Source organism: Sphingomonas sp. IBVSS2 (assembly GCF_002127225.1).
In the GTDB taxonomy this organism is placed as follows: domain Bacteria; phylum Pseudomonadota; class Alphaproteobacteria; order Sphingomonadales; family Sphingomonadaceae; genus Sphingomonas.
In genome coordinates this window covers 112,209-169,879 of sequence record NZ_NFUR01000003.1, presented here as the reverse complement: position 1 = coordinate 169,879, position 57,671 = coordinate 112,209, and the positions used below count along the sequence as shown (strand labels likewise).

44 protein-coding genes and 1 tRNA gene (2 of these 45 cut by a window edge) are annotated in these 57,671 nt (G+C 68.5%); 18 read left to right on the top strand and 27 right to left on the bottom strand.

Annotation, left to right across the window (positions count from 1 at the left end; all coding sequences use genetic code 11):
* Together fmt and truA are read left to right on the top strand one after the other, a co-directional pair.
* On the top strand, window positions 1–663 hold the 3' portion of the coding sequence (gene fmt, locus CAP40_RS10945; protein WP_086129560.1) for a methionyl-tRNA formyltransferase. 276 nt of this gene lie to the left of the window's left edge; the window shows 663 of its 939 coding nt (coding positions 277–939); its start codon lies beyond the left edge, outside the window; it ends in the stop codon at window positions 661–663.
* Entirely contained in the window at window positions 660–1,400 is a 741-nt protein-coding gene (truA, locus tag CAP40_RS10940) for a tRNA pseudouridine(38-40) synthase TruA (RefSeq protein WP_086129559.1), read from the top strand. Before fmt ends, truA begins: the two co-directional genes overlap by 4 nt.
* A gap of 60 nt (window positions 1,401–1,460) precedes the next feature.
* On the opposite strand, the gene CAP40_RS10935 is transcribed toward truA, so the two are convergent.
* The 9 genes from CAP40_RS10935 to CAP40_RS10895 form a co-directional block, all read right to left on the bottom strand.
* On the bottom strand, window positions 1,461–2,651 hold the full coding sequence (locus tag CAP40_RS10935; protein ID WP_086129558.1) for a class I SAM-dependent RNA methyltransferase: 1,191 nt from the start codon (window positions 2,649–2,651) through the stop codon (window positions 1,461–1,463).
* Complete coding sequence (locus CAP40_RS10930) at window positions 2,642–4,036, bottom strand: NAD(P)H-hydrate dehydratase (RefSeq protein WP_086129557.1); 1,395 nt, start codon at window positions 4,034–4,036, stop codon at window positions 2,642–2,644. Before CAP40_RS10930 ends, CAP40_RS10935 begins: the two co-directional genes overlap by 10 nt.
* Window positions 4,033–4,488 (bottom strand): hypothetical protein, encoded by a 456-nt coding sequence (locus CAP40_RS10925; protein ID WP_256924146.1) that lies wholly within the window; start codon window positions 4,486–4,488, stop codon window positions 4,033–4,035. Before CAP40_RS10925 ends, CAP40_RS10930 begins: the two co-directional genes overlap by 4 nt.
* Entirely contained in the window at window positions 4,469–6,190 is a 1,722-nt protein-coding gene (gene ilvD, locus CAP40_RS10920; RefSeq protein ID WP_086130062.1) for a dihydroxy-acid dehydratase, read from the bottom strand. The genes CAP40_RS10925 and ilvD overlap by 20 nt, the downstream gene beginning before the upstream one ends.
* Before the next feature lie 281 nt (window positions 6,191–6,471).
* Entirely contained in the window at window positions 6,472–7,173 is a 702-nt protein-coding gene (locus tag CAP40_RS10915; RefSeq protein WP_086129556.1) for an N-formylglutamate amidohydrolase, read from the bottom strand.
* Window positions 7,170–7,892 carry an enoyl-CoA hydratase/isomerase family protein gene (locus CAP40_RS10910; protein ID WP_086129555.1) on the bottom strand — a complete coding sequence of 241 codons (723 nt, stop codon included), beginning with the start codon at window positions 7,890–7,892 and terminating at the stop codon, window positions 7,170–7,172. Before CAP40_RS10910 ends, CAP40_RS10915 begins: the two co-directional genes overlap by 4 nt.
* Before the next feature lie 351 nt (window positions 7,893–8,243).
* Complete coding sequence (locus CAP40_RS10905; RefSeq protein ID WP_086129554.1) at window positions 8,244–9,044, bottom strand: 4-(cytidine 5'-diphospho)-2-C-methyl-D-erythritol kinase; 801 nt, start codon at window positions 9,042–9,044, stop codon at window positions 8,244–8,246.
* Complete coding sequence (locus CAP40_RS10900) at window positions 9,041–10,612, bottom strand: tetratricopeptide repeat protein (RefSeq protein WP_256924145.1); 1,572 nt, start codon at window positions 10,610–10,612, stop codon at window positions 9,041–9,043. The genes CAP40_RS10905 and CAP40_RS10900 overlap by 4 nt, the downstream gene beginning before the upstream one ends.
* 10 nt (window positions 10,613–10,622) lie before the next feature.
* Window positions 10,623–12,275 (bottom strand): electron transfer flavoprotein-ubiquinone oxidoreductase, encoded by a 1,653-nt coding sequence (locus tag CAP40_RS10895; protein WP_086130060.1) that lies wholly within the window; start codon window positions 12,273–12,275, stop codon window positions 10,623–10,625.
* A gap of 127 nt (window positions 12,276–12,402) precedes the next feature.
* Between CAP40_RS10895 and CAP40_RS10890 the strand changes: the two genes are divergently transcribed.
* The 3 genes from CAP40_RS10890 to moaB are packed head-to-tail and all read left to right on the top strand — an operon-like array spanning window position 12,403 to window position 15,441.
* The gene (locus CAP40_RS10890) at window positions 12,403–13,119 is read left to right on the top strand and encodes a uracil-DNA glycosylase family protein (RefSeq protein ID WP_086129553.1); all 717 of its coding nucleotides are present in this window, start codon (window positions 12,403–12,405) and stop codon (window positions 13,117–13,119) included.
* Between the two features lie 2 nt (window positions 13,120–13,121).
* Window positions 13,122–14,927, top strand: coding sequence for a lytic transglycosylase domain-containing protein (locus CAP40_RS10885; RefSeq protein WP_086129552.1), 1,806 nt, complete (start codon window positions 13,122–13,124; stop codon window positions 14,925–14,927).
* Window positions 14,914–15,441 carry a molybdenum cofactor biosynthesis protein B gene (moaB, locus tag CAP40_RS10880; RefSeq protein WP_086129551.1) on the top strand — a complete coding sequence of 176 codons (528 nt, stop codon included), beginning with the start codon at window positions 14,914–14,916 and terminating at the stop codon, window positions 15,439–15,441. Before CAP40_RS10885 ends, moaB begins: the two co-directional genes overlap by 14 nt.
* 159 nt (window positions 15,442–15,600) lie before the next feature.
* Here the strand turns inward: moaB and CAP40_RS10875 are convergent, their stop codons facing one another.
* Together CAP40_RS10875 and CAP40_RS10870 are read right to left on the bottom strand one after the other, a co-directional pair.
* Window positions 15,601–16,113 carry a YbjN domain-containing protein gene (locus tag CAP40_RS10875; protein WP_179188104.1) on the bottom strand — a complete coding sequence of 171 codons (513 nt, stop codon included), beginning with the start codon at window positions 16,111–16,113 and terminating at the stop codon, window positions 15,601–15,603.
* A gap of 101 nt (window positions 16,114–16,214) precedes the next feature.
* Window positions 16,215–16,556: a VOC family protein gene (locus CAP40_RS10870; protein ID WP_086129549.1), complete on the bottom strand. Its 342-nt coding sequence runs from the start codon at window positions 16,554–16,556 to the stop codon at window positions 16,215–16,217.
* Between the two features lie 51 nt (window positions 16,557–16,607).
* Here CAP40_RS10870 and CAP40_RS10865 point away from each other — a divergent pair, with 51 nt between their 5' ends.
* A complete protein-coding gene (locus CAP40_RS10865; protein WP_086129548.1) occupies window positions 16,608–17,678 on the top strand; it encodes a PA0069 family radical SAM protein in 1,071 nt (356 codons plus the stop codon).
* A 7-nt stretch (window positions 17,679–17,685) separates the two neighbouring features.
* On the opposite strand, the gene CAP40_RS20885 is transcribed toward CAP40_RS10865, so the two are convergent.
* On the bottom strand, window positions 17,686–19,785 hold the full coding sequence (locus CAP40_RS20885) for a GDSL-type esterase/lipase family protein (RefSeq protein ID WP_086129547.1): 2,100 nt from the start codon (window positions 19,783–19,785) through the stop codon (window positions 17,686–17,688).
* A 316-nt stretch (window positions 19,786–20,101) separates the two neighbouring features.
* Here CAP40_RS20885 and CAP40_RS10855 point away from each other — a divergent pair, with 316 nt between their 5' ends.
* Window positions 20,102–22,711, top strand: a complete 2,610-nt coding sequence (locus CAP40_RS10855; RefSeq protein ID WP_086129546.1) for a M1 family metallopeptidase — start codon at window positions 20,102–20,104, stop codon at window positions 22,709–22,711.
* Between the two features lie 95 nt (window positions 22,712–22,806).
* On the opposite strand, the gene CAP40_RS10850 is transcribed toward CAP40_RS10855, so the two are convergent.
* Together CAP40_RS10850 and dnaE are read right to left on the bottom strand one after the other, a co-directional pair.
* Window positions 22,807–24,399, bottom strand: coding sequence for a long-chain fatty acid--CoA ligase (locus tag CAP40_RS10850; RefSeq protein WP_179188102.1), 1,593 nt, complete (start codon window positions 24,397–24,399; stop codon window positions 22,807–22,809).
* Between the two features lie 223 nt (window positions 24,400–24,622).
* The gene (dnaE, locus tag CAP40_RS10845; protein WP_086129544.1) at window positions 24,623–28,096 is read right to left on the bottom strand and encodes a DNA polymerase III subunit alpha; all 3,474 of its coding nucleotides are present in this window, start codon (window positions 28,094–28,096) and stop codon (window positions 24,623–24,625) included.
* Between the two features lie 310 nt (window positions 28,097–28,406).
* Here dnaE and CAP40_RS10840 point away from each other — a divergent pair, with 310 nt between their 5' ends.
* Window positions 28,407–28,892: a hypothetical protein gene (locus CAP40_RS10840; protein WP_086129543.1), complete on the top strand. Its 486-nt coding sequence runs from the start codon at window positions 28,407–28,409 to the stop codon at window positions 28,890–28,892.
* A 1-nt stretch (window position 28,893) separates the two neighbouring features.
* Complete coding sequence (locus tag CAP40_RS10835; protein WP_086129542.1) at window positions 28,894–29,322, top strand: hypothetical protein; 429 nt, start codon at window positions 28,894–28,896, stop codon at window positions 29,320–29,322.
* A gap of 84 nt (window positions 29,323–29,406) precedes the next feature.
* Here the strand turns inward: CAP40_RS10835 and CAP40_RS10830 are convergent, their stop codons facing one another.
* Together CAP40_RS10830 and CAP40_RS10825 are read right to left on the bottom strand one after the other, a co-directional pair.
* Window positions 29,407–30,486, bottom strand: coding sequence for an FtsW/RodA/SpoVE family cell cycle protein (locus CAP40_RS10830; protein WP_144034325.1), 1,080 nt, complete (start codon window positions 30,484–30,486; stop codon window positions 29,407–29,409).
* A complete protein-coding gene (locus CAP40_RS10825) occupies window positions 30,483–30,782 on the bottom strand; it encodes a PadR family transcriptional regulator (protein ID WP_086129540.1) in 300 nt (99 codons plus the stop codon). The genes CAP40_RS10830 and CAP40_RS10825 overlap by 4 nt, the downstream gene beginning before the upstream one ends.
* 162 nt (window positions 30,783–30,944) lie before the next feature.
* Between CAP40_RS10825 and gyrA the strand changes: the two genes are divergently transcribed.
* The 3 genes from gyrA (at window position 30,945) to CAP40_RS10810 (ending at window position 34,348) form a co-directional block, all read left to right on the top strand.
* Entirely contained in the window at window positions 30,945–33,713 is a 2,769-nt protein-coding gene (gene gyrA, locus CAP40_RS10820; protein ID WP_086129539.1) for a DNA gyrase subunit A, read from the top strand.
* 118 nt (window positions 33,714–33,831) lie between these two features.
* The gene (locus tag CAP40_RS10815) at window positions 33,832–34,179 is read left to right on the top strand and encodes a DUF952 domain-containing protein (protein ID WP_086129538.1); all 348 of its coding nucleotides are present in this window, start codon (window positions 33,832–33,834) and stop codon (window positions 34,177–34,179) included.
* A 94-nt stretch (window positions 34,180–34,273) separates the two neighbouring features.
* Window positions 34,274–34,348, top strand: a tRNA-Glu gene (locus CAP40_RS10810).
* A gap of 48 nt (window positions 34,349–34,396) precedes the next feature.
* On the opposite strand, the gene CAP40_RS10805 is transcribed toward CAP40_RS10810, so the two are convergent.
* From CAP40_RS10805 to CAP40_RS10790, 4 genes are all read right to left on the bottom strand, one after another.
* Complete coding sequence (locus tag CAP40_RS10805; protein ID WP_086129537.1) at window positions 34,397–35,104, bottom strand: molecular chaperone; 708 nt, start codon at window positions 35,102–35,104, stop codon at window positions 34,397–34,399.
* Window positions 35,092–37,623, bottom strand: coding sequence for a TcfC E-set like domain-containing protein (locus CAP40_RS10800; RefSeq protein ID WP_086129536.1), 2,532 nt, complete (start codon window positions 37,621–37,623; stop codon window positions 35,092–35,094). The genes CAP40_RS10805 and CAP40_RS10800 overlap by 13 nt, the downstream gene beginning before the upstream one ends.
* Window positions 37,623–38,021 carry a hypothetical protein gene (locus CAP40_RS10795; RefSeq protein ID WP_179188098.1) on the bottom strand — a complete coding sequence of 133 codons (399 nt, stop codon included), beginning with the start codon at window positions 38,019–38,021 and terminating at the stop codon, window positions 37,623–37,625. Before CAP40_RS10795 ends, CAP40_RS10800 begins: the two co-directional genes overlap by 1 nt.
* A 121-nt stretch (window positions 38,022–38,142) precedes the next feature.
* The gene (locus tag CAP40_RS10790; protein ID WP_086129534.1) at window positions 38,143–38,718 is read right to left on the bottom strand and encodes a hypothetical protein; all 576 of its coding nucleotides are present in this window, start codon (window positions 38,716–38,718) and stop codon (window positions 38,143–38,145) included.
* A gap of 511 nt (window positions 38,719–39,229) precedes the next feature.
* Here CAP40_RS10790 and CAP40_RS10785 point away from each other — a divergent pair.
* Genes CAP40_RS10785 through CAP40_RS10770 form a run of 4 tightly spaced genes read left to right on the top strand, consistent with a single transcriptional unit; the run spans window position 39,230 to window position 48,190 of the window.
* A complete protein-coding gene (locus CAP40_RS10785) occupies window positions 39,230–40,447 on the top strand; it encodes an efflux RND transporter periplasmic adaptor subunit (RefSeq protein WP_086129533.1) in 1,218 nt (405 codons plus the stop codon).
* Window positions 40,444–43,578 (top strand): efflux RND transporter permease subunit, encoded by a 3,135-nt coding sequence (locus CAP40_RS10780; protein ID WP_086129532.1) that lies wholly within the window; start codon window positions 40,444–40,446, stop codon window positions 43,576–43,578. The genes CAP40_RS10785 and CAP40_RS10780 overlap by 4 nt, the downstream gene beginning before the upstream one ends.
* Window positions 43,575–46,763 (top strand): efflux RND transporter permease subunit, encoded by a 3,189-nt coding sequence (locus CAP40_RS10775; protein WP_086129531.1) that lies wholly within the window; start codon window positions 43,575–43,577, stop codon window positions 46,761–46,763. Before CAP40_RS10780 ends, CAP40_RS10775 begins: the two co-directional genes overlap by 4 nt.
* On the top strand, window positions 46,760–48,190 hold the full coding sequence (locus CAP40_RS10770; protein WP_086129530.1) for an efflux transporter outer membrane subunit: 1,431 nt from the start codon (window positions 46,760–46,762) through the stop codon (window positions 48,188–48,190). Before CAP40_RS10775 ends, CAP40_RS10770 begins: the two co-directional genes overlap by 4 nt.
* A gap of 39 nt (window positions 48,191–48,229) precedes the next feature.
* Here the strand turns inward: CAP40_RS10770 and CAP40_RS10765 are convergent, their stop codons facing one another.
* On the bottom strand, window positions 48,230–48,952 hold the full coding sequence (locus tag CAP40_RS10765; RefSeq protein WP_086129529.1) for an META and DUF4377 domain-containing protein: 723 nt from the start codon (window positions 48,950–48,952) through the stop codon (window positions 48,230–48,232).
* Between the two features lie 243 nt (window positions 48,953–49,195).
* Between CAP40_RS10765 and CAP40_RS10760 the strand changes: the two genes are divergently transcribed.
* Window positions 49,196–50,776 carry a benzoate-CoA ligase family protein gene (locus tag CAP40_RS10760; RefSeq protein WP_086130059.1) on the top strand — a complete coding sequence of 527 codons (1,581 nt, stop codon included), beginning with the start codon at window positions 49,196–49,198 and terminating at the stop codon, window positions 50,774–50,776.
* On the top strand, window positions 50,773–51,516 hold the full coding sequence (locus tag CAP40_RS10755) for a creatininase family protein (RefSeq protein ID WP_218822143.1): 744 nt from the start codon (window positions 50,773–50,775) through the stop codon (window positions 51,514–51,516). Before CAP40_RS10760 ends, CAP40_RS10755 begins: the two co-directional genes overlap by 4 nt.
* 224 nt (window positions 51,517–51,740) lie before the next feature.
* On the opposite strand, the gene CAP40_RS10750 is transcribed toward CAP40_RS10755, so the two are convergent.
* From CAP40_RS10750 to CAP40_RS10725, 6 genes are all read right to left on the bottom strand, one after another.
* Window positions 51,741–53,762 carry an acetyl/propionyl/methylcrotonyl-CoA carboxylase subunit alpha gene (locus CAP40_RS10750; protein ID WP_086129528.1) on the bottom strand — a complete coding sequence of 674 codons (2,022 nt, stop codon included), beginning with the start codon at window positions 53,760–53,762 and terminating at the stop codon, window positions 51,741–51,743.
* On the bottom strand, window positions 53,762–53,989 hold the full coding sequence (locus CAP40_RS10745; RefSeq protein ID WP_086129527.1) for a hypothetical protein: 228 nt from the start codon (window positions 53,987–53,989) through the stop codon (window positions 53,762–53,764). Before CAP40_RS10745 ends, CAP40_RS10750 begins: the two co-directional genes overlap by 1 nt.
* Window positions 53,986–54,984 carry a biotin synthase BioB gene (bioB, locus tag CAP40_RS10740; RefSeq protein WP_086129526.1) on the bottom strand — a complete coding sequence of 333 codons (999 nt, stop codon included), beginning with the start codon at window positions 54,982–54,984 and terminating at the stop codon, window positions 53,986–53,988. Before bioB ends, CAP40_RS10745 begins: the two co-directional genes overlap by 4 nt.
* Entirely contained in the window at window positions 54,981–57,113 is a 2,133-nt protein-coding gene (scpA, locus tag CAP40_RS10735; protein ID WP_086129525.1) for a methylmalonyl-CoA mutase, read from the bottom strand. Before scpA ends, bioB begins: the two co-directional genes overlap by 4 nt.
* The gene (gene mce / locus CAP40_RS10730; RefSeq protein WP_086129524.1) at window positions 57,100–57,519 is read right to left on the bottom strand and encodes a methylmalonyl-CoA epimerase; all 420 of its coding nucleotides are present in this window, start codon (window positions 57,517–57,519) and stop codon (window positions 57,100–57,102) included. Before mce ends, scpA begins: the two co-directional genes overlap by 14 nt.
* A gap of 96 nt (window positions 57,520–57,615) precedes the next feature.
* Window positions 57,616–57,671, bottom strand: partial view of an acyl-CoA carboxylase subunit beta gene (locus tag CAP40_RS10725; protein ID WP_086130057.1) — the final stretch only. It continues 1,471 nt past the right edge of the window; only the last 56 of its 1,527 coding nucleotides appear in the window; the start codon falls outside the window, past its right edge; it ends in the stop codon at window positions 57,616–57,618.

Sequence of the window (57,671 nt, the reverse complement as noted above, 5' to 3'; positions counted from 1 at the left end):
CTGCCCCAGGCGCTGCTCGATGCGCCCAGGCATGGCTGCCTGAACGTCCATGGCTCGCTGCTGCCGAGATGGCGTGGCGCCGCGCCGATCCAGCGGGCGATCCTGGCCGGCGACGACGAGACCGGCGTCGGCATCATGCAGATGGAAGCGGGACTCGATACCGGTCCGGTGCGACGGGAAGAGCGGCTTCCCATCGGCCCCTACGATACCAGCGGCATGCTCTCCCGCCGGCTTTCGCTGCTGGGAGCGAAGCTGATGGTGGAGGTGCTGGCCGACATCGCAGGCTATCCGCCGCAACCGCAGGCGGAGGAAGGCGTGACCTATGCGGCCAAGATCGACAAGTCCGAAGCGCGGATCGACTGGAGCACCGGCGCCCGGCAGGTCGATCGCCACGTCCGGGCGTTCAATCCCGCGCCGGGGGCATGGTTCGAGCATGCCGGCGAACGCATCAAGATACTGACCGCCCATATCCAGAGCAGCTCCGACAATCCGGGCGATATCCATTATCGCACCACCCCGGGCCTCGTCCTGGACGCGCAACTCGCGATCGGCTGCGGAGACGGCGCCGTCCGGCCCGATACCGTGCAACGCGCGGGACGTGGCGTCATGACGGTAACCGAGCTGCTGCGCGGCTTTCCCATCCCCCCGGGTACCCGGCTTTGACGCGGTTCGCGCTCACGGTGGAGTTCGACGGGCGGCCCTTCATGGGCTGGCAGCGGCAGGACCATGGCCCGAGCGTGCAGCAGGCGATCGAGGAGGCCGCCTTCGCAGTCACCGGCGAACGCGCCTCGGTACAGGCGGCGGGGCGCACCGATGCAGGCGTCCATGCGCTCGGCATGCGGGCGCACATCGATATCGACAAGCCGATTGCCGCCTTCCGGCTGATGGAAGCGCTCAATGCGCGGGTGCGGCCCAATCCGGTGGCGATCCTCGATTGTGTCGAGGTTTCGGATGATTGGCACGCGCGTTTTTCGTGTGTTGCCCGCCATTATGAATATCGAATCTCAACAAGACGGGCGCCGCTTACCTGGGAGAAGGGCCTCGCCTGGCGGGTGATCCCGCCGCTCGATGCCGGGCTGATGGCCGAGGGCGCGGCCCGGCTGGTGGGCCGGCACGACTTCACCACCTTCCGTTCGGCCCATTGCCAGGCCGACAGCCCCTTGCGCACGCTCGACCGGCTCGACGTGGTGCAGGACGGCGAGCGGATCAGCGTGTTCGCTTCGGCCCGCTCGTTCCTCCATCACCAGGTGCGCTCGATGGTGGGGTGCCTGGTGCTGGTGGGTCAGGGGCGCTGGACCCCCGACGACATGGGCGCGGCGCTGGAAGCCCGGGATCGCGCCGCGCTGGGCCTCAACGCACCGTCGGACGGGCTGTTCTTCCTCAGGGCCGATTATCCCTGAGATCCCTCCCGCAAGCGGGAGGGCGGCCCTGAGATCCCTCCCGCAAGCGGGAGGGTGGCCCTAGCGGCTGAACCGCGCCGCCAGCTCGACATGGGTCGACCAGCGGAACTGCCCGACCGGCTGGATCCAGTCGAGGGTGTAGCCGCCCTCGCACAATATCTGCGCATCCCGTGCAAACGTGCTGGGATTACAGGAAACATAGGCGATGACAGGCGCTCGCGCCTTGGCGATCTCGGCCACCTGCTCGCGCGCGCCGGCGCGTGGCGGATCGAGGACCAGAGCATCGAACTTGTCGAGATCGGCGCCGGTCACCGGGCGGCGGAACAGGTCGCGATGGTCGGCGAAGACCAGCCGCCGGGCCTGCGCCGCCGCGGCCTTGAGCGACAGGATCGAGTCACGCGCCGCTTCGGCCGCATAGACCTTGGCCTTGGGGAAGGCGAAGGTGAAGGTCCCGAGCCCGGCGAACAGATCCGCGACGGTGCCGGCATTGCCGGCGATCTCGCGGACCGCGGAGACCAGCGCCGCCTCGCCCTCGGCCGTCGCCTGGAGGAAATTGGCCGGCGGGAACAGCACGGGGACGCCGCCGAGCGTGATGGTGACGGGATCCGGCTCCCAGCGCGCGGTGGGGCCTAGTCCCTCGTCCATCGCGAAGCGGGCGAGCTGGTGGCGCTGGGCGAAGGCAGTGATCGCCTCGGCGGCGGCCAGCCCCTCCGCCTCCAGCCCGTCGAGCAGCACGTCCACGCCCTGGTCGGCCCTGGCGAGGTGGACGTTGATCCGCCGCGAACCCGGCAGCAGCGCGGCGAGCAGGCCCCGGAGCGGCACGAGCAGCGCGAACAGTTCGGGGGCAAGGACATGGCATTCCTGCAGGTCGATCAGCGCGTGGCTGCCCTGCGCGGTGAAGCCGATATGGACCTGGCGGCCGCGACGCTCGGCGTGGAGCGTCGCGCGGCGGCGGGTGCGCGGCGGCGACAGCCGGGGCGCACGGATCTCGGTCTCGAGCTTGTGCTGGGCGAGCGCGGCGGCGATCCGGTCGACGATGAAGCCGCTCCACGCCGTATCGTCGAGATGCTGTAGCTGGCAGCCGCCGCATTCCGGAAAATGGCGGCAGGGCGGCTCGCGATGATGCGGGCCGGGAAGGATCGCGCCGTCGGCGCCGATCTGGTCGCCGGGTGCGGCAAGGGGCACGTAGCGGCCATCGGCGGTGACGCCCTCGCCGCGCCCTGCGACGCGGAGGACTTCGCTCAGAGACATTCGGAGATCGCTTGGGGAAGATGCATCGGCAGCGCATCGGCGATGAAGGCCGGCCCTGCAAGAGCCGCCGCGCGCGCATGGAGCCAAACCGCTGTTTCCGCAGCATTTTTATTGCCCGCAGCAACCTGCGCGGCAAGCGTGCCGGCAAGCACGTCGCCGGTGCCGGCGGTGGAGAGCCAGGACGAAGCCCGGGCGAGCACGCGAACCTCCCCGCGGGGCGTGGCGATCACCGTATCGGCACCCTTGTGGACTATGGTCGTACGAGATTCCGACGATGCTGCAATAGTTTGTGCAATCTTATCGCCATCGCTTTCGAACATCCGGCCGAACTCGCCTTCATGGGGCGTGAGCCAGGTCGCGGCAGTGCGGCGCTGCAGCCAGGCGGCGGCGGATTTGCCGAGCAAGGTCAGCGCGTCGCCGTCGAGGATCAGGGGAAGATCGGCGTTCAACGCCGCCTTCAGCAGCCCTTCGGCGCGGCGATCGCGGCCCAATCCGGGGCCGATCAGGATTCCCCCGATACGTTTCTCGGTGAGGAAATCGGCCAGGTCGTCGCCATTCGCGATCCTGTGGCGCACCAGAGCATCGGGACCGCCCCCGCTCTCGTCGCGGCAGGCGAGAATCGTGTAGCCGGCGCCGCCTGCCATGGCGGCATGGGCGGCGAGCCGGGCGGCGCCGGGCATGTCGCCCTCGACCACCACGACCAGGCCGCGGCTGTATTTATGGGCGTGCGGCCCCGGCGCCGCGAGCTTCGGCCGGGCAACAGTGCGCCAGTCGCTCTCCACCGGGATGCCGATATCGGCGAGCAGGACCTGGCCGCAGCGCTCCAGCCCGGCATCGAGCAGGTGCGCAGGCTTGAGCGCCCCCAGCGCCAGCGTCGCGCCGATCCCGCGCGGCGCACCGAGATCGGCGCCGCTGTCGGTGGCCAGGCCCGAGGGCAAGTCGATCGCAAGCGAGAAACGGGCAGCGGCGACCAACTCGGCCAGGACCGGCGCGATGCCACGCTCGAGCGGGCGGGTGAGGCCGGTGCCGAACAGTCCATCGACCAGCACCGGGCGCGGCCGGGCCTGGTAGAGCGCGCCCACGTCCCCGCCCCAGCGCTCCAGCATCGCCCGCGCGGCGGGCGTGCCGGGCTCGCCACAGGCAGCGACCGCGACGTCATGGCCGGCTGCCTTCAGCAGGCGCGCGGCGGCATAGGCGTCGCCGCCATTGTTGCCGGGCCCGGCCAGGACGAGAATCGGGCTGCCCCGGGCGAAGCGCGCCACCGTGCGCGCCACGGCGGCGCCGGCCCGCTCCATCACGTCCAGCTGGGGTTCGCGCCGGAACAGCGCCTCCTCGGCGGCGCGCATCCGGGCGGCGGTGACGATCGGTGCGCCGGGCGGGATCATTGCCCTGCCCTCGCTCCGCGCACCGTCGCGGGCAAGCGATAGCGCGCGCCGCCGATCGCGACTTCGATCAGATCCGGGGCAAGCGGCGTCACCACGGCCTGCTCGGCACCATCGGCGGCGACCACCCCGCGCCCGTCGGTCGTGACGAGCAGGCGGCGGAACCCGCCATCGGGATGGCGCAGGGTGAGGAACAGCCCGTCCTGCGACTGGACCCGATCGATCGTGCAGGCGAGGGAAAAGGCCTGGGCACCGGGCGGCGCGCATTCGATGCGGCCCTCCGCCTTCTCGCGCTTCTCCGCCAGAACCTGGTTGCGGGCCTCCGCCGCCTTATCGCGGACCTGGGTGTCGCAGGCGGCGAGGAGGGCGAGAGCAACCAGCGGAAATGCCCGTTGCGCGCCGCCCCTCGCTTCTGAGGAGAGCGAGAGAATTGGTCTAGATATCCGCGAAGACATGGGTTTCGGCGCTGGCTCCCGGGTGCGTTACCGCTCCCTTATAGGCCGGGCCGACATTCCGGGAAAAGCGCCAGAGCGCGCCGGACTGGTAATCGTTCGTGCGCGGCCGCCATCTGGCGCGGCGTTCGGCAAGCACGTCCTCGGGCACGTTGAGATCCACGGTGCCGGCCTCGGCATCGATGCTGATCTCGTCGCCATCCTCGACCAGCGCGATCGGGCCGCCATCCGCCGCCTCGGGCCCGACATGGCCGATGCAGAAGCCGCGCGTGCCGCCCGAGAAACGCCCGTCGGTGATCAGCGCCACCTTCTCGCCCAGCCCCTGGCCATAGAGCGCCGCGGTGGTCGACAGCATCTCGCGCATGCCGGGGCCACCCTTGGGCCCTTCATAGCGGATGACGACCACCGTCCCCTCCTCGATCGCATTGGCCTCGACCGCGGCAAAGGCGTCCTCCTCGCGCTCGAACACCTTGGCCGTGCCGGTGAACTGGAGCCGCTTCATCCCAGCGACCTTCACGATCGCCCCCTCGGGCGCAAGCGAACCGCGCAGCCCGACCACGCCGCCAGTGGGCGTGATCGGCGTCCTGGCGTCGTAAATGACCTTCTGGTCGGGGTTCCAGGTGACCTGGTCGATATTCTCGCCCAGCGTCTTCCCCGTCACCGTCAGGCAGTCGAGATGGAGGAAGCCCTCCGCCGCCAGCGTCTTCATCAGCATGTAGATGCCGCCCGCCTCGTGCATGTCGCGGGCGACATAGCGGCCGCCGGGCTTCAGGTCGGCGATATAGGGCGTGGTCCTGAAGATCTCGGCGACGTCGAACAGGTCGAAATCGATGCCCGCCTCATTGGCCATCGCCGGCAGGTGCAGCGCGCCGTTGGTGGAACCACCGGTCGCCGCGACGATGCGGGCGGCATTCTCGAACGCTTCCCGCGTGCAGATGTCGCGCGGGCGGAGGTTGCGGGCGATCAATTCCATCACCTGGCGGCCCGCCGCAACCGCGATCTCCTCGCGCGACTTGTAAGGAGCTGGTGCCATATTGCTGTTCGGCAAGGACAAACCGATCGCCTCGGCAACGCAGGCCATGGTGTTGGCGGTATATTGGCCGCCACAGGCGCCATGCCCCGGACAGGCCGCCTTCTCGATCTCGGTGACTTCCGAGAGCGGGCATTTGCCGGCGGCATAGCGGCCGACGACTTCGAACACGTCGATCACCGTCAGGTCGCGGTCGTGCCAGCGACCCGGCAGGATCGAACCGCCATAAACGAAGATCGACGGCACGTTGAGGCGGAGCATCGCCATCATCATGCCGGGAAGCGACTTGTCGCACCCCGCAAAGGTGACGAGCGCGTCGTAGCAATGGCCGCGAACCGACAGCTCGACCGAGTCGGCGATGACTTCGCGGCTGACCAGCGAGGATTTCATCCCCTGATGCCCCATGGCGATGCCGTCGGTCACGGTGATGGTGTTGAAGCGGCGCGGCATGCCGCCGCCCTCGTTCACGCCCTGGCGACACCAGTCCGCCTGCTGATCGAGCGTGGTGTTGCACGGCGCGCTGTCATTGCCCGCCGAGGCGATGCCGACGAACGGCCGGGCGATCTCCTCCTCGGTGAGGCCCATGGCGTAATAATAGCTGCGGTGCGGGGCACTCTCCACGCCGACGGAAACATAGCGGCTGGGGAGCTTGGACTTGTCGAATCGGTTGGTCATGATGCGCAAGCCTATGTCGCGAGAAGGCAGTTTTGCGCAAGACTATTGCGTAAAGAAATTATCGCGGGTGGCGAAGCGCCCTTACGCTCCATCCCTGGAAGGGAGGCGGATTGCCCAGCTTCCCCGTCATCCCGACGGAAGTCGGGATCTCAGGCGATGGCGCGGGGAAAGCGCCGCACGAGATCCCGGCTTTCGCCGGGATGACGGTTTGAGCCCGGGAGCCGGCTTGAAGCAGCTTGGTGGCGCGAGGCCGGGACGAGGACTTGAGGCGGGGATGACGGCTATGCGAGCAAATGCCCCGCCAGGTCCGCCAGCACGCCCGCCCATTCCTCCGCCCCGGCACCGTCGCGGATCAGGTCGTTGCGGATCTCGATCGCGACCGAGGGGATGCCCTGCCCCTCGGCATGGCGGTTGAGCGTCGCGTTCAGCAGCCGGCCCGAATAGGGCTCGTTGTCCCCGGTGACGAAGCCGCGTTCCCGGAAGAAGGCCACCGTCGGATGCGCGGCGCGGACATCGCGATTGTAGAGCACACCCACCTGCCAGGGCCGGTCGGTGCCACCATGCTCCAGGCACGGCGTGAAGCTGTGGATCGAGAGGATCAACCTGGGCCGCTGGGCACGGATGCGATCGCGCAGGGCGCGGTGATAGGGCGCATGGAAACGGGCGATGCGCGCGGCCTTGTCGACCGTCTCGTTGCCGGGGACGAGATGACCGTCGCTCCGGTGCGGGATCAGGCCGATATGGTCGGGCTCGCGGTGCAGATCGATCACCAGCCGTGAGACGGTGGCCAGGATCGCCGGGCAGCCGAGCCGCGCCGCCAGCACGCGCGTGACGGCGGCGGCGCCGATGTCGATCGCGATATGCTTGTCGAGCAGCGCGGGATCGATGCCGAGATCGATGTCCGCCGGCACGGCATTGGAGGCGTGGTCGCACAGCAGGAGGACGTCCCGGGCATCGCCCTCCAGGATCTCGGCGGCGCTCACCAGCTGGGGCTCCGGCGCGCGCGGAAGGCGGCAAGGCCCTCGGCGAATTCGGGGCCGCCGAACGCGTCCTCGAAGTCCCGGTCGGTCTGCTCGCCGCCCAGGGTGCGCTTGAGCAGCCTGACCGCCTGGGGGGCGTTGCCGGCGATCGCATCCGCCATGGCGGTGGCGGTGTCGATCGCCTTGCGGGTCTTGAGCTCGACCAGGCCGATCTTGTGGACCTCGTCGGGCCGCAGCTTGTCGCCGGTGAAGAGCAGCAGCGCTGCCATGCCCCGCCCCACCTGCGCCTCCAGCCGGGCGACGTCCGCGCGCGGATAGCCGATCCCCAGCCTGGCGGGCGTGATCGCGAATTCGGCCTGGGCGCCGGCGATGCGGATATCGGCGGCGAGGATCAGGGCCACCGCCGCACCGAAGCAGCCGCCGTCGACCGCGGCGATCACCGGCATGGGCAGCGCGGCGATCGCCTCGATCCCCTCGCGCATGGCTTCACGGAAACGGGTGCGCAGCGCCGGATCGGCCTGGAGCTGCTCGAACTCGCGGACATCGGCGCCGGCGGAGAAGATGCCCGGCACGTCGGACCTGAGGATCACGGCGCGGGCATCGCCCACGTCGCGCGCCGCGGCCGCCAGCGCCTGCCAGGCGGCGGTGGGGAGCGCGTTCTTCGCCTCGGGCCTGGCGAGCGCGATGGTGGCGACATGGCCGTTGCGGGTGAGATGGATCATGGCGCGGATCGGCCCGAATGGGGCGCCGCTGTCAAGGGCCAGGCGCGCCGGGATGGGGCGGGCTTTCGCCCGCGCCACCGACAGACGTTCTGCTCCCGGCAGTCGATCCGCTGACGACGGCATAGGCCGGAAAGGGAAAAGACCGGGTATGCGAGCGTGGTTAATGGCGGGGCGCAGCGATGGCTGGGGGACTCATATTCCTTCCCGCTTCCTTCAACCGTCATCCCGGCGAAAGCCGGGATCTCGTGCGGCGCTTTCCCCGCCATCGCCTGAGATCCCGGCTTTCGTCGGGATGACGGCTATTGAGGGCCCTTGTCTCACGCCAGGCAAACCCGGCTTGACGGCCGAGGATCAGGTCAGTCGTGTGGGAAGCAGCCACCAGCCCCGGCCGGACAGCGCCGCCGCCGCCGCATCGCGGCTCGCCTCGCCGTCGAACAGCGCGAAACAGGTCGCGCCGGAGCCGGACATCCGCACCAGTTCCGCCCCCGGCATACCCGCCAATGCGTCCAGCACATCGTCGATCACCGGCGCGATCGCCCGGGCCGGGGGCTCGAGATCGTTGCGGCCCGCACGCGGATCGGCCGGGAGCGGCCCGCGATCGACGCCGTCCCAGCGGCGGAACACCTCGCCGGTGGAGACGGCGACGCCCGGATTGACCAGCAGCACGGGCGTGCCCGGCAGGCCGGCAACCGGTTCCAGCCGCTCGCCCCTGCCCCGCCCGATCGCAGTGACGCCATGAAGGCAGGCCGGAACGTCCGAGCCCAGCGCGACGGCGATGGGGAACATGTCCGCCACCGCGACGCCGTGCAGCCGCCCCAGCGCCCGCAACGTCGCCGCCGCGTCGGCCGAGCCGCCGCCGATGCCCGAGGCGACGGGCAGGCGCTTGTCGAGCGTGATCGCGTGCGCGCCATGGCCGAATTCGCGGGCGAATTCCTCGGCCGCGCGGGTGACGAGATTGTCGCCCTCCCCGTCCAGCGCCGCTGCGAAGGGGCCGGCGAGCGTGAAGCTGTCGGCCCGGGCACGCGCGACGCTGACGATGTCGCCATGCTCGACAAAGGCGAACAGCGTCTCCAGTTCGTGATAGCCATCGGCCCGCCGCGCGCGCACGTGCAGCGCCAGGTTGAGCTTGGCCTTCGCGGTCTCGACGATCATTGCGCCAGGCCGTCGGCGAGCTTGGCCTTGAGCCGGGCGACATCGCCCTCGTCGGCAGTCACCTGGGCGGCGCGCCAGGCATAGCGCGCCTCCACCCGGCGGCCGAGCTTCCAATAGGCATCGCCCAGATGCTCGTTGGCGCGGGCGCCGCCCGGATCGGCGCGCACCGCCGCTTCGAGCAGCGGCACCGCCTTGGCCAGCTGGCCATCGGCATAATAGGCGCGGCCGAGCGAGTCGGTGATTTCGGGATCGTCGGGCTTCAGCTTGCTGGCGCGCTCGAGCAGCGCCTGGGCCGCGGGCAGGTCGACGCCGCGCTCGACCTGGGCATTGCCGAGCCAGGTCAGCGCTTCGGGCTCCTCGGGCGCAAGCTGGACGGCGCGCTGGAGCTCGGGCAGCGCCGCGTCCCAGCGGCCGGCACGATCGAGCGCGGCGCCGCGCAGATAATGGAGCTCCCAGCCGCCATCGCCGCCCGCCCGCGCAAGCGCCCGGGCGAAGGCGTCGGCCGCATCGCCATAGCGCTCCACCTGGAACAGCAGCTCGCCATAGTCGCGGATCTCCTGGGCGCTCGCCCCCGCCGGTGCGGCGAGCGCCCCTGCATCCGCGAGCGCTTCGGGCAGGCGGCCGGCGCGGCGGAGCGCGGCGACCCTGCCGGCGGCGGCACCGCGCGCGAACGGACTGTCGGCGCGGATCGCGGCCAGCGTCGCCAGCGCCAGGTCGGTCGCGTCGCTGCGCGACAGGGCATCGGCGAGCCGCAGCCGCGCCCGCTCCTCCTGGGGATCGAGCAGCAGCGCCGCGCGGGCGAGCAGGATCGAGAGCGGGGCGATGTCTTCGCTGCCCAGGTCGCTGGCGAGGCTGAGGAAGACATGCGCGGCACCGAAGGCGGCATCGGGCCTGCCGGCCTTCGCCTCGCGCTTGCGCCACGCCGGGGAAGCGCCGGCAAGCTCGCCGAGGACGAATTGCGCCTGGTCGCCCTTGCCGGTGCGGAGCAGCGCGATACCGGCATCGATCCGCCGGTCCGACGCGTCTTCGGTGCCGCGCGCGGCGGCGAGCGCGAACAGGCCCTGATCGGGCTTGCCCGAGGCGATCAGCAGCAGCGCGCGATTGCGGCCGGCGAAGCGCGACGCGAGCGCATTGCCCCGCGCGGTGTCGAGCAGCGGCAACGGGTCCTGGCCGCGATCGACCGCGAGCCAGGCGCCGAGCACGGGCACCATGAAGTCGAGCTGCGCGCGCGCGAGCCGCTCCAGTGCCTTTTCGGCGCCGAGCCGGTCCTTGCCATGCAGCGCGACGGCGAAGGCGAGCAGGTCGGTATCGGGCGGCGCGGTGCCCGCCTTGACCAGCACGGCGGCGGCGCGGGTGGCGAGGGCGAAGTCGCCGGCCGCCAGCCCCTGGCGATAGGCGCGCATCGCCAGCACCGGATCGTCGGGCACGGCGGCGAGCGTGCGGGCATAGCCGGCGGCGGCGAGCACCGGCTCGCCCGCCGCATCGGCGGCACGCGCCCGGGCATAGTCGCGCAGCTCAGTCTGCGGCACGGCCCGCTGCGCCGTGGCGGGCAGCGCTGCCAGCAGCACGAGCGCGAGGCTACATGTTCGGATAATTGGGCCCGCCCCCACCTTCGGGGACCACCCAGTTGATGTTCTGCGTGGGATCCTTGATGTCGCACGTCTTGCAGTGGACGCAATTCTGCGCGTTGATCTGGAAGCGCAGATCGTCGCCTTCGCCGACAACTTCGTACACACCCGCCGGACAGTAGCGCTGGGCCGGCTCGGCGTACACCGGAAGATTGTAGCCGATCGGGATTTCCGGATCCTTCAGCGTCAGATGGACGGGCTGGTCCTCCTCGTGGTTGGTGTTCGAGATGAACACCGAGGTGAGGCGATCGAAGGTGAGCACGCCGTCGGGCTTGGGATAGTCGATCTTCGGCGCCATCGATGCGTGCCACAGGCCCTCATTGTCGGGCTTGTGCTTCATGGTGAAGGGCCAGCGCAGGCCGAGCAGCTCCATCCACATCGCCGCGCCGGCGAGCAGCGTGCCCCAGGTGTCGCCGAACTTCTTGACCAGGGGCGCCACATTGCGGACGCCGCGCAGCTCCTTGTAGACCCAGCTCTTCTCATACGCCTCGGGATAGGCGGCCAGCGCGTCCGCCTCGCGGCCGGCGGTCACCGCGGCGAAGGCCGCCTCCGCCGCCATCATGCCGCTCTTCATCGACGTGTGCGTGCCCTTGATGCGCGGCACGTTGAGGAAGCCCGCAGCGTCGCCGATCAGCGCGGCGCCGGGCGCGACCAGCTTCGGCACCGACTGGAAGCCGCCGTCCGAAATGGCGCGCGCACCATAGGAGACGCGCTTGCCGCCCTTCAGGATCGCGGCGATCTCCGGATGGGTCTTCCAGCGCTGCATCTCCTGGAAGGGCGAGAGATAGGGGTTCTTGTAGCTGAGCCAGGTGACGAAGCCGAGCGCGACCTGCCCGTCCGCCTGGTGATAGAGGAAGCCGCCGCCATTGGCGCCGTCGGTCAGCGGCCAGCCCTGGGTGTGGATCACCCGGCCCGGCACGTGATTGGCGGGATCGATGTCCCACAGCTCCTTGATGCCGATGCCGTAGATCTGCGGCTGGCTGTCCGCGTCGAGCGCGAAGTTGCGGATCAGCTGCTTGGTCAGGTGTCCGCGGCAACCCTCGGCGAAGAAGGTATATTTCGCATGCAGCTCGAGGCCCGGCTGATAGTCGGGCTTGTGCTCGCCGTCACGCGCCACGCCCATGTCGCCGGTGGCGACGCCCTTCACGCTGCCATCGTCGTGATAGAGGATCTCGGCCGCGGCGAAGCCCGGGAAGATCTCGACGCCCATTTCCTGGGCCTTGTCGGCCAGCCAGCGGCACAGATTGCCGAGCGAGCCGGTATAGGTGCCCTTGTTGTGCAGGAACGGCGGCGTGATGAACTCGGGAAAGCCCGACTTGCCCTTCGCGCTGAGCACCCAGTGATGATTCTCGGTCACCGGGGTGCGGGCAAGCGGGCAGCCATCGTCGCGCCATGTCGGCAGCAGCTCGTCGAGCGCCCTGGGGTCGATCACCGCGCCGGAGAGGATGTGCGCGCCCACCTCCGAGCCCTTTTCGAGGATGCACACCGAAAGCTCGCTGCCCGCCTCCCCGGCCAGCTGCTTCAGCCGGATCGCCGCCGAAAGGCCCGCGGGGCCCGCGCCGACGATCACGACGTCATAGGGCATCGACTCCCGTTCGCTCATCATCGCATCCTTCATAATCTTGGCCTGGCACCTGCCGCATCGCTTGTCGTCGCATGCTGGCAACGTCCTGTCCCTTGGTCGATGAAGGCAGATTGACCCGCCCGTCAAGGCATGACTCTTAGGCAGCGTGGGAGGCGAGTACACAGCGGATTGGGGGCGTACCCTGGCGAGCGCGCTCGAATGGTGGCGCGACGCGGGGGTCGAAACCCTTCAGGAAGAGGAGGCTCGCGACTGGCTCGCGCGGCCCGCCCCGGTGCAGCCGGCACAGGCTGCCGTAACGTCGCCCCAGCCCGAAACCCTGCCCGACACGCTTGCCGCCTTCACGGCCTGGCGCACCGGCGAGACGGTTCCCGAAGCCGCCTGGCTGACCCCGCGGATCGGCCCCGGCGGCCCCGCGGATGCCGCGCTGGTGGTGCTCACCGACATGCCCGAAAGCGACGACCAGGACGCGCTCCTGGCCGATGGCGCGGCCGGCAAGCTGTTCTCGCGCATGCTCACCGCCGCGGGAATCGCCCGCGATTCGGTCTATTTCCTGTCGCTCGCCGTCGCCCGTCCGCTGGCCGGCCGGATCCCGCCCGACCAGGAGGGCCGGCTGATCGAGATCGCCAAGCATCATCTGAAGCTGCTCCAGCCCGCCCGGCTGCTGATCCTGGGGCAGGCGGCGAGCCGTGTCGTGGCCGAGGCGAACGACGGCGCCTCAGCCAATGGTTTAGTCGATGTTAACCATTTCGGCGGAAAAACACAGGCGGTGGCGAGCCTGCACCCGCGCTTCCTGCTGGAGCGCCCCGCCGCCAAAAGCGAAGCCTGGAAGCACCTGTTGCTGTTGACCCGGGGGAGCCTGTGACCATGCGTATCCTGTTTGCCGCCGCCCTGCTCGCGACCCCGGCGCTCGCCCATGCCGCCGACCTTCCGGCCGGCGCGGACGGTTCCGCCACCGCCGCCGACGACGGCGTCGCCGCCCCGGCCCCGCGCGAAGGCGACGGCATTCCCGACCAGCTCGATTCGGACCAGAAGGCCGGATATCGCAAGGTGTTCGCCGCGCTCCACGCCCAGCGCTGGCAGGACGCGCAGCTCCAGCTCGATTCGATGAAGCCGGGCCCGCTCCATGCGATCGCGCGCGCCGAGCTCTACACTGCGAAGAACTCCCCCAAGGTCGAGCTCGCCCCGCTGCTCCAGCTGATCGGCGATGCGCCCGAGCTGCCCCAGGCCGACCAGCTCAGCCGCATGGCCAGGACGCGCGGCGCGATGACCACGCCCGCCATCCCGGCGGCGGCGCGGCTGATCTGGTATGACGGCGCGCCGGTTCGCCAGCGCGCCCGCTCGATCAAGAGCGACACCGCCGCCACGGAGATCGCGCTCGCCATCCAGCCCTATGTGAAGGCCGATCAGGGCGCCGAGGCCGAAGGCGTGGTCGCCAGGTTCGAAGCGGACCTGACGCCCGAGGCCAGGACCGAGTGGCAGCAGAAGGTCGCCTGGATCTATTATGTCGCCGGGGACGACGACAATGCCCGCCGCGTCGCCGCCAAGGCACAGGACGGCGCGGGCGACTGGGCGCCCCAGGCCGATTGGGTCGCCGGGCTCGCCGCCTGGCGCGAGCAGGACTGCGCCGGCGCCACCGCCGCCTTCGAGCGCGTCGCCACCCGCGCCGCCGACACCGAGCTCCGCTCCGCCGGCCTTTATTGGGGCTCGCGCGCCGAAATGGCGTGCGGCCGCCCGGACAAGGTGGCGACGAAGCTGCGCGCCGCCACGCAATATGGCGAGACCTTCTATGGCCTGCTCGCCAGATCGGCGCTCGGCATCGAGGACAAGCCGGGCAAGGGCGAGAAGTTCGTCGCCGAGGACTGGCGCGCGCTGGAGCGCCGCCCGAACGTCCGCGTCGCCGCCGCGCTGGTCGAGATCGACGAGGACGGCCTGGCCGACGAGGTGCTGCGCTACCAGGCCAAGATCGGCAACCCTTCCGAGCATCTCGCCCTCACCCGCCTGGCCGGCCGGCTGAGCCTGCCCTCCACCCAGCTCTGGCTCACCCACAACTGCCCGCAGGGCACCCAGCCGCTCACCGCCGCGCGCTATCCGGCGCCGAACTGGACCCCGGCCGGCGGCTGGCGCGTCGACAAGGCGCTGGTGTTCGCCCACACGCTCCAGGAATCGCGCTTCAACTCGGAGATCCGCAGCGCGGCCGGCGCGATGGGCCTGATGCAGGTGAAGACCGGCGCGGCGATCGATATCGGCCGGCGCAACGGCAGGAACTATGCCGCCAGCGACCTGACCAAGCCGTCGGTCAACATGGAGATCGGCCAGTCCTATCTCGAGCAGCTGCGCGACCAGCCCTTTACCGGCGGGCTGCTGCCCAAGGTGATCGCCTCCTACAATGCCGGCCCCACCCCGGTCGCCAACTGGAACGCGATGATCAAGGACGGCGGCGATCCGCTGCTCTACATCGAGAGCATCCCCTATTGGGAGACGCGCGGCTATGTGATGACCGTGCTGCGCAACTATTGGATGTACGAGAACCAGGAAGGCCGCAAGTCGAGCAGCCGCGAGGCGCTGGCGCAGGGCATGTGGCCGAAATTCCCCGGCATGCAGGGCCCGGCCGCGGTCAAGCTCAGCATGCGCAAGCTCGCCTTCCACCAGGACGGCAATGCCAATCGATGAAGCCGTCGCGTTCCGCCCGGTGCGGATCGCGGTGCTCACGGTCTCCGACACGCGGACCCTGGCGGACGATCGCTCCGGCGACCGGCTGGTCGAGCGGCTGACGTCTGCCGGGCATGTACTGGCGGACCGGGCGATCGTGCGCGACGATGCGGACGGGATCGTCGCCCGGCTGCATGCCTGGATCGACGATCCGGCGGTCGAGGTGGTGCTCACCACCGGCGGCACCGGCGTGACCGGCCGCGACCTGACGCCCGAGGCGCTCGCCCGCGTCCAGGACAAGGAGATACCGGGTTTCGGCGAGCTGTTCCGCTGGCTCAGCTACCAGTCGATCGGCACGTCCACGATCCAGTCGCGCGCCACCGCTTGCGTGGCGCGCGGCACCTATATCTTCGCCCTGCCCGGCTCGACCGGCGCGGTCACCGATGCCTGGGACGGCATCCTGGCGACCCAGCTCGACATCCGCCACAAGCCCTGCAACTTCGTCGAGCTGCTGCCGCGGCTGGGGGAGCGGTGAGGATAGCCACCTCGGATGATCACATCCCCCTCTCCCCCGACTTTCTTCGTCACCCTGAACTTGTTTCAGGGTCCAACTCTCCACCAGCGATATCGGCCGAGGCGCGTTGGATGCTGAAACAAGTTCAGCATGACGAAGATATATGGGGGTTAGCCAGACCTATTTCTTCCCCCCGGCCGCCTTCTCCTCCTCGTCGAGGAAAGTGAACAGGTCGCCGGTCATCGACGACCACCAGTCGATCGTGTCGGCGAAATTCGCATAGCTCACCTTGCCGATGGTGGTGACGTCCATCCAGGTGGAAAGGTCGCCGTCCTTGTCGATCACGATGCGCAGGAAGCGCTTCTTGGCGTTCCAGCGATTGGCCAGCCCGGCATCGTACCAGGACTTCTTCTTGTACCAGGAGAAGAACTGCATCGACGTGCAGCCCTTGGCGGTGCCGCAATCATAGAATTCGATGGTGAAGGGCGATCCGTTGGCCGCGCTGCTGATATAGGGGTCGCCGCTGTCCTCGTGCTTCTTCAGCTCGGCCTTATAGCCTTCGCTCTGGAGCAGCTTCACCACTTCCTCGGGGTGCGCGATGTCGACCATCCGCGCCGGATCGCCCTTCTGCGCCGCCGCCGGCATCGCCCACAGGCCGGCCGCCAACGCGACCGCGATCAAAGCCTTGCCCATCACTCCCCCTTTTCTTCGGTTCCCAGGCGGGAAATCCACGGCCGCCGCCGGGAGGAACTTCCCCAGGGCCCATATCCTATCACGGCGCCGCGGCGCGGCAATCATTCCGGCTCGTTGACGAACACGCCGAGTTCATTCCCCGCCGGATCGCGAAAATGAAAGCGGCGGCCGCCCGGAAACGCGAAGATCGGCACGGTGATCTCGCCGCCGGCGCCCCGCACGCTCTCGAACGCCGCCTCGAGGTCCTGCACCTCGACGATCGGCAGCAGCAGCGGGATCGCCTGCTCGTCCGAACCGTTGATGCCCAGATCGGTGTCGCCGGTGGTGGTCGCCGCATAATGCGGGGCAAAGTCGGTGAACTGCCAGGCAAACGCCCTGGCGTAGAAATCGCGGGTGCCGGCAACATCCTTCGCGGGCAGTTCGAGATAGCTGATCCGTGCCATAAATCCTCCAATGTTCTTGCTATGTTCTAGTCCTGCGCCTAGGCTTTGGCAATGGCGAAGAATCGTCCGGTGCGCGGCGCCACCCTCAACCAGGAGAGCAGCCGCTTCAACCTGCCCGCGCGCGAAGCGGACGGCGACTGGCTGGATGCGCGCGCGGCGCTGGACGACGCCCCGCCGCCGCTGCGCACCACCGTGACGGTGGAGCGGGCGCGGACGATCATCACCCGCAACCAGTCGCCCGACATCGCCTTCGATCGCTCGATCAACCCCTATCGCGGCTGCGAGCATGGCTGCATCTACTGCTTCGCCCGGCCGACCCACGCCTATCTCGACCTGTCGCCCGGGCTCGATTTCGAGAGCAGGCTGTTCGCCAAGCCCGATGCGCCCGCGCTGCTGCGCGCGGAACTGGGCAAGCGCGGCTATGTCTGCCGCCCGATCGCCTTCGGCACCAACACCGATCCCTATCAGCCGATCGAGGCCGAGTGGCGGATCACCCGCGGCTGCATCGAAGTGCTGGCCGAGCATGATCATCCGCTGACGATCACCACCAAGTCCAACCGGGTGACGCGCGACCTCGACCTGCTCGCGCCGATGGCCAGGAAGGGCCTGGCGGCGGTGATGATCTCGGTCACGTCGCTCGACCCGAAGATCGCTATGACGGTGGAGCCGCGCGCCCCGCATCCCGAGAAACGGCTGGCGGCGATGCGGCAGCTGGCCGATGCGGGGGTGCCGGTGTTCGTCTCGCTGGCGCCGGTGATCCCGCAGGTGACCGATCACGAGATCGAGCACATCCTGGAGCGCGCCGCCGAGGCCGGGGCGCGCACCGCCTTCTTCCTGCCGGTGCGGCTGCCGCACGAAGTCGCGCCGCTGTTCCGTGCCTGGCTCGATGCGCATTTCCCCGATCGCGCCGGCAAGGTGATGGCGACGATCCAGTCGATCCGCGGCGGCAGGGACAATGATCCCAACTGGCACACGCGCTTCCGGGGCCAGGGGCCATGGGCCGACCTGCTGCGCACCCGGTTCCGGATGGCGGCGAAACGCCATGGGCTCGACCGGGAAGTGCTGCGGCTGCGGACCGACCTGTTCCGCCCGCCGGCGGGCGCGCAGGGGGAGTTGTTCTAGCGTCTTCCTACCGGCACATCGTCTCGAGCGGCAGCAGTGCCGGCGCCTGCGGTTCCGCGAGACCCTTCGCCGCCATCGCGCCGTTGAGGCCCTGGGGCTGCGGCGGCAGCGCCGGGTTCAGCTCGGGCGCATAATAGGGGTCGCTGCTCGCGGCCTCGATCGAGGCGAACCGATAGCCCTTTTCGCGATAGAGGGCGATGAGCTGCGGCATCATGCGCGCATCGAAGGCCCCCAGGTGCAGCAGCAGGACATAGGGAATGTCGCGGCCGTAGAGCGCATGGCTCATCGTGCGCGCACGATCGGCCTGGACCGAAGCAGTGCCGAGCCAGGCGCGCTCCATCTTCAGGATCGCGTCGTCGTCGCCCCTGGCCACGCAGCGGGCATAGGCGTCGTTATAGGCCCAGTCCGAGAAATCCATCGTCACCGTGGCGACCTTGTAGCCCCGCTCCGCCAGCAGCTGGCGGATGCGCGCGCGGCGCGCGGGGTCTGCCGCGGCCTCGGAGAGGAAGGGATAGCGGAACCAGCGCCAGTCGGCCGCGCCCATGCTCGCCGCGAGGATCGGTTCGTTCTTCTCCAGCTCGCGCAGGAACTGCGCATCGCTCAGCTGGTCGAGATTGGCATGGCTCCAGCCATGATTGCCCAGCGCCAGCCCCGCCGCGCGCCATTTGCCGAGCACCGGCGCCGAGGCCGGCTCGCGCTCGAGCTGCACGCCGTTGAGGAAGCCGATCGCCGGCACCCCGCCGGCCTTCAGCGCGGCGATGACCTGCTCGGCGATGCCGACCCGGCTCTGTCCTTCGGGCAGGGACGCGTGGGCAGGCAGGTCGTCGAAGGTGAAGGCGATCGTCGGCGCGGGGGCGGCCGGTGCGGGGGCCACCCTGCCCGCGTCCTTCACCCGGCCCGAGAGCAGCGACAGCGGCACCGCATCGGCCATCGCCCGATAGCCGGCAAGCGAGGGATGGAGGCCGTCATTGTCATATTCCTTGCGCAGCCGGGTCGGCGCGGCGGGATCGCGCAGCGCGGCGTCGAGGTCGATCACGCCGTCGAAATTGCCGGGCGTGCGGATCCAGGCGTTCACCGCAGCGCGATCGGCCTCGTTCTGCGCATCCGGGTGGTAATAGGCCGAGCCGCCATAGGGCGTGATCGTCGCGCCGATCGCCTTGATCCCGCGGGCACGGGCACGGGCGACCATCTGGCGATAGGCACCGATCATCCCCTCAACGAGCGCGGCGTGCGCATCGGGGGTCGCCGGCGCATCGCGGGTGAGCGTGCCGAGATCGTTGACCCCTTCCAGGATCACGAGATGGGTGACGCCCGGATAGCCGAGCACCTCGCGGTCGAACCGGGCGAGCGCATTGGGGCCGAGCCCGTCGTTGAGCAGCCGGTTGCCGCCGATGCCGGCGTTGAGCACCGCCATGTCGGCAAGCGCCGGCGTGGCGCGCAGGCGCAGTCGGAGCGCGTCGGTCCAGCGCTGGTTGCTGTTGGCGGGCACGCCATAGCCATCGGTGATCGAATCGCCGAGGACCACCACCGCCGACGCCTTGGCCGACACCGTCTCGATCGCACCGATCTGCACCCAGCGATCGACCTTGCCGGCGCCCGGCAGGTCCGGATCGCCCACATGGTCGCCATGGAGATGATAGCTGGTCGCGCGCGCGCCGGGATGGCCAGTCTGTTGCGCCGGGGCATCGGGCAGATAGAGCGTGATCGCCAGGTCCGCGCCCGCCTGCACCGGCAGCGTGACCGGATCGGACCAATAGTCCGCGCCCGCCGGAATGGTGACGCTCTTCGCCCCGCCGAAGCGCAGCGCCACCAGGCTCGCGGCGTCGATCCGCGGCGAGGCGGGGTCGGCCGCCCGCGCGATCGTCGCCGCGCCGAGGCGCAGCGGCTGGGTGCCATAGGCGTTGGTGAAGCGCACGCGCAGCCGGGTGCCGGCGATCTGGATGCGCACCACCTGGCGCAGCGTGGCGTCCCTCAGGTCCTCGGTCGGCAGCGCATTGTTGCCCGGGATCATCTGCGACGTCGCCCAGGCCGTCACCCAGCGCTCGCCCGGCGCCGCCGCGGCGCCCAGCAACAGGACCAGCGCCGCCAGGCGCACGATCAGTCCCATATCCCCTCTCCCTCTTGCGGCCATGCGCTATGATAGCGCTACCATATCGAAGCCGCGCCGCTGCGCAATGGGCTGGTGCCGCTTGTCGATGAGGAAAATGGTGGCCACCGCGCGAAAGCAGGTGGCCCCTGAGGTGGGACCGGGCGGCGGAAAGAGGGATCCAAACGCCGCCCGGCGGTCTGCGACCTGCCCGCACCATAGCCGTCCGCAATGCAGACACAATATGGAAACATACAGTAGTCGAATAGAAACATGTGGCCGATTGCACCTGCCAGGCGGCGGGCCTAGGCCAGGTGCCAGATCATAAGGACCCTTCATGCGCGCGCTTGCCTTCGCTTTCGCCCTCACGCTCCCCGCCGTCGCAAATGCCCAGGACGTCCAGCCCACCGGCAAGCTGCCGGACACGGCGACTCCCCTCGCCTATCGGCTCGACCTGACGATCGTTCCGGAAAAGCCGCGGTTCAGCGGCCACGCCGAGATCGACGTGCAGCTCAACCGGGCCGCGCAGACGGTGTGGATGCACGGCCGCAACCTCAACGTCACCAAGGCGGTGGCAGTGGTCGCGGGCAAGGAGATCCCGCTCGGCTTCACCCAGAAGAGCCCCCATGGCCTCGCCCAGATCGATTTCGGCAAGACGGTGCAGCCGGGGAAGCTGACCCTGAAGTTCGACTATGACGCCGCCTTCGGCACCGGCGCTTCGGGCCCCTATCGCATCAACGTGGCGGGCAGCTGGTATAGCTGGACCCAGTTCGAGTCGATCGATGCACGCGCGGCCTTTCCGGGCTTCGACGAGCCGGGCTTCAAGACTCCCTTCACCGTGTCGCTGACCACCAAGCCGGGCTTCGTCGCGCTGAGCAATGCGCCGGAGACGGGCAAGCCGGTCAAGGTCGGCGAACTGGTCAGGCATCGCTTCATCGCCACCAAGCCGTTGCCGACCTACCTGGTCGCCTTCGTCGTCGGCCCGTTCTCGACCGTCAGCGCCAAGGTGCCGTCCACGCCCGAGCGCAAGACGCCGCTGCCGCTGCGCATCGTCGGCACCCGGCCCTACAAGGACCGGATGCAGTTCGCGCTCGACAATTCGGGCCCGATCGTCGCGCTGCTCGAGAAATATTTCGGCCAGGCCTTCCCCTTCCCCAAGCTCGACCAGATCGGCTCGCCGGTGATGCCGGGCGCGATGGAGAATGCCGGTGCCGACATCTATGGCGACGGCATCCTGTTCGTCGACGAGGCCGACGCCACGTCGAGCAAGCAGACCTTCGGCATGGTCGTGGCGCACGAGCTTTCGCACCAATGGTTCGGCGATCTCGTCACGCCGGCCTGGTGGGACGATATCTGGCTGAACGAGAGCTTCGCCAACTGGATGGGCTATCGCATCGGCAACGAATGGCGCCCGGACCTCGACATCGGCGTCGACGCCATCTCCGAGGGCTTCGAGGCGATGGACCTCGACGCGCTGGTCGCCGGCCGCCCGATCCACCAGAAGATCAGCAACGACGCGGATATCGACGCGGCGTTCGATCAGATCACCTATGGCAAGGGCGGCCAGGTCGTCGGCATGATCGCCGGCTATATGGGCGACGAGAAGTTCCGCGACGGCGTGCGCCTGCACATGTCGCGCCACAAATATGGCAATGCGAGCACCGACCAGTTCTTCGCTTCGCTGGCCGACGCCGCGCACGATCCGCGCGTGCTCGAATCGCTGCGCAGCTTCGTCGACCAGCAGGGCGTGCCGGTGGTGACCTTCCACCGTGCCAACGGCGTGCTCACCGCCAGTCAGCAGCGCTTCGCCTATTTCGGCACCAATGCGCCCGCCGAGCAGTGGATCATCCCGCTCTGCATCCGCCAGGGCGATGCCAGGAACTGCATGCTGCTCGACAAGCCGAGCGCGCCGGTCGTCGCCAATGGCACGGGCGCGATCGTCCCCAATGCGGGCGGCTGGGGCTATTATCGCTTCGACCTCGATCCCGCCGACTGGGATTCGCTGATCGCCGCCGCTCCCACCCTGCCGACCGGCGAGGCGCTGGCGGTGGACGACAGCCTGTGGGCGAGCTTCTATGCCGGCAAGGCGAACACCGCGCAGCTCGTCGCGCTCGCCCGCGCGATGGCCCGCCATCCCAAGACCAAGATGCAGCTCGACAACGGCACCCGGCTCGCCGGGCTGCGCGATCGCGGGCTGATCGGCGCCGCGGCGCTGCCCGCCTATCGCAAGCTGTTCGTCGACATCTATGGCCCGATGCTGGCGAAGATCGGCTTCGATCCCAAGGCCGGCGCGCACGCAAACGACAATGCGGATACCGTGGAGCTGCGCGAGCAGCTGGTCGGCTTCGTGGCGGACAATGGCCGTGACGCCACGTTGCGCGCCAGGCTGGCCGCCGCGGCCGACGCCCGGCTCGCCGGCGACGCCCATGCGCTCGACGATGCGTTCCTGCCGCTGGCATTGACCGTCGCGGTCCAGGATCGCGGCGTGCCCTTCGCCAAGACGCTCGCCGAAACGGCGCTGGCGGACAAGGGCCCCGACCTGCGCAAGGCGGCGTTCCGTGCCATCGCCTCTTCGGGCAATGCCGATGTCGCGAAATGGTATTTCACCGCGTTCAACGATCCCCGCTACACGCCGCGCCAGCGGCTGTTCGGGGCGTCGCTCTTCCTGAAGGACGCCGATACCCGCGACGCGGCGCTCGAATATATGCTCGCCCATTTCGACGAGTTCTCGAAGCTGACCGGCGGCGGCGGCATCTTCTCTGGCCGTTCGGCGGAGATGTTCAAGGCGCAATGCTCGCTCGCGGCGGCCGACACCGTCGACGCCAAGCTGCGGGCCGAGGGCGGAAGCACGCTCGGGCTCGATCGCGCGGTGGAGGGCATCCGCAACTGCGCCCGCTTCAAGGACGCCAAGGCAGGCGAAGTCACGGCGGCGTTCGCGGGGATGTGACGCCCTGCGTCATCCCGGCGAACGCCGGGGTCTCAGGCAGCAGGCAAGCGGCTTGCGGCACGAGACCCCGGCGTTCGCCGGGGTGACGGCTCCGCCTAGGCCGCGGCCAGCTTGAAATCCTTGTACTGTTCGCGGATCGCGGTCTTGAGCAGCTTGCCCGTGGCGGTGTGCGGCAGGCTCTCCACGAACAGCACCTCGTCGGGCAGCCACCATTTGGCGACATGCTGCGCGAGATGCGCCTGCACCGCCTCCGCCGTCACGTCGCTGCCCGGCTTGCGGACCACGAGCAGGATCGGCCGCTCCTCCCATTTGGGGTGATGCACGCCGATCGCCGCCGCTTCGGCCACGCCCGCGCAGCCGATCGCGGCATTTTCCAGATCGACCGAGCTGATCCACTCGCCGCCCGACTTGATCACGTCCTTGGCGCGATCGGTGATCTGCATCGTGCCGTCCGGATAGAGGACCGATACGTCACCCGTGTCGAACCAGTTCTCGGCATCGACCGCGGGCGCGTCCGCCTTGAAATAGCGTTCGACGATCCATGGCCCGCGCACCTGCAGCCGGCCCGAGCTCTTGCCGTCGCGCGGCTGCACCCGGCCCTCGTCGTCGACCACGCGCAGTTCGACGCCATAGGGAACCTTGCCCTGCTTGCAGACCTGGTCGACCTGCTGCTCGAAGCTGAGTTCGTCCCAGTTCCACGAAGGGGCGCCCATCGTGCCGATCGGGCTCGTCTCGGTCATGCCCCAGGCATGGTTCACCCGGATGCCCATCTTCATCAGCCGCTCGATCATCGCGCGCGGCGCGGCCGAACCGCCGATGGTGACGATCCTGAGGAACTCCGGCTCCTCGCCGGTGGCGTCCATGTGCTGGAACATGGCGAACCAGACGGTGGGCACTCCGGCGGTGTGCGTCACTTTCTCGCGATTCATCAGTTCGCACAGGACCAGCGGATCGTTGACCGCCGAGAAGACGAACTTGATCCCCGCCGCCGCGCCCGCCCAGGGCAGGCCCCAGCCGACCGCATGGAACATCGGCACGATCGGCATCGCCACCGCCCGGGCCGAAAGGTCGAACACGTCGGGCTGCATCTCGGCAAGGGCATGGATCACGCTCGATCGGTGCGTGTAGGTCACGCCTTTGGGATTGCCGGTGGTGCCGCTGGTGTAGCAGATCATGCAGGGTTCGCGCTCGCTGCCGGTCACCCAGCCGTAATTGCCGTCCTCGGCGGCCAGCAGCGCCTCGAACCCGTCCGGCCCGTCGCTGTCGAAGCAGTAATAATGTTCGATCGACGTCCAGTGCGGCTTCAATCGCTCGACCAGCGGCGCGAAGGCGCGATCGTAGAACAGCACCTTGTCCTCGGCATGGTTGCCGATGAAGACGAGCTGGTCCTCGAACAGGCGCGGGTTGATCGTATGGACCACCCCGCCCATGCCGGCGGCGCCGTACCAGGTGACGAGGTGGCGGCCATGGTTCATCGCCAGCGTGGCGACCCGGTCGCCCTTGCGCACGCCGAGCCGTTCGAGCGCCTGGGCCAGCTTGCGGGCATCGCGGGCAATGCCGGCCCAGGTGGTGCGCGTCTCGCTGCCGTCCGCCCAGCGGGTGACGATCTCGCGCCCCCAATGCTCGCGTGCGGCGTGATCGAGCAGCGTCGTGACCCGCAGCTCGAAATCCTGCATTCCTCCAAGCATCCGGCTCTCCATACCGATTTTTCGAGAGCGTAACCCGCGAAGCGCGCGAGTGTCGAGAGCGGGGAATGTAAGGAAGGATGTCGGCGGCGGCGGACCCAACCGTCACCCTGAACTTGTTTCAGGGTCCAACGCTCCGCACGCGAAGGCCATGAGGCGCAAACCTTATCGCCTGCCGCGCGTTGGATGCTGAAACGAGTTCAGCATGACGGGATATAGGCTGGGCCTATGCCGCCTCGGCCAGCTTCGCCGCCGCGCTCTTGAGCGACGCCCAGCGGATGCCGGGGACGTTCTCGATCTTCTGGGCCAGTTCCCCGTCCAGCCGGAAGTCGCGGCCCAGCACCAGTTCGGCCTCGCCGCCCGGAATGCCCACGCGCACCAGCACCTCGCCGCGTCCGCCGCGCTGGTCGCCGATGATGCCGGCGAGGATGGGTACCGCGCGGACGTCGTCGATCGCGACGTCGAGCACCAGCCGCGCCGTATTGGCCAGTCCCTCGAAGGGCTGGACCCGCTTGATCGAGACGCGCGGCGTATCCTCGCCCGGGCGCTTGTCGAGCTCGACGGTCAGCACCGCGCAACCGCCGGCGCGGGCGCAATCCTCCAGGTCCTTGGCGGCGCTGTCCTCGAAGCAGGTCGCCAGCGCCTGGGCCGATTTGTCCGAGATCGTCGCCATCAGATAGCGGTTGCCCCGCGCCGAGGTGCGCGGACGGCAATCCTCGACCAGCGCCGCGATCGTCGCGCCCACGCGCGCGCCGGCGGGGATGTCGAGCTCGCCCAGGGTCGCGATCTCGCGCGCGCCGAAGCTCTTGGCGAGATGCTGGAACCGGTCGAGCGGGTGCGCGGAGAAATAATAGCCGAAGGCGTCGCGCTCGGCCCCGATCCGATCGGCCAGCGACCAGTGCGCGCTCTGCGGCAGCTGGATCGCGCCGCCGCTCGGCTCGGATTCGCCGAACAGGCCGCCCTGGCCGCTGGTCTTGTTCGACCAGGTGCGCTGCGCGACCGCCAGGATCGTCTCCGCCGCAGCGAACACCCCGGCGCGATTGTCGTCGAGCGCATCGAATGCCCCGGCCCCGGCCAGTGTCTCGACCTGGCGCTTGTTGAGCAGCCGGGGATCCACGCGCTTGGCGAAATCGTCGAGCGACTTGAAGCTGCCGCGCTCCTCGCGCTCCTCGACGAGCAGCTCCATCGCGCGCTCGCCCACGCCCTTCAGCGCGCCCAGCGCGTAGCGCACCGCCAGGCCGTCCTCGGTCTTCTCGACGAAGAAGTCCGCCTGGCTGCAATTGATCTCGGGCCCCAGACAGGCGACGCCCAGCCGCTTCATGTCATCGGCGAAGATCGCCAGCTTGTCGGTCTGGTGGATGTCGTACGCCATCGAGGCGGCGAAGAATTCGTGCGGATGGTGCGCCTTGAGCCAGGCCGTCTGATAGGCGAGCAGCGCATAGGCGGCGGCGTGCGACTTGTTGAAGCCATAGCCGGCGAACTTGTCGATCAGGTCGAACAGCTCGTTGGCCTTGGCCGGCTTGATGTTGTTGTGCTCGGCGCAGCCCTTCACGAAGGTCTCGCGCTGGGCATCCATCTCGGCCTTGATCTTCTTGCCCATCGCGCGGCGGAGCATGTCCGCGCCGCCGAGCGAATAGCCCGCCAGGATCTGGGCGGCCTGCATCACCTGCTCCTGATAGACGAAGATCCCATAGGTCTCGTTCAGGATCGGCTCGAGCAGGTCGTGCGGATAGACGATCTCCTCGCGCCCGCCCTTGCGGTGGCCGAAGCTGGGGATGTTGTCCATCGGGCCGGGGCGATAGAGCGAGACGAGCGCGATGATGTCGCCGAAATTGGTCGGGCGCACCGCCGTCAGCGTGCGCCGCATGCCTTCCGATTCCAGCTGGAACACGCCCACCGTGTCGCCGCGCTGGAGCAGGTCGTAGACTTCGGTATCGTCCCAGGCGAGCGCGTCGAGATCGACGTCGATGCCCCGGTCGGAAAGCAGCTCGACTGCCTTTTTCAGCACCGACAGCGTCTTGAGGCCGAGAAAGTCGAACTTCACCAGCCCGGCGCCTTCGACATATTTCATGTCGAACTGCGTGACCGGCATGTCCGAGCGCGGGTCGCGATAGAGCGGCACCAGCTGCGACAGCGGCCGGTCGCCGATCACCACGCCGGCGGCGTGCGTCGACGAGTGGCTCGGCAGCCCCTCGAGCCGCATCGAGAGGTCGACGAGATACTTGATGTCCTTGTGCGCATTATATTCGGCAAGGAACTCGCCGACGCCGTTCAGCGTGCGCTCCAGCGTCCAGGGATCGGTCGGGTGGTTCGGGATCTGCTTGGCCAGCCGGTCGATCTGGCCGTAGCTCATCTGCAGCACGCGGCCGACGTTCTTGACCACGGCACGCGCCTTCATCGTACCGAAGGTGATGATCTGCGCGACGTGGTCGGCGCCGTATTTCTGCTGCACGTAGCGGATCACCTCGCCACGCCGGGTTTCGCAGAAATCGATGTCGAAGTCGGGCATCGAGACGCGTTCCGGATTGAGGAAGCGCTCGAAGAGCAGGCCGAGCTTCAGCGGATCGAGATCGGTGATGGTCAGCGCCCAGGCGACCGCCGAGCCCGCACCCGAGCCGCGGCCCGGCCCCACCGGAATGTCGTGCGCCTTCGCCCATTGGATGAAGTCGGCGACGATCAGGAAATAGCCCGGAAAGCCCATCTGGATGATGACGTCGAGCTCGAACTGGAGCCGCTTGTCATAGACTTCGCGCTCGGCCGGGTCGGTGATGCCGGCCTTTTCCAGCCGCTTCGCCAGTCCCTGCCACGAGCGCTCGCGCAGCATCGCCGCCTCGCCCTCGCGGTCGCCGGCCAGGCTGGGCAGGATCGGCTTGCGCTTGGGCGCGGCATAGGCACAGCGCTGGGCGACGACGAGCGTGTTCGCGATGGCCTCGGGCAGGTCCGCGAACAGGCTCTTCATCTCGTTCGCGGGCTTCATCCACGCATCGGGCGAGGAGCGCGGGCGATCGTCGGAAGCCACATAGGAGCTGTTGGCGATGCACAGCATCGCGTCATGCGCCTCGTGGAAGGTCGGCTCCGCGAAGCAGCTCGGGTTGGTCGCCACCAGCGGCAGGTTCCGCTCATAGGCGAGGTCGAGCAGCCTGGGCTCGGCCCGGCCCTCCACTTCGTCGAGCCGGCGGACGATCTCGACATAGAGCCGCTCGGGGAACAGCGCCTCGAGCCGGCGGGCATAGGAATCCGCCGCGCTGTCCTGCTGCTCGGCATAGAGCCGCGCCAGCGCGCCCTCGCGACCGGCGGTGAGGCAGAGCAGCCCCTCGGTCCGCCCTGTCAGCGCGTCGAAGGGTATGTGCGCATCCTCCTCGACCGGGCGATCGAGATGCGCCATCGAGACGAGGTCGCACAGGTTCAGATAGCCGGCCTCGTCCTGCGCATAGAGCGCGAGCCAGTCGATCGGCGCCGTGACAGCGTCCGGCATGTCGGGCCGCTTGACCGCCAGCAGCGTGCCGATGACCGGCTGGATGCCCGATTTGATGCAGGCATCGCCGAAGCTCATCGAGGCATAGAGGCCGTTGCGATCCGCTACCGCGACCGCCGGGAAACCCAGTTCCTTCGCGCGCTTGGCGATCGCCTTCGGCTCGATCGCGCCCTCCAGCATGGTGAAGGACGAGAAGACCCGAAGCGGAACGAAGCCGGAATGCATGGCCCGAGTGTAGGGAGCCGCTCTCGGCAGCGCCACCCGTGGAGAGCGTTGTCCACAATTTTCAAGCCGTTGGGCTCAGGATTCTTCCCTACGCGCGGACTCGGACGGGTGCTCTCCTGAATGGCGGCTTCGTTACCGATCGTTCACATCATGGTTAACGACAGTAAACATTTCGCCGACGGAACGGAACGGTTCATCGGCGGATCAGAATTAGGCGTTATTATGGCAAACATAAGGCAAGCAAGGAAACCATATTCGGTTTCAGTGACTTACCAGAACAGAATCACCCCTTTCTGACGAGTCGATGCCCATGAACGCCCTTTACCATGGTAGCGAGCTCTGCGAGGTCGATGCGGACGGGAACGTCGCGGCGCCGGCCTTTCTCGAAGCCGCGCTTTCTCCCGGGACCGATCCCGAGATCGTCGTCGCCAAGCATCGCGCCGACAGCTGCCTGATCGGCTATGGCCGCAGCCATCTCGCCACCCTTGCCGCGCGCGCCGAGCGCCGCCGCCTGACGGAGGAAGATCGCGGTGAGGAGGCCCGCGGCCATTATCGCCGCATGCGCGACACTTTCGGCCTCTGCGAGCGGATGCCGCGCGCGGGCACGGGCCTGCGCATCCCGGCCGCGATGCGCCATCTCGGCCGCATCGACGACCTCGCCCTGTTCGTCGGCGCCGGTGACAGCTTCGAGATCTGGAACCCGGCGCTCGCCCTCGAAAGCGAGGACGAGCATTTCCGCGCCCTGGCCGAATTTCGCCTGCGGATGCGCGGCAGCAGATCCAAGGGAGTGCAGTGAGATGCGTATGCGTTGCAGCGTGATGGGCCATGCCGCCGGCACCACCCATCATCACAACCAGGGCCTGGACTTCGCGGTCTGCCACCATTGCGGCCGCGACCTGGTCCGCCCCCAAGGCGGCGAGTGGCGCGAAGTGCCCGAAGGTTTCCAGGTGGTGTGGCGCGAATTCGGCCGCGCGAGCGACGCGGCGTCGGTCGCGGAGCGGATGGCGCGGATGGCGCCTCCCCCCCGCCGCCGCGCGCCCCGAGGCGCCCGCCCGGTGCCGCATCGCGATCCGCGCGGCCGCCCGTTCAGCGCCGGCTTCGGCGTGGTCGACGCGCTGGCCAGCCTGGGCAGGCTGGTGAACGACGAGACGGAGGACGACACCGGCGGCATCGAGCCCGGCCGCCAGTACGTCATCCGCCTGCCGTACACGGGCACGACCCGCTGAGTTCCGGCACCGCGCCGGCACAGCCCGGTTTCCGAAGCACCGGTGGCGGGGCGTCCTCCTCCCGCTCCGTCACCGGCGATTTTCCTAGGCGATGCCGACCCGCAGCATCCCGTGCTCGGCCCCCGGCTCGGCCTTGTCCGCCACGGTGCCCGCCGCGCCAAGCGCGCCAGGCAAGCCGAGCAGGCTGAGCAGATAGCCGACGATCGCGCTGCCCCCATAGCCGACCAGCGGCGTCGGATAGTTGCCCAGCGCCGCCGCCAGCACGATCGCCAGCCACAGCGCGCCGAACACCGCATAGGCGGGGTCGCGGCGCCATCCGGCGAGCGCTGGCACCAGCAGCAGCACCGATCCGGCGACCACCATCAGCCCGGCAAGCGGATGCACGCCGAAGGCCGTGAACAGGATCTGGTCGACATAGGGCATCGCGGGCTGCACGTCCGGCTGGAGCAATGCCGCGACGAACCCGGCCAGCGCCGCGATCAGCGCCGCCAGCACGTTGCGCTCCGGACGGAGCAGCGCCAGCGCGGCGAGCCCCGCGGCAAGCCCGCCGGCCATCGCGCGGTCCGGCTGCAGCGCCAGCGCCGCCGCGGCGGCGATCACGCCCAAGGTGGAGAGCCGATCCCGCACGCCCGCATAGCCGATGGCCAGCACCGGCATCAGGATCAGGCTCGGCTGGATGCCCAGCCCGCCGATCGACACCCAGCGAGTCGCGCCGTCATGCGTGATACCGAACAGGCTGGTTGCCAGCAGCGCCAGCCCGAGGGCGATCAACACCGGCCCCGGCGCAAGCCAGCGGCTACGCGGCAGGTGCATGACGATCCCGAGCGCGAGAAAACCGATCAGCAGCGCCGCGACATTGCGCAACGGATAGCTCAGCGGCGCGCCGCCGATCGTCATATATCCGATGCCCAGTCCTGTTGCGCCGATCGCGCAGAGTCCCACCAGCCGCCTGCTCCGCCACATCGCCATTTTCCCGCCTCCCGATTGCACTCGGATCATCTCGCAGATCGCACCCCATAGGCAGCCGGCGGCGAAGCGCAGCGCTTCGCCGGGCGCCTCGATCGCCGCCACTTCGCAGCGCATCCGCTCGCCCCAGTGCCGCAACCGCGCCGGCATCAGCACCGCCGCGAGATCGACCAGCGCCGTCGCCATCAGCCGGATCACGCGGGCTTCCCCACCAGACCGGGCGCCTCGCCGCGCAGCAGCTCGGCCGCAAAGACCCGCCCCGCCGCGCTCAGCCTATAAGCATGGCGCGCCGGCCTGCCCGGCTCGCTGGGGGGCTGCCACTGCGCTTCCAGATGTTCCTGCTCCTCGAGGCGGATCAGCAGCGGATAGAGCGTGCCCGACGGGATTCCCGCCGCCCGGCCCAACGCATAGCCATGCGACCAGTCCTCCCCGGCTTCGAGGAGGATGGCGAGCACGTTGCGCGCGGTCGGGGAAAGCGATCTGTTTCGAGCCATGCCGCTTAAATCTACCTAGGTAGAGTTATAGTCAAGTGGCGTCGGACGAAGTTATCCCCAGCTTTCCTCGCGTACGCGCGCACGCGCGGGCGGGGTTGGCAGGATGCATCGGCATCGTTAGAGCCGTAAGACACACTCAAGAACCCGAAAGCGGTGAACACTTTGACCGACGAGACCATCCTCGCCGACGACCCCTCCGACATTACGCCGATCTCGATCGTCGACGAGATGAAGACGAGCTACCTCGATTACGCGATGAGCGTGATCGTGGCGCGCGCGCTCCCAGACGTTCGCGACGGTCTGAAGCCGGTTCACCGCCGCATTCTCTACGCCGCGCAGGAAGGCGGCTATGTCGCCGGCCGCGCCTATCGCAAGTCGGCCCGCCTGGTCGGCGACGTGATGGGTAAGTACCACCCGCACGGCGACAGCTCGATCTACGACGCGATGGCGCGCATGGCCCAGGACTGGGCGATGCGCGTGCCGCTGATCGACGGCCAGGGCAATTTCGGCTCGATGGATCCCGATCCGCCCGCCGCGATGCGCTATACCGAAGCGCGCCTCGCCAAGGTCGCCTCGGCCCTGCTCGACGACATCGAGAAGGACACGGTCGACTTCGTCCCGAACTATGACGGTTCGGAGAGCGAGCCGGCGGTCCTCCCCGCCCGCTTCCCCAACCTGCTGGTCAACGGCGCCGGCGGCATCGCGGTCGGCATGGCGACCAACATCCCGCCGCACAATCTGGGCGAAGTGGTCGATGCCTGCCTGGCGCATATCGACGGCATGCTCGGCAAGCGCGAGCCGCTGACGCTCGAGGAGCTGATGGAGATCGTCCCCGGTCCGGACTTCCCGACCGGCGCGCTGATCCTCGGCCGCACCGGCTGCCGCAATGCGTATCAGACCGGCCGCGGCTCGATCATCGTCCGCTCGCGCCACGAGTTCGAGCAGCGCGGCGATCGCCGTTCGATCGTGCTCACCGAGATCCCCTACCAGCAGGGCAAGAACGCGCTGGTCGAGAAGATCGCCGAGGCCGCGAAGGACAAGCGCATCGAGGGTGTAAGCGACATTCGCGACGAATCGTCGCGCGAGGGCGTCCGCATCGTCATCGATCTGAAGCGCGATGCGACGCCCGAGGTCGTGCTCAACCAAGTCTGGCGCAACACCCCTGCCCAGTCGAGCTTCCCGGCCAACATGCTCGCGATCCGCGGCGGCCGCCCGGAACTGCTCAACCTGCAGGACATCATCCAGGCCTTCGTCAAGTTCCGCGAGGAGGTCATCACCCGCCGCTCGAAGTTCGAGCTGGCCAAGGCCCGCGAGCGCGCGCACATCTTGCTCGGCCTGGTGATTGCGGTCACCAATCTCGACGAAGTCGTCCGCATCATCCGCGGTTCGTCGAGCCCGGCCGATGCCCGCGACAAGCTGCTCGCGCGCGAATGGCCGATCGCTGAGATCGCCCAGTACATCAAGCTGGTCGAAGCGGTCGAAACCGAGATCACCGGCGACACCTATCGCCTGAGCGACGCCCAGGTCCGCGCGATCCTCGACCTGCGCCTCCACCGCCTCACCGCGCTCGGCCGCGACGAGATCGGCGACGAGCTGAAGGAGCTGGCCGATTCGATCGCCGAGCTGCTCGAGATCCTCGGCAACCGCGCCAAGCTCTACGAAGTGATGGTGGAGGAGCTGGCCACGGTCCGCGCGCTCTACGCCACCCCGCGCCGCACCGAGATCGCCCCCGCCGCCGACGGCATCGAGGACGAGGACCTGATCGAGCGCGAGGACATGGTCGTCACCGTGACCGTGCAGGGCTATATCAAGCGCACCAGCCTCGACACCTTCCGCGCCCAGAATCGCGGCGGCAAGGGCCGCGCCGGCATGGCGACCAAGGACGAGGATGCCGTCACCGAGCTGTTCGTCACCTCGACGCACACGCCGGTGCTGTTCTTCTCGACCCTCGGCAAGGTCTATCGCATGAAGGTCTGGAAGCTGCCCGAGGGCGGCCCGGCCACGCGCGGGCGGCCGATGATCAACATCCTGCCGCTCGCCGCCGGCGAGACGATCTCCACCGTGCTGCCGCTGCCCGAGGACGAGGGCGAGTGGGGCAAGCTCCATGTGATGTTCGCCACCGCCAGGGGCTCGGCACGCCGCAACTCGATGGACGCGTTCAACAACGTGCCCTCGAACGGCAAGATCGCGATGAAGTTCGAAGGCGACGACGCCGACGACCGGCTGATCGGCGTGGCGCTGCTCGACGAAGGCGACGACGTGCTGCTCGCCACCCGCCAGGGCAAGGCCATCCGCTTCGCCGCCGACGACGTTCGCGAGTTCCAGAGCCGCAACTCCACCGGCGTGCGCGGCATGAAGCTGGCCGAAGGCGACGAGGTGATCTCGCTCTCGATCCTCCACCGCGTCGGCACCACCAGCGAGGAGCGCGAGGCCTATCTCCGCTTCGCGCCGTGGAAGGCCGAGAAGGAAGGCGAGCCCGACCTGGCGGCGGATCGCTTCGAGGAACTCAAGAGCCGCGAGCAGTTCATCCTCACCGTCTGCGCCAATGGCTATGGCAAGCTGAGCTCGGCCTATGAATATCGGCGCACCGGCCGCGGTGGCCAAGGCATCACCAATATCGACAATATCGGCCGCAACGGCCCGGTGGTGGCGAGCTTCCCGGCGAGCAAGGGGCACCAGCTGATGCTGGTCACCGATCAGGCCAAGATGATCCGCATGTCGCTGGGCGACCTGCGCGTGATCGGCCGCGGCTCGGCCGGCGTGCGCCTGTTCAACGTGGCCGACAACGAGCATGTCGTCTCCGCCGCGCGGATCGAAGAAAGCGAAGGCGATGCCGAGACGGAGCTGGGTGACGGCCCCGTCGCCGGCGAGGCGACCCCCGACGGCACTACCGGCGAGGATCTCGCCCGGGGGCCGGAAGATGGGCAATAGGCTCTGATTTGATCGTCATCCCCGCGCAGGCGGGGATCCAGAGTTACGGGCGTGACGTTGCTTGGCTCTGGGTCCCCGCCTGTGCGGGGATGACGTGTTTTGGATGAGGCGAACCACGATGCCCGACAACACCGCCTACAAGATCCTCACCGCCGAGCAGATGCACGTCCTCGAGCATGAGGGCGTGTTCAAGGGTGCGCCGATCGACCTCCAGGACGGCTATATCCACCTCTCCACCGCCGCGCAGGTGCAGGAGACGCTGGACAAGCATTTCGCCGGCCAGGCCGGCCTGTGGCTCGTTGCCGTCGATCTGGAGGCCATGGGCGATGCGGTGCGCTGGGAGCCCTCGCGGGGCGGCCAGCTGTTCCCGCACCTCTATGCCCCGCTGCCGCTGGTCGCGGCGACGGCGTACGGCGAAGTGCATTACGAGCCGGATGGCGCGCTGCGCCTGCCGGTCGCGGGCTGAGGCCGCCGATCGCGAAATAAAATTGCCGATGCCCCCGGAAGGCGCTTGACGGGCATGCAGCCGCCCCGTAATTGCCCGCTTCCGCAGCGCTAACGGCCCCTTCGTCTAGCGGTCAGGACGTCGCCCTCTCACGGCGAAAACACGAGTTCGATTCTCGTAGGGGTCACCAGCGGCTGGAACATGCCGCTCCTGCCGTCCCGTGCCCGCCGGTTCCCGTTCAGAACCGCTGCTGCATGCTTTGCGGTCCCTGTGCGATCCGATAGTCGACCGGACCGGCCATGGTCAGCGTCTGCTGCCAGACCTGCCCCGCATAGAGCCGCTTCGCAGGCAGCGTCACGCACACCGTGGGACGCGCGGGATCGCACTGCTTTCCCTCATAGACCTCGACATTGCTGTTGCCGGCATTGCGGAGCGTCAGCACATTGCCGTTGCGCTCCCCGACGACCTTCACCGTCGGCTGCGCGGGACGATAGATGACGAGCACGTCATAGCCGATGAGCAGCTTCAGCGCGGTGACGGGCGCACTTACCGGGCCCGCGACCGGCTTGACCGCGACGCGGTAGATCCGGTCCGTCGCCCCGCGCGGCACGATCGCCGCGATGCGGATGAGCTTGTGCTCGCCCGGCTGGAGGATCAGCCGCTGCGGGGTGACGAGCAACCCGCCCACGCCCGGATCGGTGATCGGCGTCCTGGTTTCGCCCGGATGGCCCGGAGAGACGATCTCGGCCGGCTCGATCGTCACATAGGAGACTTCGGTCCCGTCGTTCCATATGTCGATGTCCTGCGCGATCGCGCCCGAGGGCAGGATATCGACCACGGCCTGGCTCAGCACGATCCCCGCCCTGGCGGGCGGGGCGGCGGGCCCCATGACCGCCACGGCCGCGAGAATGCAGGTGCTGGTGAGAAAACGCGTCAGGGTCTGCATGGGACGTCTCCGATTGCGGAATATTCGTTCTGCGATGGTTTCGCGTTGAGCTTCGCCCGGCATGTCCGGCCGTCGGTTGCGTGCACGACGATTTGCGCATCGCCCGGCGCCTGCAACTGGAAATAGCCCCGCATGTCGGTCGCGGCGATGGCGCCGTCCGTGACGATATCGGCGTTGGTGATCGGGCTGCCATCGGGCCAGGTCAGCCGCCCGAACATCGCCAGGACCGCATTCGCCTTCCAGTCCAGCACCGCGACGGTGCCCGGATAGACGTCGACCGATCGGGTCTGCGCGTCGAAACTGACCAGCTCGCTGCCGACCGGACGGATCCTGACCTTGTACCGCCGATAGGGCGTGACCGCCAGGTTCAGGTGCTCGCCGCTGGCGAGTTCGCCGCGTGCCGCATCATCGACCAGCACCACGAAACGCGCATTGCGGGCGGTGCCGCGCACCCGCACGCTGATGACGCTGTCATTCTGGTCACGCGCCCCGATGTGGAAGATCCCCCCGCCCGCGGCCAGCGAGGTCTGTGCGGTCAGGGCATATTGGCTGGCGCTGCCCGTGCCGCCGATCCGGTGAACCACGCTCGCCGAGGCGAAGCCCGTGGCATTGCGTTCGCTGGCCGAAGCCTGGAGCACCGTGCCGGCGCCGCTGTGCTGGACGGTGCCGGATGCATCGAATTCACCGCCCAGAACGCCGCTGCGATGGATCGAGGCCGATACTTCCTCGACATCGTCCAGCCGCTGCTGCCGCTCGCCGAGGCCGGTTTGGAAACCAGTTTGCACACTGAATGAGGATCGTGGACGAAATACTTGTAACTGAATGCCAAATGCCACGGATTTACCGTGGTTCGTCGCGGCGTAGGTGCCGTTGAAGGTCAGCTGGAACTGCCGCCGGCGCAGTACCGTCCATCGCACCGATGGGCCGATGGCATAGGATGTGGGACGCCCTTCGTCATGCCGCAGATAGGCGCTGACGCCGATCTGCCCGCCGCCGACAAAGTAGGAGACATTTCCGATCGCCTGCGCAAAGCTGGCACTAGCCCCCTGAAAACCTTGAACAATAGGATTAGGCGACGAGAAATTGTCATAGACATAGTCGGCAAGCGGGATCAACGGCGCGCGATCGCGGCTGTGCACATAGCGCAGGTCGAAACTATAGCCGAACGCGCCGCCCGTCGTCGAACCCGCCTGCCCGACAATGCCATAGTCGCCCGCGCTCGAGCCCAGCACCGCGAGGCGCGTCTGGAAATTGGGCGCGAGATAGGTCACGCCGACTTCGCTCAGCGCCTTGCGGTCGGTCAGCATCACGGTCGCGTCCCAGGCGATGGTGGGGCCGGCACGCCCCGCCAGCCCCGCCGTCAGCAGGGGCACGTGCGAGACCGACAGCCACTTGTCCTTCCGATCCACGGCCAGCAGGCCCGCACTGGCGAAGAAGGCACGATGCCCGACCGGGGCGATGGCGGTGCTCTTGGTGAAGAAGCGCCGCTCGGTACGCGTCGCCCCGCTCGCTTCCTGGACGCGGATCTCGACCGGATAGGAGCCATCCGGAAGCGCGGCGGTGTCGAGCGTCTGGTTGCCGGCCTCGAAGCTCTGGGAACTCACCAGGCGGCCCTCGACATAGATATCCACACGCGATCGCTGGCCGAGGAAGACGACGAGCGGGCTGCCGAACAGCTGCATCCGATCGGCACGCGTGTCGAACTGGGAAGCGATGCCGATGCCGAGAATGCGCCTGCGCCCGACCAGGTCGGCGCCGGGCGCGTAGAACAGCCCCCCGCTGTACCGTGTGCCGGGGCCGTCGCGCTGGACCGCGAGCGTATCGACATCGAGACCACGCCCCGACGAGACCGAAGCCTCTGAGATCAGGCGGGTATTTCCAGCACCGACGATCGCGCGGTTGTAGATGTTGTAATTGACCGCCTGCCCGTCGCCGCCCGCGATGGCGCCGCCCACGACGTCGACGAACGTAAGGCCCTTGCTGTAGGGCTGGAGGAAGCGATCGGCGCTCGCCGCGCGGACCGCCAGCAGATGCGGGCTCAGATAGAGATCGATGCGGAAGCGCCGCGGATCGAACACGATCGCGGCCGCCTCGGGGCGCGGAGTCTCGCAGGGACCGGCCATGTCGGCGCAGAGGAACCGGGCGTTCGCATCCAGCGCGCCGGTCAGCGCATGCGCGACGGCCCCGGCATCGGCGACATTCGGTATCGCCGCGACCACGCTTTCGGGGCGGGCGAACCGAACCTCGCCGGGCTTCGCCTCGATGTCGAACTGCCCGATCCGGACGCCGCCGAAGAAGACGTCCGCGACGATCCTTTGGGTCTGGGCGAGATCGGCGAAGTCGCTCGGCATCGCGGCGGTCACCATCACGGGCCTGGCCGGGCCGGCCGGCGCGGACCTGCCCCGCTCGACGCCATCGACCTGCCGGTTGCCCTGTGCCGCCGCCGAGGGAATGGCACCGATGCCCGCCGCGGCCAGCAGCGGGAGCAGCGCAACGCCGATCGCGCGGCGCATCCGCATCAGTTCGCCGCGAGCATGATCGTGAGCGTGCCGCTATAGTTCCCGGCGGTGGCCGTGGTCAGCGCGGCGCCGCGCAGGATGATGATGAGGCTCGAATTGGTGACCTGAAGAAGCGGGCAGCTCAGCAGCGCCGTCTGCCCAGTCAGTGCCGCACCCGACACGACATTGGTGCCCGAGCTCTGCCCGGCGGCGGAACCGTTCCACTGGACTTCATAGGGCATCACGCTCGCACCATTGGCAAGCGTGAATGCGCCACCGGCACCGGATCCCGTCGCGGTCAGCGAATAGCGCCCTCCCAGCAGTCCGCTATAGGCGCACACCGACTGGCTCCGAATCTGGTCGGTGCCGACATTCGTGATCGTGCCGAACGACACGTCACTCAACTGCGTTATCTGCACGTTCTGGGCGCAAGCCGGCACGGGCATCGCCGCCAGGAGGACAGTTGCGAGCAACCCCGCCGCTATGGACCGGGAATGGGAGCGACCCTGCATGGCCGAACCCTTCCTGATCACCCAGGGGCTATTGCGGCGTCACCAGCAGGGTCAGCGTGCCCGTATAGCTGACTCCCGCCTCCATTCCCTGCAGGTTCGGCGCGGAAATCGAGACGATGAGGCTCGAGGTCGTCGCTGCGCCGGTGCTGCAGGTCGGGTTGGCGGCGGTCGTGGTCAGCCCCCCGAGCGCGGTTCCCGCGGTCAGCGCGCTGCCGCTGGTCTGCCCGGTGCTCGCCGCCCATTGCACCGAGTACGGCACGGTCAGCGAGCCGTTGGCGAGCGTGAACGCCCCGCTGGTGCCGCTGCCGGTCGCGGTGATGCTGTATCCCTTGGTCGCGGTGTTGCTCCACACGCAGTCGCTCTGCGCGCTGGTCGCCGCGGTGGCTGGATCGACGGCCGTAAAGGAAATGTCCGTCAGGCCGGTGATCTGGGCGCGGTTCGCGACGCTCGCGGTGATGCTGACCGACCCCGTCGAAGTCGCGCCGAGCGTTCCCTGCGTGGAGGAAAATGCCGGCGGGCCAGCCGTCAATGCCCCTGCCGCCGCGCACAGATATGCGGTCCGGCGGACGGTGATGGAAATCTTGCCGATATTGGTCGCCATCATACTCTACCTCGTTCCTGAGGTGCTACAAAACTTCATTCGTTCGGCGCCAAACTATAGAATCCGGATTAAGCTATCGTCGCCCCATGACTTCGGTAAAATCCGTATTATCAGAATACTTATCTCCTGGTGACCATAGCGCTCAAATGGCGGTCCTTCGCATCGGCGCGCCGTCGCGACGTTCATAAATCCACGGATTCCCCTGCCGGCCACCGGTCGCCGGGAATAGCGTAATTTACGTCCTGCGCGTCATGGCCCGCACAGGATGTCGCGCTCCGTGCGGATGCGTTGCCAGCGTGCGGGAACGGAGACGCCGCGGGCCAGCCTGCATCGCGTGCAAAATTGCGACATATTCGTCGCCGCAATAGTACGGATCCGGAAGAAATTACCCGGAAATCAACTGCTGGACAGGCTTCCGACCTTCCCAATTTTGATACATATTTGCACCTAGACCCGTTCCTTCATTGCGCGTCTAATATCGCCGGAACAACCTGACAGCACGAAAGGTGCGCTGGTGACAGGCTTCAAGCTGACCTCGCCCCGCTGGCGCGCCATCGGCATCGTCCTTGTCCTTCTCCTGGTCATTTTCGCTGCCTGGCGATGGAGCGCCTCCCGCGAAGGCGGCGCGGGCGGGCGGCACCGCGGCGCGGGCCAGCCGATCACCGTCGGCGTCGCCCATGTCGGGCGGATCGACATGCCGATCCGGCTGGCGGCGATCGGCACCGTCCAGCCGCTGACCACCGCCACGGTGCGCACCCAGATCGCCGGCACGCTGTTCAGCCTGCACTTCACCGAGGGGCAGATGGTGGCGAAAGGGCAGCTGATCGCCCAGATCGACCCGCGCCCCTACAAGCTCGCGCTCGCCCAGGCGCGCGCCAACCTTGCCCGCGACCTTGCCCAGCGCGACATGGCGGCTACCGATCTCAAGCGCTACCAGGGGCTGCTTGCCCAGGATTCGATCGCGCGCCAGCAAGTCGAGACCCAGGCGGCGACGCTCAAGCAGCTCGACGGCACCATCGGCGCCGACCGCGCGGCGATCGGCACGGCCGCACTCAACCTCGCCTATACTTCGATCCGCGCGCCGGTGAGCGGGCGGATCGGCCTGCGCCAGGTGGATATCGGCAACTACGTGACGCCGTCGGACACCACCGGGCTCGCGGTGATCACCCAGATCGATCCGATCGACGTGACCTTCTCCCTGCCGCAGAACCAGATCGCGACGCTGCAGGCGCGGCTGGCGAGCGGCGGCGACATGCCGGTCAGCGCCACCGATTCCACGGGTGCCTCCACGCTCGCCCAGGGCCGCTTCCTGACGCTGGACAACCAGATCGACCCGACCAGCGGCACGGTGAAGGCCAAGGCACGCTTCGGCAACGGGGGCGGCGCGCTCTTCCCCAGCCAGTTCGTCAACGTCTCCGCCGAGATCGGCACCGTGCGCCAGGGGTTGGCCGTGCCCGTCAACTCGGTACGGCACGGCGCGAACGGCGATTTCGTCTTCGTCATCCAGCCGGATCGCACCGTGAAGCTGACGCTGGTCAAGCTGGGGCCGAGCGACGGCACCAACATCATCGTGGCAAGCGGGCTCCCGCAGGGCGCGGCGGTGGTGACGGACGGCGCCGATACCCTGGATGACGGCGCCCGCGTCTCGCTGCCGGGCAAGCAGGGCGGCGGGGGCGGCAACGGCCAGCCCCATGGCGCGCACAAGCACCGGCAGCACGGCGCGGACCAGTGAGCGCGGACGAACAGCCCGGCCCAGTCGAGCGGGCGGGCCCCTGGCACGTCTTCATCCTGCGGCCGGTGGCGACCACCCTTTTGGCAGTGGCCGTGCTGCTCGCCGGGCTGGTCGCCTATCGCGTGCTGCCGCTGTCGGCGCTGCCCGAAGTCGACTATCCGACGATCGAGGTGCGCACCCTCTATCCCGGCGCCAGTCCGGACGTGATGGCGCTCACCGTCACCAGTCCGCTCGAGCGCCAGTTCGGCCAGATGGCGGGGCTCGCGCGGATGTCGTCGCAATCCTCCGCCGGCGCCTCGGTGATCACGCTCCAGTTCAAGCTCGACCTGTCGCTCGACGTGGCCGAGCAGGAAGTGCAGGCGGCGATCAACGCGGCGGGCACGCTGCTTCCGTCGGACCTCCCCGCCCCGCCCATCTATGCCAAGGTCAATCCCGCCGACGCGCCGATCGTGACGTTGGGCCTCACCTCGCGCACGCGCACCCTGGCCCAGATCGAGGACCTGGCCGACCAGCGCCTGGCCGCCAAGATCGCCCAGATGAGCGGTGTCGGCCTGGTCACGCTTTCGGGCGGCCAGCGGCCGGCGGTGCGCATCCAGGCCAATGTGCAGGCGCTGGCGTCGTTCGGGCTCTCGACGGAGACGCTGCGCGCCGCGATCACCGCCGCGAACGCCAATGCCGCCAAGGGCAGCTTCGACGGCCCCACCCGCTCCTGGTCGATCGACGGAAACGACCAGCTCGGCACCGCGCAGGAATATCGCGACCTGATCGTCGCCTGGCGCAACAATGCCCCGGTCAGGCTGAGCGACGTGGCGAACGTAGTCGATTCGACCGAGAATGTGCGCCTGGCCGCCTGGATGAACCGCACGCCGGCCGTGATCGTCGACGTCCAGCGCCAGCCCGGCGCCAATGTGATCGCCACGGTGGATGCGATCAAGGCGACGCTCCCCGCGCTCGAGGCGCAACTTCCGCCCGACGTGCACGTGACCCTGCTCACCGATCGCACCGCCGGCATCCGCGCCTCGGTGGCGGACGTGCAGATGGAACTCGCCTTCGCGGTCGTGCTCGTCACGCTGGCGATGTTCCTGTTCCTGGGCAGCCCGCGCGCCACCTTCGTCGCCAGCCTCGCCGTGCCGCTCTCGCTCGTCGGCGCCTTTGCCGCGATGTACCAGCTCGGCTATTCGATCAACAACCTGACGCTGATGGCGATGACGATCGCCGCGGGCTTCGTCGTCGACGACGCGATCGTCGTCATCGAGAACATCCAGCGCCATATCGAGGAAGGCGACACGCCGCTCCAGGCCGCGCTCAAGGGATCGGGCGAGATCGGCTTCACCATCGTATCGCTCACCGTCAGCCTGATCGCGGCGCTGGTGCCGCTGCTGTTCATGGGGGACGTGGTCGGCCGGCTCTTCCGAGAATTCGCGGTGACGCTGTCGGTCACGATCGTGATATCGGCCGGCGTCGCGCTCACGCTGGTGCCGATGCTCTCGGGCCGCTGGCTGCGACGCGAATCGGAGGAACACCTGATCGCCCCGGTCCGCTGGTCGCTCGACGCGTTCGACCGGGTGGCGCACGGCTATGCCCAGGGCCTGGCCTGGGTGCTCGAGCGCCAGCGGCTGGTGCTGCTGCTGTTCGCCGGCACGCTGGCGCTCACCGCGCTGCTCGCCTTCGCCATTCCCAAGGGACTGTTCCCCGAACAGGATACCGGGCAGCTCCAGGCAGTAGTGGTGGGCCCGCAGGAAGCCTCGTTCGCGCGGATGCAGGCGATCCAGACCCAGGTGGCCGACGCGGTGCTGCGCGATCCGGATGTGGACAGCCTGAGCGGCAATGTCGGCGTGGACGGCGTCAACCCCTCGCTCAACCAGGGGCGGATGCTGATCAATCTCAAGCCGCAGTCCGAGCGCGGCAGCCAGGCCGCGCTGCTGGACCGGCTGGCGGAGCGCGCCCACGGCATTCCCGGCGTCCAGGTCTATTTCCGCCCGGTCCAGGACCTCACCATCGATTCGGAGGGCGGGCCGACGCGCTACCGCTTCGCGCTCCAGGGCGCGAACCAGGCGCAGGTGAACCAATGGGCACAGCGGCTGACCGCCGCGCTGCGCCGCGAGCCGGCGCTCGCCAATGTCACGTCCGACGTGCTCGACCAGGGCCGGGCCGTGACGGTGACGATCGACCGCGAGAGCGCCGGGCGGCTGGGCATCAGCGCCGCGACGATCGACAGCGCGCTCTACGACGCGTTCGGCCAGCGCATCGTCTCAACGATCTTCACCGCTGCCAGCCAGTATCGCGTGATCCTGGAGAGCCAGCCGGGCATGCTCACCTCGCCGGACGCGCTGAACAGCCTCTATGTCCCCACCTCGAGCGGCACCTCGGTCCCGCTCGGCACGGTGGCGCGCTTCGACAAGGGAACCGCGCCGCTGCTCATCACCCGCGTCGGCCAGTTCCCCGCCGCGACGATCGGCTTCGATCCGGCGCCGGGCGTCTCGCTGGGCGCCGCAGTGGACGCCGTCGCGCGGGTGGAGGCCAGGATCGGCGTGCCCGCCTCGCTCGACACCCATTTCCAGGGCGCGGCCGAGGCGTTCCGCAGCTCGCTCGGCAACGAGTTCTGGCTGATCCTCGCCGCGGTGGTGATCGTCTATATCGTGCTGGGCGTGCTCTATGAGAGCTTCATCCACCCGCTCACCATCCTCTCCACCCTGCCCGCCGCCGCGGTGGGGGCGCTGCTCGCGCTGATCCTGTCGGGCGAAGGGCTGGGCGTGATCGGGATCATCGGCATCGTGCTGCTGATCGGCATCGTCAAGAAGAACGCGATCATGATGATCGACTTCGCGATCCGCGCCCAGCGCGAGGAAGGGATGGAGGCCGATGCCGCGATCCGCCAGGCGGCCCGGCTGCGCTTCCGCCCGATCCTGATGACCACTTTCGCCGCCCTGTTCGCCGCGCTGCCGATGATCTTCGGATCGGGCATGGGCTCCGAGCTGCGCCAGCCGCTCGGCCTCGCCATCGCGGGCGGGCTGATCGTCAGCCAGTTGCTCACCCTGTTCACCACGCCGGTGATCTTCCTGGCATTCGAGCGGCTGGGCACCCGCTTCGGCCGGGCCGCGCCGTCCCCGGAGGCACCGGCGGCGGCATGAACCTCTCCGCCCCCTTCATCCGCCGGCCGGTCGGCACGCTGCTGCTGACGCTGGGGCTGATGCTGGCCGGCGTGGCGGCCACGCTCTCGATCCCGGTATCCCCCCTGCCGCAGATCGACCTGCCGACGATCAGCGTCACCGCCACGCTGAACGGCGCCAGCCCGTCGAACATGGCCTCCAGCGTCGCCGCTCCGCTGGAGAAGCGGCTGGGCACGATCGCCGGCGTGACGCAGATGACCTCCGCCTCGTCCACCGGATCGACGCGGATCACGCTCCAGTTCGACCTCGGCCGCGACATCGACGGCGCGGCGCGCGACGTGCAGGCGGCGATCAACGCAGCGCGTGCCGACCTGCCCGCGACGCTGCGCACCAACCCCACCTATCGCAAGGTCAATCCCGCCGACGCGCCGATCATGATCCTGGCGCTCACTTCCGACCGGCGCAGCCCGGCCGAGATCTTCGACACGGTCTCGGCGATCGTGCAGCAGCGCCTGCTCCAGGTGGAGGGCGTGGGCGATGTCGAGCTGGGCGGCGCGGCGCTCCCCTCTGTGCGGGTCGACGTCAATCCACTCGCGGTGGCGCGCTACGGCATCCCGCTCGAGGACGTGCGCGCCGCCCTGTCGGCCAGCGCCGCCAACCGCCCGCGCGGCCTGATCGAGGGATCGGGCCTGGCCTGGCAGATCTATGCCGACACGCCGGGCGTGCGCGCCGAGGATTTCCGCGACCTGCCCATCGCCAGCCGCAACGGGACGCTGGTGCGCCTCCAGGACATCGCCAATGTCCATGACGGGCCCGAGGACGTGCGCACCATGGGCCTGTTCAACGGCCAGCGCGCGGTGATGGTGGTGATCACACGCCAGCCGGGCGCCAACATCGTCGCGACGGTGAACGCCGTGAAGGCGGCCCTGCCCCGGCTCCAGGCGTCGATCCCCGCCGATGTGAAGCTGCATCTGGCCAGCGATCGCACCACCACGATCCGCGCCTCGCTGCGCGAAGTGGAGATCACCTTGCTGATCGCCACGCTGCTGGTGGTGGGCGTGGTGAGCCTGTTCCTGCGCTCGCTGCGCGCCACGCTGGTGCCCGCCATGGCGGTGCTCACCTCGCTGCTCGGCACGGTGGCGGTGATCTACATGCTGGGCTTCTCCCTGAACAACCTCTCGCTGATGGCACTCACCGTGGCGACCGGCTTCGTCGTCGACGACGCCATCGTCGTCGTGGAGAACATCGCCCGCCATATCGAACGCGGGATGAAGCCGGTACAGGCCGCGCTCACCGGCGCGCGCGAAGTCGGCTTCACCGTGCTCTCGATCTCGGCGAGCCTGATCGCGGTGTTCATCCCGCTGCTGTTCATGGGCGGCGTGGTCGGGCGGCTGTTCCGCGAGTTCGCGGTGACCATGTCCGTGGCGGTCGCGATCAGCCTGGTGATCTCGCTCACCGCCACGCCGATGCTCGCCGCCTTGCTGCTGCGCGGCGAGGAGCGCACGCCGCGCTTCGCGCAATGGTTCGAGCGGGGCTTCGAGCAGGTGCGCACGCGCTACGCCCACGGGCTTGAGCGCGCCCTGGCGCATCGCGGCATCACGCTGGCGCTGCTCGCCGCGACGGTGGCGCTCAACGTGGCGCTGATCGTCCAGGCGCCCAAGGGCCTGTTCCCCGAACAGGACACGGGCTCGCTGATGGGCGGCGTGCATGTCGACCAGAGCATGTCCTTCTCCGCCGTGCAGTCCCGGCTCGTCCAGATCGTCGGCATGGTGAAGCGCGATCCGGCGGTGGCCGATGTCGTGGCCTTTACCGGCGGATCGCGCACGGGCGGCGCGTTCCTGTTCATCATGTTGAAGCAGGGCAAGCGCGATCCCGCCCGCACCGTGATCAACCGGCTGCGTCCCGAGCTGGGTCGCATCACCGGCGTCACCGCCTTCCTCAACCCGGTGCAGGACCTGCAGACCGGCGGGCGCAGCGCCAACAGCAGCTACCAATATACGCTGCAGGCGAACGACCCCGTCACGCTGCGGGCGGCCGGCACCAAGCTGGTGGAACTGATGAAGCGCGAGCCCCAGACCTTCACCGATGTCGATATCGACCAGCAGGACGGCGGCTCCGAGACCTATCTCACGGTCGACCGCGTCGCCGCGGCACGGCTGGGGATCACCAACCAGGCGATCGACAACGCCCTGTACGATGCCTTTGGCCAGCGCCAGGCGGTGACGCTCTATTCGGGGCTCAACCAATATCATGTCGTGCTGGGCGTCGCGCCCGAGTTCAGCACCTCGCCCGAGGCATTGAACGGCACCTATGTACCTGCCGGAACAGGCAGCACGGCGGCGGCCGGCTCCGCGCCGGTATCCACCACCGGCGCCGGCCGCGACGCCTCGACCGGCAATGCAGTGAACACCACCCCCGCAACCATCGTGCCGATCTCCACGATCGCGCATTGGCAGAATAATTCGACGCCGGCAGTGGTGAACCATCAGGGCGGCGAGCCTTCGGCCACCGTGTCGTTCAACCTGCCCAACGGCGTCACGCTCGGCCAGGCGGCGGAGCGGCTCATCGCCATCCAGCGCGGCGCCGGGCTGCCCGCCACCGTGCATGGCGGCTTCGCGGGCAATGCCCAGCTGCTCCAGCAGTCGATGGGATCGATGCCGCTGCTGATCCTCGCCGCGCTGGTCGCCATCTATCTGGTGCTCGGCATCCTCTACGAGAGCGCGATCCACCCGATCACCATCCTCTCGACCATTCCCTCGGCGGGCGTCGGCGCGGTCGTGGCGCTGATGCTGGCGGGGATGCAGCTCGACGTGATCGGGCTGATCGCGATCATCCTGCTGATCGGCATCGTCAAGAAGAACGCGATCCTGATCATCGACTTCGCGCTCGACGCCGAGCGCGGCCGCGGCCTCGCGCCCGTCGACGCGATCCGCGAGGCGGCGCTGCAGCGCTTCCGCCCGATCGTGATGACCACGCTCGCGGCGGCGCTCGGCGCGCTGCCGCTGGCAATCGGCTTCGGCGAAGGCGCGGAGCTGCGCCAGCCGCTGGGCGTCGCGATCGTGGGCGGGCTGGTCGCCGCGCAATTCCTGACCCTGTTCACCACGCCGGTGGTGTTCCTCGCCCTCGACCGGTTCCGCCGGCGCAGCCCGCACGAGCGGCTGCTCGCGCGCCATGGCCCGGACGAACCCGGACTGGAGCCCGCATGACCCGAACCCGCCCCCTGCTCGCCATGCCCGCGCTTGCCGCGGCGCTGCTCTCCGGGTGCAACCTGGCACCGCCCTATGCACGGCCGAGCATCGCCACCGTCCCGGCCAGCTTCAAGGAAGCGCCGGGGTGGCGCCCCGCCACCCCTGCGGATGCCATGGCCAAGGGCGAATGGTGGACGATGTTCGGCGATCCCGTGCTCGACGATCTCGAGCGCCGGGTGATCGTCTCCAACCAGAATCTCGCGGCGGCCAAGGCCACCTATGACGCGGCTCGGGCACTGGTGCGCGAGCAGCGCGCAGCCGCGCTCCCCACGGTCAGCCTGCAGACCAACGCGAACGCCAGCGGACCGCTGGCGGCGAACAGCAGCATCAAGCCCGCCGGCTCGATCCAGCTCGGGCTGCAGGCCAGCTGGGAGCCGGACCTCTGGGGCAAGATCGGCAACACCGTGTCGCAGGCGCGGGCACAGGCGCAGGCGAGCGCGGCCGACCTCGCCAATGCCACGCTCTCGGCCCAGGCCGAGCTGGCGCTCGACTATGTCCAGCTGCGGGGCATCGAGGCGCAGAAGGCGGCGCTCGACGCCACGGTGGTGGATTATGAGCGCGCGCTGACCATCACCACCAATCTCTACAATGCCGGGGTATCGGCGCGCGCCGACGTGCTGCAGGCGGAGACCGCCCTGCGCAACGCACGCGGCGATGCCGCCGACCTGGTGCGCCAACGCGCGCTGCTCGAGCATGCGATCGCGGTGCTGGTGGGGGAAAACCCGTCGAGCTTCTCGATCGCGCCGGCCGCGGCCTGGAACCGCGCGGTGCCCGAAGTCCCCGCCATCCTGCCCGCCGCGCTGCTCGAGCGCCGGCCCGACATCGCCTCGGCCGAGCGCGGCGTGGCCGCGGCCAATGCCAATATCGGCGTCCAGCGCGCCGCCTTCTTTCCCACGATCGGGCTCACCGGCCAGATCGGGCAGCAATCCTCGGCGCTGGGAGCGTTGTTCGGAGTGGCGAGCAGTGCGTGGTCGCTGGGGCTCACCGGTGCGCTGACCTTGCTCGATTTCGGCGCGCGCACGGCCAAAGTGGACCAGGCGCGCGCGCAATATGCCCAGACGGTGGCGAGCTATCGCCAGGCCGTGCTCACTGCCTTCCAGCAGGTGGAGGACCAGCTCGCTGCCGTTCGCGTGCTGGACATCGTCGCGACCGAACGCGCGGCCGCCGCCACTGCCGCCAATGCGGCCGAGCGGATCGCGCGCAACCAATATGGCGCGGGCACGGTCGCCTATTCGAGCGTGATCGTTGCGCAGAACACTGCGCTGGCGGCACGCAACACGGATATCCTGGCCGTGGTCAACCGGCAGGTCGCCGCCATTTCGCTGGTCCAAGCGATCGGCGGCGGCTGGCATGCGCCCGACCCGGGCGTGCCGCTGCCGCGATGACCGCACCCTCGCCGGCGGGGCAAGGGTGCGGGCCACGACCTATCGGCGCTTGACCACGCGCTGCTCGACCACCTGATCGAGCGTCCAGCGGATCGAAGACGCATCCGCCGGCGGATTGGCGATCTTCTCCTCGATGATCCGGATACGATATTCGATCCCGGGCTGCGGCTCGAAGCCGACGATGCCGCCATAATGGAGCTGCCAGGGATCGCTTTCCTTCGTGCGCACCTGGAGGCAGGTCATCGGCGCGACGCCGGTGCAGGGCCTGGTCTCGGCCGAGACGTAGATGAACTTGCGCAGCGCGTTCGCGGCCGGCTTGTGCGCGGCGCGATAGGTCAGGGTGGCGCCCCGCGCGGTTCGCAGGACCAGGCGATCGCCGTCGATCCGGTAGGAGCGCACCGCCGCGAGACTGGCGACATAGGCGCGCTCGGTCGCCATTGCCTGCTCGGGGCAGGCCATGAGCGTGCTCGCGAACTGGCCCTTGCCGTCGCCGAGCCGGATCGTCCGGCCCTTCACCCGATAGGCGCCGCCGGCGCGATTGCATCCAGTGTCCGCGGAGAAGCTGTGGCGGCCGGCGTCGAAATCGAGCCGGAGCGGCTTGCCCTCCGGAAGCCTCCGGCCGCTCCACTCCACCAGATCCCAGTGATGCGCGGCCAGGGCGGCGGTGTCCGCCCGTTGCGGCGCGGGCGCCGCCGTTGCGGCGGTGGCGCCTGCCGAGACCAGGGCAAGGAGGCCAATCGCGGCCCGATGCGAGAAAATCATTTCAAACTCCCGTTGATACTGGCGGCGCCTGTGAACGCGGCGGAATGAACGAGACGTGTCCCCGCCGTTGCCGGCCAGAAAGGCAGGCCGCGCCGGCGGGGCGTGACGGCGCGATCCTATGCCGGGCCAGCACGATTGACGAGAGCCCCCGGCTTCCCAATGATCGGAATGGTTCGGACACATCGATCGACGATGGCCGCAGGATGGGCGCGGTTCCGGCAATGCCGGCGCGCGGAGAGGATGATGGCAGGCGTGACGACGGACGAGACACCGGTCTTTCCCGACAGCTTCAACATGGCCGACTATTTCGTGTTCGCGAACATAGCCGCCGGGCGCGGATCGAAGACCGCCCTGCTGTTCGAGGACCAGGCGATCACCTATGACGAAGTGGCCGCCAGGGTGACGCAGGTCGCCGATCGGCTCCTCGCATCGGGCCTGCTGCCCGAGCAGCGCGTGCTGCTCTGCATGCGCGACTGCCCCGAATTCGTCTATGCCTGGTTCGGCGCGCTCAAGGCCGGCGCGGTGGTCACGCAGATCAACCCCATGCTGCCGACCGCCGACTATTCCTATTATCTCGGCTATGTGAAGCCGCAATTCGCCTTTATCGACGAGACCAGCCTGGAGGCGTTCCAGGCGGCACGCGCGCAGGCCCGCCACTGCCGGGATCCGAACGCGGTGATCCTGGTCGGCGAGGCGCCCGGCCTCCCCGGCTTCGATGCCTGGATCGCCGCACCCGTGCCGGCCGCCCCGCCGCCCTGGCCGACGCGCAAGGACGATCCGGCGGTATGGCTCTTCACCAGCGGCACCACCGGGCAGAGCAAGGGCGCCGTCCATTGCCATTTCCACTTCGCCTACAACACCGAAGTCTATGCCCGGCGCTTCATCGGCATGACGAAGGACGACATCACCCTGTCGGGTCCGCGGCTCTATTTCGGCTATGCGACGGGCACCAACCTGATGTTCCCCTTCGCCATGGGCGCGACCGCGATCCTGTTCCGCGAGCAGCCGACCCCGGACAACCTCTTCGCACTGGTCGAGCGCCACCGCCCCACCGTGCTCACCAACGTGCCCACGCTGATCAACAAGATGCTCGAGGCGGAGGGCCGCGCGCCGGACCTGTCGAGCATCCGGATGATGTGGAGCGCCGGCGAGGCATTGCCGCGCGAGCTCCACGAGCGCTGGAACGCCCGTTTCGGCGTGCCGATCATCGACGGGATCGGCAGCGCCGAGAGCTTCCACATCTATATCAGCAACCACCCCGGCGACATCCGCCCGGGCAGCCTCGGCAAGCTGGTGCCGGGCTATGAGGCCGATCTGCTCGACGACAGCGGCATGCCGATCGCCGGCGGCGAGATCGGCGTGCTGCGCATCCGCGGCGATTCCGCGGCACTCTATTATCATGGCGACTATGCCAAGTCGAAGCGCCACCTGGGCGGCGGCGCGATCGTCAGCGGCGATCTCTTCCGGCGCGATCCCGAAGGCTATTGGTATTATGAGGGCCGCGGCGACGACATGATCAAGAGCGGCGGCATCTATGTCAGCCCGCTCGAAGTGGAGGGATGCCTGAGCGAGCATCCCGCCGTGCTCGAATGCTGCGTGTTCGGCCGTGCCGATGCCAATGGCCTGGAGAAACCGGTGGTGGTGGTCGTGCCGCGGGAAGATGCCCCGGCGAGCGAGGCGCTGCAGGCCGATCTGCTCGGCTTTGCGCGGGCGCGCCTTGCGCATTACAAGGTGCCGCACCGCGTCTTCTTCTCGCCCGATCCCCTCCCCCGGAACGATCGCGACAAGATGGACCGCAAGAAGCTGCGGGAGACTTGGCGATGATGCTCGGCGACCAGCCCTGGACCCGGGTGCGGGCCGCGCTGCAAAGCGGCGTGCCGGTGGTGGCGATCCTGCCGCTCGGCGCGGTGGAGGCCCATGGACCGCATCTGCCGCTGTGCACCGACGTGATCATCTCCGAAGGCATGGCGCGGCGCGCGGCCGCGCTGCTCGAAGGGCAAGCCATGCACGCCTTCGTGCTGCCCGCCCTCGCTTATGCCCCCGCCCATTATGCCGCCGAATTCCCCGGCACCATCTCGATCGGCGAGGCCACGGCGCGGGCGGCGATCCTCGATATCGCCGCGAGCCTGAAGGCACAGGGTTTCGCCTGTCTGGCGCTGGCGAACAGCCATTTCGACCCGGCCAATGTCGCGATGCTGCGGGGGCTGGCCGCCGAAGTCGCGGCGCTAGGGCTTCCCCTGGCCTATCCCGATTTCACCCGGCGCGCGCTGGCGGCGGAGCTGACCGAGGAGTTCGTGTCGGGTGCCTGCCATGCCGGCCAGTTCGAGACCAGCCTGGTCCTCGCCGATCGGCCCGACCTGGTGGACGAGCCGGCACGCGCGGCGCTCGCCGACAATCCGGCCAGCCTGGTCACCGCCTTCGCCGCGGGCGCCACCACCTTCACCGAAGCCGGCGGGGCCCAAGCCTATTTCGGCTATCCGGCCCGCGCAACCGCGCGCGAAGGCGCGGAGACTTCCGCGATCATGGCCGAGGCGATCGCGCGCGCCGTGCGCGCGGCGATCTAGCGGCACTTCGCAAGACCTTCGGTCGCGCGCCGCGACGGGTTCGTCGCAGCCAGATTGCCGCATACCTGCCCCGGCAGCATGTCGTTCGCCGTCCGGGCCTTAGCAAAGGCTGCTGCAACCCTTCGGGGGCTAAGACCCCGCCATCCGGAGGAGTCTTTGTGCCCAACCCGGACAAGGGCGGCGCTGCGTTTGGTTCCGCGGCGCCGCCCGACCCGGCCGTCCCGTCATTCGAACTCGAGGATCGCGGCATCCACGGCCAGGCTGTCGCCAGGTCCGAAATTCGCCGCCTTCACCACTCCCGCCCGCTCGGCGCGCAGGATGTTCTCCATCTTCATCGCCTCCACCACGGCAAGCGGCTGGCCGGCCTCCACCTTGTCGCCGGGTGCGACATGGAGCCGCGTGAGCAGGCCGGGCATCGGCGCTAGCAGGAACCTGCTCATGTCCGGCGGGATCTTCTCGATCATATGGTGCCGATATTGCGCGATATGCGGGGGATGGACCTCGACGAGATGCGAAGCGCCATGCGCCGTCAGCTTCCAGGCCGCGCCCCTGCGATCGACCGCGACGCTGAGCGCCGCGCCGTCGATTTCGGCATCCAGCTGGATATCGCCGAGCCGCCAGTCGCTGTCGAACGCCACTTCCACGCCGTCGAGGAAAAGCCGGCCGGCATCGGCCGAGATCGCGAAACGCTCGCCGTCGATCGTCACCACCCGCTCGCCCGGGATCGGCTGGTGCGCCGCGAGCTGGCCGGAGATGCAGGCCGCCCGCTCGGCGCGCTGCAAGTCGATCGCCGCGGCGATCACCGCCAGCCTGCGCTTCAGCACGTCCGACGCGGGCGCACCATGGAAGCCCTCGGGATATTCCTCCGCGATGAACCCGGTGGTGATCGCTCCCGAGCGGAAGCGCGGATGCTGCATCAGCGCCGAGAGGAAATCGATATTGTGGCCGATCCCGTCGATCCGGAACCGATCGAGCGCCGCCACCTGCAGATCCGCCGCCTCGTCGCGCGTCTCGCCCCAGGTGATCAGCTTGGCGATCATCGGATCATAGAACATCGAGATCTCGCTGCCCTCGGTCACGCCGTCATCGACCCGGACATAGCCATGGTCGCCATGGGTGCCCGGAGCGCCATAGGGCGTCTCCGCGCTCGCCGGCGGGCGATAGCGCACCAGCCGGCCGGTGGAGGGCAGGAAGCCGCGATAGGGGTCCTCGGCATAGACGCGATTCTCGATCGCCCAGCCGGTGAGCTTCACGTCTTCCTGGGCGAAGGCCAGCTTCTCGCCGGCCGCGACGCGGATCATCTGCTCGACCAGGTCGATACCGGTCACCGCCTCGGTCACCGGATGCTCCACCTGGAGGCGCGTGTTCATCTCGAGGAAGTAGAAGCCCGCACCGCTCTTGTCGGCGCCCGAGACGATCAGCTCGACCGTACCGGCGCTGAAATAGCCCACGGCACGCGCCAGCGCGACTGCCTGTTCGCCCATCGCCTTGCGCATCTCGGGGGAGACGAAGGGCGACGGCGCTTCCTCGACCACTTTCTGGTGGCGGCGCTGGATCGAGCATTCGCGCTCGCCCAGATAGACGATATTGCCATGCTGATCGCCCAGCACCTGGATCTCGATGTGGCGCGGGCTCTCGATGAATTTCTCGATGAACACCCGATCGTCGCCGAAGCTCGCCAGGCCCTCGCGCTTGGTCGCCTCGAAGCCTTCGCGCACATCGGTCTCGCTCCAGGCCAGCCGCATGCCCTTGCCGCCGCCCCCGGCCGAGGCCTTCATCATCACCGGATAGCCGATCTCGTTCGAGATGCGCACGGCATGCTCGGTATCCTCGATCACCCCGACAAAGCCCGGCACGACGTTCACGCCCGCCGCCTTGGCGAGCTTCTTGGATTCGATCTTGTCTCCCATCGCCGCAATGGCCTTGGGAGGAGGCCCGACAAAGGCGATCCCCGCCTCGGCGCAGGCCTTGGCGAAGCTCTCGCGCTCCGAGAGGAACCCATAGCCCGGATGGATGCAGTCGGCCCCGGTCTCCCTGGCGGCGAGCAGGATCAACTCGGCCTTGAGATAGGACTCCGCCGCCGGCGCCGGCCCGAGCCGCACCGCCTCGTCCGCCATCAGCACGTGCGGCGCACGGGCATCGGCATCCGAATAGACCGCCACGGTGGCGATCCCCATCTTCTTGGCGGTGCGCATCACGCGGCACGCGATCTCGCCGCGATTGGCGACCAGGATCTTCTTGAACATCAGCGTAGCATCTTCCGAAGAGTGAGGGCAGTGACGAGCAGGTACAAACCGAAGCTCACCCATCCCAGGACCATCGTGAACGTATCGAACCACAGGTGAACCGGGTGACCCGCGCGCGCGAAAAAGGCCGTGCTGACAACGCCGGCCCCGAACCATATCGCCACGGTGAGCACTGCCCACGCGGCGGCCAGGCCGATCACCAGCAGGAGCGCACGGCCAGACTTCACTCCGCCGCCTCCAGCTCCACCTTCACCTCGGCCTGCATCGGCTTCACGCCCAGCCGGGCGAACAGCGCCGCATCCTTGTCGTCGCCGGCATTGCCCGCAGTCAGCAGCTTGTCGCCGGTGAAGATCGAGTTGGCGCCGGCCAGGAAACACAATGCCTGGGTCGCGTCGCTCATGCTCTCGCGGCCCGCGCTCAGCCGCACCATGCTCTCCGGCATGGTGATCCGCGCCACCGCGATGGTCCGGACGAACTCGATGTCGTCGATCTGCGCCAGCGGCGTATCCGCCAGCATGTTGCCCAGCACCGTGCCCTTGATCGGCACCAGCGCGTTGACCGGCACGCTGCCCGGGTGCACCGGCAATGTCGCCAGCGCATGGATGAAGCCGACGCGGTCCGGCCGCGTCTCGCCCATGCCGACGATGCCGCCGCAGCAGACGTTGATCCCCGCCTCGCGGACATGCTCGAGCGTGTCGAGCCGGTCCTCGAAGCTGCGCGTGGTGATCACCTCGGCATAGCGCTCGGGCGAAGTGTCGATATTGTGGTTGTAGTAATCGAGCCCCGCATCGGCGAGCATCCGCGCCTGCTTCTCGCTCAGCATGCCCAGCGTCATGCAGGTCTCCATGCCCATGGCACGCACGCCCTGCACCATCTCGACGATGGCGGGCATGTCGCGATCCTTGGGATTGCGCCAGGCGGCCCCCATGCAGAAGCGTGACGAGCCATGGTCCCTGGCCTGGGCCGCGGCCTGGAGCACCTGGCGCACGTCCATCAGCTTGGTCGCCTTCAGCCCGGTCTCGGCCGAGACCGACTGGCTGCAATAGCCGCAATCCTCCGGGCAGCCGCCGGTCTTGATGCTGAGCAGCGTGGAGAGCTGGACCTCGTTCGGCTCGTGGTGCCGACGGTGAACGGTCTGCGCCTGGAACACCAGTTCCGTAAAGGGCAAGTCGAACAGCGCCGCGATCTCTTCGCGGGTCCAGTCGGTACGCACGATGGTCATTCAGCGGCTTCCTCTATCGGGGGCATGTTGTGGCCGAGGAGCCTCAGCACCTCTTCGGCGGCTTTGACAAGGTTGGTGCCCGGCCCGAAGATCGCCTGCACGCCCGCCTCGCGGAGGAATTCATAATCCTGCGCCGGGATCACCCCGCCGGCGACCACCTTGATATCCGCCCTGCCCGCATCCTGGAGTTCGCGGATCAGTTCGGGGATCAGCGTCTTGTGCCCGGCGGCGAGGCTGGAGGCGCCGACCACGTCGACATCGCTTTCGATCGCCAGCGCGGCGGCTTCCCGCGGGGTCTGGAACAGCGGGCCCGGAACCACTTCGAAGCCCAGGTCGCCGAATGCCGACGAAACGAGATTGGCGCCGCGATCATGCCCGTCCTGCCCCATCTTGGCGACCAGCATGCGCGGCTTGCGGCCCAGGCGGCGCCCGGTGGCATCCACGCCGTCCTTGAGCCGCGCCCAGACCGCGTCGTCGGCATAGGCGCCGCCATAGACGCCCTGCACCGGGTTGGGCTGGGTGGCGTAGCGGCCGAAGCCCGCTTCCATCGCCGCGCTGATCTCGCCCAGCGTGCCACGCGCCCGCGCCGCTTCGACGGCAAGCTCGAGCAGGTTCCCGCTGGTCCGGGCGCCCTGTTGCAGCGCGAACAGCGCCTTCTGGCAGGCCGCTTCGTCACGCGACGCCTTCACCCGCTTGATCCGCGCGATCTGCGCCTCGCGCACGGCATGATTGTCGACATCGAGGATGTCGATCGGCTCTTCCTCGGCCTTGCGATATTTGTTGACGCCGACGATCACCTGCTCGCCGCGATCGATCCGCGCTGCGGTGGCCGCCGCCGCCTCCTCGATCATCGCCTTGGGCCAGCCCGCCGCCACGGCCTTGGCCATGCCGCCCTCGGCCTCCACCCGCTCGATGATCTCCCAGGCCTTGTCGACCAACTCCTGCGTCAGGCTCTCGATATAATAGCTGCCGCCCAGCGGATCGACGACGTTGCACATGCCGGTCTCCTCCTGGATGACCAGCTGGGTGTTGCGCGCGATGCGGGCGGAGAAGTCGGTCGGCAGCGCGATCGCTTCGTCGAGCGCGTTGGTGTGCAGGCTCTGCGTGCCGCCCAGCATGGCCGCCATCGCCTCGATCGTCGTGCGGATGACATTGTTGTACGGGTCCTGCTCGGTCAGCGACACGCCGCTGGTCTGGCAGTGCGTACGCAGCATCTTCGAGCGCTCGTCCTGCGCGCCCAGCTTCGTCATCACTCGATGCCAGAGCACGCGGGCGGCCCGCAATTTCGACACTTCCATGAAGAAGTTCATGCCGATTGCGAAGAAGAAGCTCAGGCGCCCCGCGAACTTGTCGATGTCCAGGCCGCTGGCGACTCCGTATTTCACATATTCCATGCCGTCGGCGATGGTGAAGGCCAGCTCCTGCACCTGCGTCGCCCCGGCTTCCTGCATATGATAGCCGGAAATGGAAATGCTGTTGAATTTCGGCATGTTCGCGCTGGTATATGCGAAGATATCCGAAATGATCCGCATGCTCGGTTCAGGCGGGTAGATATAGGTGTTGCGGACCATGAACTCCTTGAGGATGTCGTTCTGGATGGTCCCGTCGAGCAGGCTCTTGTCGACGCCCTGCTCCTCGCCCGCGACGATGAAGAAGGCGAGCACCGGGATCACCGCGCCGTTCATCGTCATGCTGACCGACATCTTGTCGAGCGGAATGCCGTCGAACAGGATCTTCATGTCTTCGACGCTGTCGATCGCCACGCCGGCCTTGCCGACATCGCCGGTGACGCGCGGATGGTCGCTGTCATAGCCGCGGTGGGTGGCGAGATCGAAGGCGACGCTCAGCCCCTTCTGCCCGGCTGCCAGGTTGCGGCGGTAGAAGGCATTGGATTCCTCCGCGGTGGAGAAACCGGCATATTGGCGGATCGTCCAGGGCCGCCCGGCATACATCGAAGCACGCACGCCGCGGGTGAACGGCGCGAAACCGGGCAGGCCGGGATCGAGATGCGCGGTGTCTTCCGCCGTGTAGAGCGGCTTGACCTCGATCCCCTCGGGCGTGTGCCAAGTCAGGTCGCGCCCCTTCACTTCCTTCGAAGCAAGGGCTTCCCAGTCCTTAGCGCTCGCCACGGGGCGTCTCCATGATCTCGGTCAGCACCCCGCCCATGTCCTTCGGATGGACGAAGAAGATCGGCGTGCCGTGCGCGCCGATGCGCGGCTCGCCGAGCACCTTGGCGCCCTTGGCCTCGAACCAGGCCCTGGCTTCGTGGATGTCGGGCACTTCGTAGCACAGGTGATGCTGCCCGCCCGCCGGGTTCTTCGCCAGGAAGCCGTGGATCGGCGAGCTTTCGCCCAGCGGCTCGATCAACTCGATCTGGCTGTTCGGCGTGTCGACGAAGCAGACCTTCACCCCCTGCGCCGGCAGGTCGAAGGGTTCGCGGATCACCTGTGCGCCCATCACCTCGCGGTAAAAGGCGATCGACGCTTCGATCGAGGGCGTCGCGATGCCGACATGGTTGAGGCGGCCGAGTTTCATTGTACCTCCGTCATCCCGGCGAAAGCCGGGATCTCGTGCCACATACCGCTCGCCAGCTGTCCGAGATCCCGGCTTTCGCCGGGATGACGGAAAGGTTCACAGCGGAATGTTGTCATGCTTCTTCCACGGGTTCTCGAGCTGCTTGTTCCGCA

Excerpts from the sequence above, each read along its gene's own strand:
- CAP40_RS10905 (WP_086129554.1), bottom strand. The coding sequence starts at position 9,044 with ATGATCGTCGAGACCGCGAAGGCCAAGCTCAACCTGGCGCTGCACGTG.
- CAP40_RS10840 (WP_086129543.1), top strand. The coding sequence starts at position 28,407 with ATGAACGCCCTTTACCATGGTAGCGAGCTCTGCGAGGTCGATGCGGAC.
- CAP40_RS10935 (WP_086129558.1), bottom strand. The coding sequence starts at position 2,651 with ATGTCTCTGAGCGAAGTCCTCCGCGTCGCAGGGCGCGGCGAGGGCGTC.
- CAP40_RS10770 (WP_086129530.1), top strand. The coding sequence starts at position 46,760 with ATGACCCGAACCCGCCCCCTGCTCGCCATGCCCGCGCTTGCCGCGGCG.
- CAP40_RS10790 (WP_086129534.1), bottom strand. The coding sequence starts at position 38,718 with ATGATGGCGACCAATATCGGCAAGATTTCCATCACCGTCCGCCGGACC.
- CAP40_RS10835 (WP_086129542.1), top strand. The coding sequence starts at position 28,894 with ATGCGTATGCGTTGCAGCGTGATGGGCCATGCCGCCGGCACCACCCAT.
- moaB (WP_086129551.1), top strand. The coding sequence starts at position 14,914 with ATGCCAATCGATGAAGCCGTCGCGTTCCGCCCGGTGCGGATCGCGGTG.
- CAP40_RS10815 (WP_086129538.1), top strand. The coding sequence starts at position 33,832 with ATGCCCGACAACACCGCCTACAAGATCCTCACCGCCGAGCAGATGCAC.
- CAP40_RS10765 (WP_086129529.1), bottom strand. The coding sequence starts at position 48,952 with ATGATTTTCTCGCATCGGGCCGCGATTGGCCTCCTTGCCCTGGTCTCG.
- CAP40_RS20885 (WP_086129547.1), bottom strand. The coding sequence starts at position 19,785 with ATGGGACTGATCGTGCGCCTGGCGGCGCTGGTCCTGTTGCTGGGCGCC.
- CAP40_RS10760 (WP_086130059.1), top strand. The coding sequence starts at position 49,196 with ATGGCAGGCGTGACGACGGACGAGACACCGGTCTTTCCCGACAGCTTC.
- CAP40_RS10825 (WP_086129540.1), bottom strand. The coding sequence starts at position 30,782 with ATGGCTCGAAACAGATCGCTTTCCCCGACCGCGCGCAACGTGCTCGCC.
- CAP40_RS10870 (WP_086129549.1), bottom strand. The coding sequence starts at position 16,556 with ATGGCACGGATCAGCTATCTCGAACTGCCCGCGAAGGATGTTGCCGGC.
- CAP40_RS10925 (WP_256924146.1), bottom strand. The coding sequence starts at position 4,488 with ATGTCTTCGCGGATATCTAGACCAATTCTCTCGCTCTCCTCAGAAGCG.
- CAP40_RS10885 (WP_086129552.1), top strand. The coding sequence starts at position 13,122 with ATGCGTATCCTGTTTGCCGCCGCCCTGCTCGCGACCCCGGCGCTCGCC.
- CAP40_RS10875 (WP_179188104.1), bottom strand. The coding sequence starts at position 16,113 with ATGGGCAAGGCTTTGATCGCGGTCGCGTTGGCGGCCGGCCTGTGGGCG.
- CAP40_RS10865 (WP_086129548.1), top strand. The coding sequence starts at position 16,608 with ATGGCGAAGAATCGTCCGGTGCGCGGCGCCACCCTCAACCAGGAGAGC.
- CAP40_RS10910 (WP_086129555.1), bottom strand. The coding sequence starts at position 7,892 with ATGATCCATCTCACCCGCAACGGCCATGTCGCCACCATCGCGCTCGCC.
- CAP40_RS10755 (WP_218822143.1), top strand. The coding sequence starts at position 50,773 with ATGATGCTCGGCGACCAGCCCTGGACCCGGGTGCGGGCCGCGCTGCAA.
- mce (WP_086129524.1), bottom strand. The coding sequence starts at position 57,519 with ATGAAACTCGGCCGCCTCAACCATGTCGGCATCGCGACGCCCTCGATC.
- ilvD (WP_086130062.1), bottom strand. The coding sequence starts at position 6,190 with ATGACCAACCGATTCGACAAGTCCAAGCTCCCCAGCCGCTATGTTTCC.
- CAP40_RS10895 (WP_086130060.1), bottom strand. The coding sequence starts at position 12,275 with ATGAGCGAACGGGAGTCGATGCCCTATGACGTCGTGATCGTCGGCGCG.
- CAP40_RS10775 (WP_086129531.1), top strand. The coding sequence starts at position 43,575 with ATGAACCTCTCCGCCCCCTTCATCCGCCGGCCGGTCGGCACGCTGCTG.
- CAP40_RS10855 (WP_086129546.1), top strand. The coding sequence starts at position 20,102 with ATGCGCGCGCTTGCCTTCGCTTTCGCCCTCACGCTCCCCGCCGTCGCA.
- dnaE (WP_086129544.1), bottom strand. The coding sequence starts at position 28,096 with ATGCATTCCGGCTTCGTTCCGCTTCGGGTCTTCTCGTCCTTCACCATG.
- CAP40_RS10805 (WP_086129537.1), bottom strand. The coding sequence starts at position 35,104 with ATGCAGACCCTGACGCGTTTTCTCACCAGCACCTGCATTCTCGCGGCC.
- CAP40_RS10930 (WP_086129557.1), bottom strand. The coding sequence starts at position 4,036 with ATGATCCCGCCCGGCGCACCGATCGTCACCGCCGCCCGGATGCGCGCC.
- CAP40_RS10850 (WP_179188102.1), bottom strand. The coding sequence starts at position 24,399 with ATGCTTGGAGGAATGCAGGATTTCGAGCTGCGGGTCACGACGCTGCTC.
- CAP40_RS10750 (WP_086129528.1), bottom strand. The coding sequence starts at position 53,762 with ATGTTCAAGAAGATCCTGGTCGCCAATCGCGGCGAGATCGCGTGCCGC.
- CAP40_RS10800 (WP_086129536.1), bottom strand. The coding sequence starts at position 37,623 with ATGCGGATGCGCCGCGCGATCGGCGTTGCGCTGCTCCCGCTGCTGGCC.
- bioB (WP_086129526.1), bottom strand. The coding sequence starts at position 54,984 with ATGACCATCGTGCGTACCGACTGGACCCGCGAAGAGATCGCGGCGCTG.